44 protein-coding genes and 1 pseudogene are annotated in these 47850 nt (G+C 33.5%); 33 read left to right on the top strand and 12 right to left on the bottom strand.

Translation table 11 applies throughout. The annotated features are described in order from the left end of the window. Positions 1-289: 289 nt before the first annotated feature. Both BM098_RS08435 and BM098_RS08430 read left to right on the top strand, forming a co-directional pair. On the top strand, positions 290-2407 hold the full coding sequence (locus tag BM098_RS08435) for a bifunctional glycosyltransferase/CDP-glycerol:glycerophosphate glycerophosphotransferase (protein WP_089832352.1): 2118 nt from the start codon (positions 290-292) through the stop codon (positions 2405-2407). Positions 2408-2437: 30 nt separating this feature from the next. Further along, positions 2438-3625: a CDP-glycerol glycerophosphotransferase family protein gene (locus BM098_RS08430; protein WP_089832351.1), complete on the top strand. Its 1188-nt coding sequence runs from the start codon at positions 2438-2440 to the stop codon at positions 3623-3625. A 61-nt stretch (positions 3626-3686) separates the two neighbouring features. Here BM098_RS08430 and BM098_RS08425 read toward each other — a convergent pair whose 3' ends face one another. Together BM098_RS08425 and BM098_RS08420 are read right to left on the bottom strand one after the other, a co-directional pair. Then, positions 3687-6041: a CDP-glycerol glycerophosphotransferase family protein gene (locus BM098_RS08425; RefSeq protein ID WP_089832349.1), complete on the bottom strand. Its 2355-nt coding sequence runs from the start codon at positions 6039-6041 to the stop codon at positions 3687-3689. Further along, complete coding sequence (locus BM098_RS08420) at positions 6022-7230, bottom strand: O-antigen ligase family protein (protein ID WP_089832347.1); 1209 nt, start codon at positions 7228-7230, stop codon at positions 6022-6024. The genes BM098_RS08425 and BM098_RS08420 overlap by 20 nt, the downstream gene beginning before the upstream one ends. Before the next feature lie 137 nt (positions 7231-7367). Between BM098_RS08420 and BM098_RS08415 the strand changes: the two genes are divergently transcribed. From BM098_RS08415 to BM098_RS08405, 3 genes are read left to right on the top strand one after another with little or no spacing between them, the layout of a single operon-like run. Further along, positions 7368-8192, top strand: coding sequence for an ABC transporter permease (locus tag BM098_RS08415; protein WP_089832345.1), 825 nt, complete (start codon positions 7368-7370; stop codon positions 8190-8192). 12 nt (positions 8193-8204) lie between these two features. Further along, positions 8205-9008, top strand: coding sequence for a teichoic acids export ABC transporter ATP-binding subunit TagH (tagH, locus tag BM098_RS08410; protein WP_089832343.1), 804 nt, complete (start codon positions 8205-8207; stop codon positions 9006-9008). After that, complete coding sequence (locus BM098_RS08405; RefSeq protein ID WP_089832341.1) at positions 9005-9745, top strand: WecB/TagA/CpsF family glycosyltransferase; 741 nt, start codon at positions 9005-9007, stop codon at positions 9743-9745. Before tagH ends, BM098_RS08405 begins: the two co-directional genes overlap by 4 nt. Before the next feature lie 189 nt (positions 9746-9934). Here the strand turns inward: BM098_RS08405 and BM098_RS08400 are convergent. From BM098_RS08400 to BM098_RS08385, 4 genes and pseudogenes are all read right to left on the bottom strand, one after another. Further along, positions 9935-10339: pseudogene (locus BM098_RS08400) on the bottom strand (transposase); the annotation flags it as partial. 15 nt (positions 10340-10354) lie between these two features. After that, positions 10355-10597, bottom strand: a complete 243-nt coding sequence (locus BM098_RS08395) for a hypothetical protein (protein WP_089832337.1) — start codon at positions 10595-10597, stop codon at positions 10355-10357. A 280-nt stretch (positions 10598-10877) separates the two neighbouring features. Continuing rightward, a complete protein-coding gene (locus tag BM098_RS08390; RefSeq protein ID WP_089832335.1) occupies positions 10878-11885 on the bottom strand; it encodes an LCP family protein in 1008 nt (335 codons plus the stop codon). 143 nt (positions 11886-12028) lie between these two features. After that, positions 12029-13018, bottom strand: coding sequence for an LCP family protein (locus BM098_RS08385; RefSeq protein ID WP_089832333.1), 990 nt, complete (start codon positions 13016-13018; stop codon positions 12029-12031). 259 nt (positions 13019-13277) lie between these two features. Between BM098_RS08385 and BM098_RS08380 the strand changes: the two genes are divergently transcribed. Continuing rightward, on the top strand, positions 13278-14201 hold the full coding sequence (locus tag BM098_RS08380; protein WP_159430153.1) for a Wzz/FepE/Etk N-terminal domain-containing protein: 924 nt from the start codon (positions 13278-13280) through the stop codon (positions 14199-14201). Positions 14202-14628: 427 nt separating this feature from the next. Here the strand turns inward: BM098_RS08380 and galU are convergent, their stop codons facing one another. After that, positions 14629-15501 (bottom strand): UTP--glucose-1-phosphate uridylyltransferase GalU, encoded by an 873-nt coding sequence (gene galU / locus BM098_RS08375; protein ID WP_089832329.1) that lies wholly within the window; start codon positions 15499-15501, stop codon positions 14629-14631. Between the two features lie 530 nt (positions 15502-16031). Between galU and BM098_RS08370 the strand changes: the two genes are divergently transcribed. From BM098_RS08370 to BM098_RS08265, 23 genes are all read left to right on the top strand, one after another. Beyond that, positions 16032-16769, top strand: coding sequence for a YveK family protein (locus BM098_RS08370; protein WP_089832328.1), 738 nt, complete (start codon positions 16032-16034; stop codon positions 16767-16769). A 3-nt stretch (positions 16770-16772) separates the two neighbouring features. Further along, on the top strand, positions 16773-17462 hold the full coding sequence (locus BM098_RS08365; protein ID WP_089832326.1) for a CpsD/CapB family tyrosine-protein kinase: 690 nt from the start codon (positions 16773-16775) through the stop codon (positions 17460-17462). 625 nt (positions 17463-18087) lie between these two features. Beyond that, positions 18088-18858, top strand: coding sequence for a tyrosine-protein phosphatase (locus BM098_RS08360; protein WP_089832324.1), 771 nt, complete (start codon positions 18088-18090; stop codon positions 18856-18858). Between the two features lie 28 nt (positions 18859-18886). After that, a complete protein-coding gene (locus BM098_RS08355) occupies positions 18887-20728 on the top strand; it encodes a polysaccharide biosynthesis protein (RefSeq protein WP_089832321.1) in 1842 nt (613 codons plus the stop codon). Between the two features lie 208 nt (positions 20729-20936). Then, positions 20937-21035 carry a pilus assembly FimT family protein gene (locus BM098_RS13985; protein ID WP_373863179.1) on the top strand — a complete coding sequence of 33 codons (99 nt, stop codon included), beginning with the start codon at positions 20937-20939 and terminating at the stop codon, positions 21033-21035. A 75-nt stretch (positions 21036-21110) separates the two neighbouring features. Continuing rightward, positions 21111-21284, top strand: a complete 174-nt coding sequence (locus BM098_RS13455; RefSeq protein WP_159430152.1) for a hypothetical protein — start codon at positions 21111-21113, stop codon at positions 21282-21284. Positions 21285-21561: 277 nt separating this feature from the next. Then, a complete protein-coding gene (locus tag BM098_RS08350) occupies positions 21562-22050 on the top strand; it encodes a hypothetical protein (RefSeq protein WP_089832319.1) in 489 nt (162 codons plus the stop codon). 82 nt (positions 22051-22132) lie between these two features. Beyond that, positions 22133-23257, top strand: coding sequence for a DegT/DnrJ/EryC1/StrS family aminotransferase (locus BM098_RS08345; RefSeq protein ID WP_089832317.1), 1125 nt, complete (start codon positions 22133-22135; stop codon positions 23255-23257). Positions 23258-23274: 17 nt separating this feature from the next. Further along, complete coding sequence (locus BM098_RS08340; RefSeq protein WP_089832315.1) at positions 23275-23931, top strand: sugar transferase; 657 nt, start codon at positions 23275-23277, stop codon at positions 23929-23931. 103 nt (positions 23932-24034) lie between these two features. Next, positions 24035-24655, top strand: coding sequence for an acetyltransferase (locus BM098_RS08335; protein WP_089832313.1), 621 nt, complete (start codon positions 24035-24037; stop codon positions 24653-24655). 24 nt (positions 24656-24679) lie between these two features. Continuing rightward, positions 24680-25846, top strand: coding sequence for a glycosyltransferase family 2 protein (locus BM098_RS08330; protein WP_089832311.1), 1167 nt, complete (start codon positions 24680-24682; stop codon positions 25844-25846). A 13-nt stretch (positions 25847-25859) separates the two neighbouring features. Beyond that, on the top strand, positions 25860-27026 hold the full coding sequence (locus tag BM098_RS08325) for a nucleotide sugar dehydrogenase (protein WP_089832309.1): 1167 nt from the start codon (positions 25860-25862) through the stop codon (positions 27024-27026). A 47-nt stretch (positions 27027-27073) separates the two neighbouring features. Continuing rightward, positions 27074-28180, top strand: a complete 1107-nt coding sequence (wecB, locus tag BM098_RS08320) for a non-hydrolyzing UDP-N-acetylglucosamine 2-epimerase (RefSeq protein WP_089832307.1) — start codon at positions 27074-27076, stop codon at positions 28178-28180. Beyond that, positions 28173-29480 (top strand): nucleotide sugar dehydrogenase, encoded by a 1308-nt coding sequence (locus BM098_RS08315; RefSeq protein ID WP_234987459.1) that lies wholly within the window; start codon positions 28173-28175, stop codon positions 29478-29480. Before wecB ends, BM098_RS08315 begins: the two co-directional genes overlap by 8 nt. Positions 29481-29492: 12 nt before the next feature. Then, the gene (locus tag BM098_RS08310) at positions 29493-30575 is read left to right on the top strand and encodes a Gfo/Idh/MocA family protein (protein ID WP_089832303.1); all 1083 of its coding nucleotides are present in this window, start codon (positions 29493-29495) and stop codon (positions 30573-30575) included. Then, complete coding sequence (locus BM098_RS08305) at positions 30572-31132, top strand: acyltransferase (protein ID WP_089832300.1); 561 nt, start codon at positions 30572-30574, stop codon at positions 31130-31132. The genes BM098_RS08310 and BM098_RS08305 overlap by 4 nt, the downstream gene beginning before the upstream one ends. Positions 31133-31150: 18 nt before the next feature. Then, the gene (locus BM098_RS08300) at positions 31151-32293 is read left to right on the top strand and encodes a DegT/DnrJ/EryC1/StrS family aminotransferase (protein WP_089832298.1); all 1143 of its coding nucleotides are present in this window, start codon (positions 31151-31153) and stop codon (positions 32291-32293) included. Then, positions 32286-33398 (top strand): glycosyltransferase, encoded by a 1113-nt coding sequence (locus tag BM098_RS08295; protein WP_089832294.1) that lies wholly within the window; start codon positions 32286-32288, stop codon positions 33396-33398. Before BM098_RS08300 ends, BM098_RS08295 begins: the two co-directional genes overlap by 8 nt. 42 nt (positions 33399-33440) lie before the next feature. Beyond that, positions 33441-34577 (top strand): glycosyltransferase, encoded by a 1137-nt coding sequence (locus BM098_RS08290; RefSeq protein WP_159430151.1) that lies wholly within the window; start codon positions 33441-33443, stop codon positions 34575-34577. A gap of 13 nt (positions 34578-34590) precedes the next feature. After that, on the top strand, positions 34591-35874 hold the full coding sequence (locus BM098_RS08285) for an O-antigen ligase family protein (RefSeq protein WP_089832290.1): 1284 nt from the start codon (positions 34591-34593) through the stop codon (positions 35872-35874). Beyond that, complete coding sequence (locus tag BM098_RS08280; protein ID WP_089832288.1) at positions 35871-37100, top strand: glycosyltransferase family 4 protein; 1230 nt, start codon at positions 35871-35873, stop codon at positions 37098-37100. Before BM098_RS08285 ends, BM098_RS08280 begins: the two co-directional genes overlap by 4 nt. Positions 37101-37111: 11 nt before the next feature. Continuing rightward, complete coding sequence (locus BM098_RS08275; protein ID WP_089832286.1) at positions 37112-38563, top strand: oligosaccharide flippase family protein; 1452 nt, start codon at positions 37112-37114, stop codon at positions 38561-38563. A gap of 534 nt (positions 38564-39097) precedes the next feature. Continuing rightward, entirely contained in the window at positions 39098-39874 is a 777-nt protein-coding gene (locus BM098_RS08265; protein ID WP_089832282.1) for a hypothetical protein, read from the top strand. Positions 39875-39887: 13 nt separating this feature from the next. On the opposite strand, the gene BM098_RS13730 is transcribed toward BM098_RS08265, so the two are convergent. The 3 genes from BM098_RS13730 to BM098_RS08250 form a co-directional block, all read right to left on the bottom strand. Beyond that, complete coding sequence (locus BM098_RS13730) at positions 39888-40199, bottom strand: hypothetical protein (RefSeq protein ID WP_234987458.1); 312 nt, start codon at positions 40197-40199, stop codon at positions 39888-39890. Between the two features lie 393 nt (positions 40200-40592). Next, positions 40593-40907: a hypothetical protein gene (locus tag BM098_RS08255; protein WP_089832278.1), complete on the bottom strand. Its 315-nt coding sequence runs from the start codon at positions 40905-40907 to the stop codon at positions 40593-40595. Beyond that, positions 40904-41329: a hypothetical protein gene (locus tag BM098_RS08250; protein WP_089832276.1), complete on the bottom strand. Its 426-nt coding sequence runs from the start codon at positions 41327-41329 to the stop codon at positions 40904-40906. The genes BM098_RS08255 and BM098_RS08250 overlap by 4 nt, the downstream gene beginning before the upstream one ends. Before the next feature lie 203 nt (positions 41330-41532). Here BM098_RS08250 and BM098_RS08245 point away from each other — a divergent pair, with 203 nt between their 5' ends. The 4 genes from BM098_RS08245 to BM098_RS08230 all read left to right on the top strand — a co-directional run bounded on the left by BM098_RS08245 (position 41533) and on the right by BM098_RS08230 (position 45836). Then, positions 41533-42282 (top strand): hypothetical protein, encoded by a 750-nt coding sequence (locus BM098_RS08245; RefSeq protein WP_089832274.1) that lies wholly within the window; start codon positions 41533-41535, stop codon positions 42280-42282. A 169-nt stretch (positions 42283-42451) separates the two neighbouring features. Beyond that, on the top strand, positions 42452-42913 hold the full coding sequence (locus BM098_RS08240; protein WP_089832273.1) for a hypothetical protein: 462 nt from the start codon (positions 42452-42454) through the stop codon (positions 42911-42913). A gap of 69 nt (positions 42914-42982) precedes the next feature. Continuing rightward, positions 42983-43714, top strand: coding sequence for a plasmid pRiA4b ORF-3 family protein (locus BM098_RS08235; RefSeq protein ID WP_089832271.1), 732 nt, complete (start codon positions 42983-42985; stop codon positions 43712-43714). A 355-nt stretch (positions 43715-44069) separates the two neighbouring features. Beyond that, positions 44070-45836, top strand: a complete 1767-nt coding sequence (locus BM098_RS08230; RefSeq protein ID WP_089832270.1) for a KAP family P-loop NTPase fold protein — start codon at positions 44070-44072, stop codon at positions 45834-45836. Positions 45837-46566: 730 nt separating this feature from the next. Here BM098_RS08230 and BM098_RS08225 read toward each other — a convergent pair. Then, complete coding sequence (locus tag BM098_RS08225) at positions 46567-47310, bottom strand: ATP-binding protein (RefSeq protein ID WP_089832268.1); 744 nt, start codon at positions 47308-47310, stop codon at positions 46567-46569. Further along, on the bottom strand, positions 47307-47807 hold the full coding sequence (locus BM098_RS08220; protein WP_234987457.1) for a hypothetical protein: 501 nt from the start codon (positions 47805-47807) through the stop codon (positions 47307-47309). Before BM098_RS08220 ends, BM098_RS08225 begins: the two co-directional genes overlap by 4 nt. Positions 47808-47850: the final 43 nt, after the last annotated feature.

Genomic DNA, 47850 nt, shown 5'->3' with positions numbered 1-47850 from the left:
GTACTCACTTTTTCAAAAGCGAAAAAACTCTCTAAACCCCTGAAAAATAAGGGGTTAGAGAGTTTTTGTTTTAATTAAGTGTCAAACTCGAGATATTATCTCAGAATTTAATGAGTTTGTTAAGGTGATTCAGGTAAATGTAGAAAGAATAGTATTAAATACCCGTCTTATTAATTATTAAACTTTAAGTGGTATATCTCTTTTATTGGATTACTTCTTGAGATATAACTAGAATAATCGCTTGACATCTAGAGTCATCTAAAGTTATATAGAGAAAGAGGTGATTTTAATGGAGCAAGTATCAATTATAATGCCCGTATACAATTCCGAAATTTATTTATGGGAATCTTTACGGTCTGTATTAAATCAAACTTATAAAAATATCGAAGTGATTTTAATAAATGATGGTTCGACTGATAGTACATTGGATATTATTACTTCATTAGCTAGGGAAGATAAACGCATAGTGAATTATACCACCCAAGGAAATAAAGGTGTGGCTCAGTCCCGATTAACAGGTTTACAAATGGCAAAAGGAAGTTATATTTATTTTTTAGACAGTGATGATTTTTTAGATGAGAGAGCGATTGAAAGATTAATTAATGCTAAAGGAAATAACTTGGTGACGGTTGGTAAGATGGTTAATGCAACTAAGTATGAAAAACAGGAATTTATAGGTAATGATGAACCGAAAATATACAGAAAAAAACGAACTAAATTATTCAAAAAGCGCTCAATCTTACATGCATTAATTCAGAAAGAGATATTGATTGATGAGATAGATAAACTAGTCGTTGATGCAAGACATTTTTCAGATTTATCTTATATTGCGAGAGTAATTGAACAAACATCAGAAATAGTATACGTTAGCAGTTCGATTTACTACAAACGTTTGAGAAACGATCCTCTGAACCACCCATCATTAATGCAAGAAGACATGCTTAGCAAGCTGCAATCATACTTAACGATGATGAGTGTCTTAAAAGATCGTTATAGTAGCAAATTAAAGGTTAAAAAATATTTAGATCATCAATTTTTAAATTATTATAGAAAATCAATTGTAACTTATTTGAAGAAACAGAATCAATCAGAAGAAATTTTTGAGTTACTTGTTAAGATTTCTAATTGCTTTGAAGAGAAGGCATTACAAAATAAATCCATTATATTAAAGCGTGAATTTAAGCCTATATTACAGAATAATTACCTGAAATACACTAAAATAATGAATGCGCATAATACATTAAGGGATATTAAACGAGCTGGTAGAAGTAAGCATTATCTATATACATTCTTATATCGTAATGTATTTATTAAAATCCAAATGGACGATAAGTTAATTTTGTTTGAAAGTTTTCTGGGGAAAAATTACTCTGATTCTCCAAAGTATATATACGAAGAGTTATTAAATTGTGAGGCGGATTATAAATATGTTTGGATTTTTAACGAAGTAGGAAAAGAGATTTCTGGAAATGCTAAACAAGTCAAACGTTTTAGCTTAAGATACTATTATTACCTAGCTAAAGCTAAGTATTGGGTGAGTAACTCAAGGATTCCTAAACGGTTTGATAAGAGAGAAGGGAATATTTACCTTCAAACATGGCATGGAACTCCGCTTAAGAACCTTGTATTTGATATGAGAGATGTTCACTCAGCCAATCCGCATTATAAACGAGATTTTTATATTCAGTCAAGGAGATGGGATTATCTTATTTCACCTAATCAATATTCGTCAGACATTTTCAGGAGAGCATTTATGTTCGATAAAAAAATGTTGGAAATTGGATATCCTAGAAATGACGTTTTGTATAAAAAAAATAACGAAGATGAAATTAATAAATTGAAGCGAAAAATGCAATTACCTTTGGATAAAAAGGTAATTTTATATGCACCCACTTGGAGAGATGATCAATTTTATGAAGCGGGCAAATATAAATTTAATCTCGAACTTGATTTGAATAAAGTAAGAAAAGAATTATCAGAAGAGTATGTTGTTGTCTTACGGATGCACTATTTTATTGCAAATCAATTAGATTTAAGTGAGTATAAAGATTTTGCATTTGATTTCTCTAAATATGATGACATTTCTGAGCTTTACCTAATCTCAGATTTATTGATCACAGACTACTCTTCAGTGTTTTTTGATTATGCTAATTTGAGACGTCCAATTCTATTCTTTACTTATGATTTAGAGAATTATCGTGATAAATTAAGAGGTTTTTATATAAACATGGAAACAGATTTACCAGGACCATTACTATATAATACGGATGGTATAGTAAGAAGTATTCACAGCATTGATGATATTTCTAAAAAGTTCAATAAAAAATATAATGAATTTTATAGAAAGTTCTGTTCGTGGGATGATGGACATGCAGCAGAAAAAACTATAAAAGAAGTGTTTAACTGATTTGAGGAATAGGAGAGGGAGAAGGGAAAATTGATAAAAAAACAATTAAGAAAAACCGTTCGCAAAGCGATTTCTTTTCTATACTTTATATTGTTTAAGTTGTTTCTACTACTGCCTCAACAAAATAAGATCATCTTTGAAAGTTTTCATGGTAAACAGTTTAGTGATAATCCACGAGCAATTTATGAGTATTTACAAGGGATTAATGTACCAAATCTTAAATTGATATGGGCAATTGACAGGCGAGCATCGCGGTTGTTAAAAGATAACCGTTTTACATCGGTAAAACGGTTATCTCCTATGTGGGTTTATCATATGGCGACATCGAAGTACTGGGTCACAAATACCCGTTTACCGCTTTGGATACCAAAGGTTGCTAAAATATCATATGTGCAAACATGGCATGGTACGCCTTTAAAAAAACTTGGTGTGGATATTGATGATGTAAAAATGCCTGGCACTAACACCGAGAATTATAAAAAAGGTTTTTTACAAGACTCTAGTAAGTGGGATTATCTAATCTCTCAAAACGTATTTTCAACTGAGCAGTTTCGAAGAGCATTTAATTATGATGGGGAAATTTTGGAGTGTGGCTATCCAAGAAATGATTATTTGATTAATAACAACAATTATGATTATATAAAAATACTAAAACATCGTTTAGGAATTGATTCTAATAAGAAAATAATTATGTATGCTCCAACCTGGAGGGATGACGAATTTATTAACGTGGGGCACTATAAGTTTAATTTAAAGCTCGAACTAACATTATTAAAATCTTATTTGAAAGATGATTTTATAATTTTAATTAGAGCACATTATCTTATCTCTGAGAAGTTAGATTTGAATATATTTGAGGGATTTGCTATTAATGTTTCAGAGTATGAAGATATAAGAGATTTATATCTTGTTTCGGATATGTTGATTACAGATTACTCTTCCGTATTTTTTGATTATTCTTTGTTAGAAAGACCAATTCTCCTATATGCGTATGATTTAGAAAAGTACCAGCATAAATTGAGAGGTTTTTATCTTGATATTGAAGAACTTCCTTTTCCTATATGTAGAACAACTGAAGAAGTTTTGAATTTAATAAAGTTAATAGATTTTAATGAGAAAGTTAATTTTTCACAAGAATACAAAGAACGCTTTAATGCCATTGATAATGGGACTGCAGCAAAGTGTGTCGTTGAACAAGTAATACTTTCTGACATTTAAAATATCAACCTCCCGGATTAATCATCTAATTCGTTTAATCCGGGAGGTTTTATATTATCGGTTATTTTGGTATATTTTTCAAAAGAATTGATTGTATTTCATTATAGATTCTTTTATTATTTAAACGATCATTATAATAAAAAAGCGATGTTCGTCTATCACTAAAATTACTCTTATCCACAAAACCGCGATTTATTAAATCTGATATTTGGTTTAGTAATTCATCTTCAGTAGAACTGATTTCACCCAAAAATGTTTCATTTTTATCTCTTAAGATACCATTTCTGAAGAAAGTGTCAAAGTCAAAATGATAGTAAAGAACAGGTTTATTTAAATAAGTAAAATCAAATGATACTGATGAATAGTCAGTAATCATCAAATGATTTCTTTGAATCAGTTCTTGAACAGTCGCCTCTCCTAGTTGAATAACACTAATATTTTTTAAATTGTTATCTTTAAAATGTTGTATATATGGCTGCATACGATAGTGAGGATAAAACTCCAAATGAACATTATTTTCTTCAAGCAATGTTTGCAACTCCGGATGGTTTATTAAAGCATGATACCTTTTATAATACTCTGATTCAATAAAAGTTTTTTCATCTGTTAACCACTCACGCCAAGTAGGCATGAGTAAAATTGACTTTTTGGTCGTAGTATTATTGAGTGCATCAAAGCGAGATAATCCAGTGATTTTAACATCATCATCGTCGTATTCAAATACTGAAGTTACAAGCTCTTTTTCTTTAATTGAACTTACACAGAACATGTGAAAAGGATACTTATAAAATTGTTTATTATACTCTACAATTTTACGACCAAGGACTCCGTGTTGTAGAAAAATCCGTATGCCTTGTTGAAAAGAAGTAAGAAACTGTCCAGGTATAGGTAAAATGTTTTCAAAATCATGAGTTCCAATAAAAACTTTTGTTTTCAACAATAGGTTAAAATGTTGATTGCTACCGTAATCGACTACGTTACCTAAATGTTTTACTCTTTCAAAGTCATTTGAAGAAGTGTCTATCACATAGTAAATAGGTAGATCAGGATGATTCTCTCTACAATATTTAAAAAAGTGATAACCATTATCTTGAGCAGTATCAAATCGTTCTCCAATTAACCACACATTCTTGTTCTTAAAAAAAGTCTTTGAAATTTGCTTATTGTATTTTAATTTGAATGCATTTTTTTTAGAAAGCTTGTATACTAATAATTTAATGTTACCAAATGGACTGATTGCTTGAGAAAATAGCATCACATTATTTTTGTTTTTAAAAAATTTATTTTTCTCATAATAGTCTTTATAATAAGTAAACTTATTAAACCGTAATTTTTTTTGAAAAGTATATGATTTATAATGTACTTGGACAAATATATCAAAAATGTTGAATGCGTTTTGAATTTTATAATATAGTTTTGATAAATGAATAGTGATTTTAAAAGAATTAAAGCTGTTTTCTGTTATGTTAATGTGATCTATAAGTTCAAGTATATCACCGGTATATCTATCACGCAGTAAAAAAGATGTTTTTAAATCTATTTTTTTTTGTATAATGTTTAAACCACTTTGGCCAACTATAATTATCTTATCTTCTACAAATTCAAAAGATTCAATATTTCTTACTTGTGTAACCTTTTTATATTCAAATCCTAGAAAATTCCCTTTTGTTCTGTAAAAACAGCTTTCAATTAGTTCTTCGAATTCTAGTAAGTCATTTGTTTTATCTGGTAATGAATCATCAATGATTTCCAGCTTTACTTTTCGATAAGATTGATTAATAGAAAATTGAAAATCAATTTTCCACTTACCTAAGTATATATTTAACAAATTTTCTTTCATTTTATTTGTTAAAGTAAAATGTACTAAGTAATATTCATTTAATTTCTCTATGTTAGCTGGGACTTCAATCTTGTTATTTATCATATGCATAGGTTCGAGTACAATGGATGATGAATTTTCATCATATTTTTCAATTATATTTTTTGAATGTAATCTAAGGGATAACGTTATATTGTCGTGATATCTTTTAACTTTATGCAAATCAACAGGTAAAGCAAAAGGGGTAACCTTTATAGATGCATTTCCATTTTTAGTTTGATAAAGGTTGATATTGTAACTTTTTTCGTCTGAATAATAAATAATAGCATTATCAGAATATACATCTTTTGAGATTTGGAGTCTTGATGTTTCGTTAGAAGTAGAGAGCAGATAAATGTCCCAGATGCCAGTATTAAATATTCTACAATCAATAAAAGCGCCTTTAAATTTATCAGACTGAATTTGGAACATGTGTTCTATATTGCTTTTTCTTTTTTTTATTAAAATATGGGAGTGTTTTTCTATGTCGCATTCTTTTGTAAAAGTGATTAAAACAGATTCACCATTGAGTTCATAGTTATTTAATAGGCATGTCATTTACATTCACTCCTTTTGATGAATAAGTTTTATATTGACTTGAAATACCAAGAGTTATTATTAACCATTGGATCATTCCAATGTGAAAGTTATTCTGAAAAAGTGTTAATTCAAAATTAGAATATATAATGGTTGCTATAAAAAATCCAACCGATAAAACACCTTCAAATGTATGCATATTCTTTAATAATAGTATCCATATAAAATAAAGGAAGATTAGAAAAATGGTCAGTCCAATGATACCAGACTCCATGAAAATCTGTAAATATTGATTATGAGTGGATGTAGTAATTCCATCGATATGTCCTGCTTTTGAACTTATACCATGTCCGAAAAGTGGAGATGTCATTGAATGATCCCACACTGCACTCCAGATGCGTTCTCTACCACTAAAAAAACCTTTAGAAAACACTGAAATAGAAATTTTATTCAATCCGTCTCCAATGGCAGTATTCGGTAACTTAATATACATAAATATGAAAAGGAAGTTGAATGCTAGGGCTATAAAGATAATGTAATATATGAAGGAATTTCGATATTTATGAATAAGTATGATTAACACAACAAGTATTAAAGAGAGAAGGATAGACCTTGCACCTGTTTCAGTAATCAAAAAGAAAGAAATAAGTAAAGAAACTATAAAATAGGATTTTAATATTATATTACTAACATGATAGGTAGCTAAAGTTAAAAAGTATGTACCACAAAACAAGAGAATAGCAAGACCATTTGGATTTCTAAAACCACTAGCAAAATTTCTAAAAGGGCTATTAGAAATATCAAAGGTCCAATCCCAAAATAGGAATAGGATAGATAAACTAATGATATAAGCTATAAAAATAATACTCTTATTATGCCAATCAGTTTTTATGGATATAACAATAAAAGTGAAGCTTCCGAGAAGTTTTAAAATAAGCTCAATATTAAAATCATTATTGATGAAACTACTCGTAAAGATTGTTAAAAAATACATACTTATTATTATAATAAGATCACGATGTGTAAGTAGGAAGCGGTAATTTTTAGTTGAGGCTAAAATCAATACACTTAAGCTTAAATAGAGTAATAACGTTAGCATATTGTTTCCTGTGACTCTTAAGGTATTTTCTGTCAATTCAAAAATACTTAGAAAAAGTAAAGTGAGAAAAACCACTTGGTTTTTAAATGTTAGCGAAAAAGTATCGTTCATTATTAAACACTCCTAAAAAGCTATATTTAATTTAAATTGTACACTATAAACAAGTTAAAATGAATATCATAATTGTTTTTTCATCAAATAACTAGTATAATTCAATAAGTATTTACGAGCTAAAGAAAGGAAATTTTATGACAACTGTTATTAAAGTATTAAAAGAACAATTCAAATATTTTTATTTAATTCGTCGTTTGTCTGTATATGAATTAAAAAGCAAGAACAACGATAATTATCTAGGTATGGCATGGGAGCTTATAAATCCGATTTTTCAAATTGCAATTTATTGGTTTGTATTTGGTTATGGGATTCGCCAGCGAGAAGATATACAACTGACTGAAGATTTGTCAGTCCCTTTCATCTATTGGATGATTATTGGTATGATTGTATGGTTATTCTTTTATCAATCCATTATTCAAGGGTCAAAAGCGATTTATACTAGAATAAAAATGTTGGCAAAAATGAATTTTCCAATGAGTATTATACCTAATTACGTTGTTTTAAGTCGCTACTTTGTTTTTTTAGGGATGTTTTTCATCCTCATAGTAATTATGAATATATCAGGGTATTATGTTAATATTTATTATTTGCAATTTCCATATTATTTAGTGGCGTTATTTGCCTTTACATTTTCACTTGCTTTCGTTATGTCAACGCTATCGACGATAATTCGTGATATTCAAATGTTTTTACAATCAATATTACGAATGGGTCTCTATGTTTCTCCAATACTTTGGAATGTTGAGACGATTGCTAATGAGACTATTAGCTTAATTATGAAGTTAAATCCATTGTTTTATTTAATTGAAGGTTTTCGGTATAGCTTTTTTGGTATTGGATGGCATATTATAAGCGATCCGAAATATACGATGTATTTTTGGGGAATAACCATCTTACTCTTTGCATTTGGATCGATGCTTCATCTCAGATTCAGACGGCATTTTATTGATTTTGTATAAAGAAGGGATTATATGACGATATCTATAGAAATCAGAGATTTATCAAAAAAATATAAACTATATCAAAATAGAAGTGAGCGATTTAAAGACTTAATTCTACCCAAAAGCTATGGAAAAGATTTTTGGGCTTTACACCACGTTAATTTTAAGGCGAATAAAGGAGATATAATTGGATTTATTGGCATTAATGGCTCTGGTAAATCAACGTTATCCAATATCATTGCTGGTATTGTTCCGGAAAGCAGTGGCCAAATAAAAATTAATGGACAAGCATCACTTATAGCAGTATCCTCAGGGTTAAAAGGGGACTTAACTGGGCGACAAAATATCGAATTAAAATGTTTGATGTTAGGTTTTTCAATGAAAGAAATAAAAGAAATGCAACAAGGTATTATTGAATTTGCAGAATTAGAGGATTTTATAGATCAACCTGTAAAATCATACTCGAGTGGAATGAAGTCTAGGCTTGGCTTTGCTATATCGGTTACAATTGATCCAGATATTCTTATAATAGATGAAGCTTTATCTGTTGGAGATAAAGCATTTGCTGAAAAAAGCATTGAAAAAATGAAGGAATTCAAGGCACAAGGGAAAACGATGATTTTTGTTAGTCACTCTATTAACCAAATCAAAAACTTCTGTAACAAAGTACTTTGGTTAGAATTTGGTCAAGTAAAGACATACGGCGATGTTGATGATGTCATACCTCAATATGAAGATTTTATTAAAGATTATAAGAAGATGACTAAAAAACAAAAAAATGCATATAAGAGAAGTGTTTTAAAAAAACAAAATGTCAAAGTTGGTAAGCAATGAAGATAGTAAATATATTAAATATAAATATATTGAGCGTGACAAAAGCATCATTTCTTGAAAAAATCATCTACCCCCGATTGAAATATCAGCAGTTAACGCATATTGTGACTGCCAACCCAGAAGTTATTGTAAAGACTTATGATAATGAACAATATTCTCAATCCATTAGCACGGCTGATTTTATTATAGCAGATGGTATAGGTGTAGTTAAGGGAGCAAGAATGTTGGGAGGAGATATACCAGAACGAATTGCTGGTTTTGATCTCATGCAAGATTTGTTGGAATATGCGAATAGAAATCAATTAAGTTGTTATTTTTTTGGCGGATCTAACATAGTGATTCAAGAAATGATTAATAAGTTGAGTAATCGTTTTAACAACATATCTGTTGTGGGTTATCACAATGGATATGACGATATTGATGAAGGTTTAATTTCACAAGAACTACGCACTAAAAAACCGGATCTAATATTTGTTGGATTAGGTGTGCCTAAACAAGAAGATTGGATAAGGATTCACAAATCAAAAGTAAACAAAGGTGTTTTTATAGGTGTGGGTGGAAGTTTTGATGTTTTAGCTGGAAAAGTAAAACGAGCACCTAATTTATGGATTAAACTCAATTTAGAGTGGCTATATCGTGTAATAAAGCAACCAACTAGACTTAGGCGTTTATCAAGTAATTTTAAATTCATCTTCTTGATTTTTCGGCAAAAATTCCAGAAGGTGCCTAAGAATTAATAACAATCGCTTTTTTGAAAACTTGTTTATATGTGGATTTTAGACATATGCAAATTACCGTTATTTCACTTAGAGTTGTAACAAAAATATTATGTGGCGTTGATTAGTTCCAAAATACTACCTGAATTGTAAAGTCAAATGCATAAACTTTTTTAAAAAAGATATGCCAATATATTCAAAAATCTATACTTATAGTGTTTTAATCGATGCGGATACTTGATTTTTGTGCCGTACTAGCCACCGCCTTGCGGCGTGCTCTTGACGCTTTTGTTCATATAGTTCTTGAGGGCAATCATACCCTAGCGTCCGTCTTGGCTTCATGTTTAACGCATCTGTGTACTGCTTTAAGTGTTTGTAAGTCAAATCTCGAAGAGGTAGACCTTTTGGTATAAACTCACGAAGTATATCATCATGGCGTTCGTTTGGTGCTTTTCCCCAAGAAGCGTAGTCATGTGCGTAGTACACGCCAAGATGTTCATATGTATCTTCTGATTTACTTAGCGCCCGAAGCTCTGATCCGTTATCTGTCGTAATGGTTTTGAAATTCTGAGGCCCGTGCTCTTCGATAATCTTAAGCATAGCTTCTCGGATATACTCTGGTGATTTGTCCTACAGCTTCTTGGTAACATAGTGTCGTGTTTGTCTTTCAAGTAACGTCAGAATAACGGATTCGCCTTTGGTCTTTTTACCGATGACTAAATCTAATTCCCAGTGTCCGAATGCTTCTCTCGTTAACACAGCAGGATCGCGCTCTTTGATACTACGACCGAGCTTACGTTTGTGGTTGTATAACATTTGGTTCTGCGATTCACTCTTTAAAGTGACGGGTACAATATCTTGTTTATTGGTCATAAAATTATCCTCCATTTCAATAAAGTTAACTTTATTGTAAATGGAGGATGGCACGTAAGGTATATACTCGTTCTATTGGCGCTTACAGTTGATCTACAGAAGAAAAAAACACAAAATAAAACACATGTTACAGCTGCATAAAAAGAGCCGAAACATGTGAAATATAAGCTTGAAATTATTGGTTAAAACTTCTCACCAACCCTATTTGACAAAGAACTACTAATCTTAGTATGTTTGACAAAGAACCAAAGTCCACGGCTATTTTATTCTTAATACTAATTTAATAAGTGTCATTTATGCTACTGCTAACATCTAAATCAAGATGGGTTCTTAATGTGTCTTTAACTTCTTCCAAATGCTCTTCATCTAGACCAAAGTAATAAGCATCCTCCCATTTATCATAACCTTCCAAACTGAGGTTTTCAATGGTTAAGTCACCTGATAAGGCATAACTAGATAGACTTTTAATTTCATTCCAATTTAAGTTAGTGGTCATATTATCTCCAACAGCGTCAAATAGTGTAGTAATATTAACAACGGCGTTCATCGAAATAGCTCGGTCTAGAATCGCGCTCATTAATTGTTGCTGTCTTTTTACTCGTTCTAAATCACTATCTTTTCTTCTTGTTCTAGCGAAGGCAAGTGCTTCTTCGCCTGACAATAATTGTTCGCCAGGAACAAGATGAATCGCGCCTTCAACATCATTTGAATCCATTTCATAAACTTCATAAGGGACATCTACTTTAACGCCATTTAAGGCATCGATAACATCAATAAACGCATCAAAATTTAGTCTAACGTAGTAATCAATGGGAATATCAAGTAAATGTTCAATCGTGTCAATGGAACCTTTTACACCATCATAGGCATGAGCATGGGTGATTTTGGTAAAGGTATCCTCACTTGGAACATATACATAGGAGTCTCTAGGGATACTGAGCATTTTAACACTATGATCTTGCTTATTAAAGGTCGCAAGAATAAGCGCATCAGACAAACCTTTTGTATTTGGATCTTGTCTTGCACCACCCTGATCAATACCAACGAACAGAATAGAGATATTATCTTTAGTTGGATCGGGAATTTCCTCACGTAATTCAGAACCTTGTTCTCTTCCATCATCTTCGTATGAAGATGACACAACGTTTTCGGCTTTGTTTAAAACGGCCCCTACATAAGTAGCGCCAAGTCCGATAAAGATGAGGATGGGAATAGCTATATATATTATTAATCTACGTTTTTTTTGTTTTCTTTTTTTTAACCGTGAATACTCATTATTTTGATGCATAAAATAGCCCCTTCTTTTGTTAGTTTTACAATTCTTAATTATACATGATTTTGTGACTCAGCACCACTTAAAATTTACAAATTCTTAACACAATGTCAGACGTTAAAAAAAGTTACACCGAAGTGTAACTTTAGAGGTGAATATTAATTCTCTTTTGGTTCCCACTCTAAATGGGATTGTAATATTTGTTTAATGTCAGTGAGATGTGTTTCATCAAGTTTATAATAGTAAGCATCGGTAACCATGTCAGAACCTTTTATTTCTAAATGATCGATTGCTAAGTCTTTATTTAATGCATATGGAGCAAAACTTTTGATTTCATCAAACGACATGTTTGTTTTCATATTGTCGCCAACAACACTAATTAAATCATTCGCGTTTAAAACAGCATTGACGGAAATAGAACGTTTTAAGATAGCACTGATAATCATTTGTTGACGTTTTCCCCGTTCGATATCGTTGTCAAGTTTACGTGTTCGAGCAAGAGCTAACGCTTCTTCTCCATTTAAGTTTTGTTTACCTGGCAATAAGTGAATCGCATCTTTATTATCATTTGAATCCATTTCATAAAGTTCATAAGGGACTTCTACGTTTATGCCATTCAATTCATCAACGATATCGATAAAAGCATCAAAGTTGATGGAAACAAAGTAATCAATCGGAATATCGAATAAATTCTCAATTGTTTCAATTGAAGCTTTTGGCCCCCCGTATGAATGAGCGTGATTGATTTTTGTATGAGTATCTCTTAAAGGAACGTATACGTAACTATCCCTAGGGATGCTTAACATTTTAATACTGTGATCATTCTTATTAAATGTTGTTAAAATTAAGGCATCTGATAATCCGTTACTACTTGTATCTCTTCCTCCACCATTATCAACACCGATGAATAAGATTGATACATGATCTTTTTCAGGGTCAACAGTTATATCACGAAGCTCAGACTTATCGCGTCCTGCTGAATCAAACGCTTCATCAACAGCATTCTTAGCATTAAAATATATATTTGTTAAGTAAACGCCAATCATAATTAACAAGGCTACTAAAATAATAATAGTGGTACGAAGAATTTTCTTCTTTTTTTGCTTATGTTTCTTATATTTTCTGCGAGTTAATTTTTCGTGTGTCATTTTGAATCTCCTCATTTTAAAATAGTTTTCTAGGTCGATACTCATATCATACTAATAAAACTAAAATTAGTAAAATAGTTTTTTGATAAAAGGTGTTGGATTTAATCTAAGATTGAAACTATTGAAAAGATAAAGTTCACATTTAATTCCCTAAACAGGGTTGACTAATTAATCTAAATTAGATATTTTTAGAAGTGTTGTGTTAATATTTCGTTGTATGTATGAATAATTAAATAATTTGTAGACTATGGAGGATATTATGGAAGAAGAAATCAGTTTAAAGGAATTACTTCAAGCAATAATAAAAGGGAAAGTCTTAATAGGCATTATTACAGCCATGGCTGTTTTGATTGCTGCGGGGTATAGCTACTTCCTTGTTGATCCGGTATATGAAGGTAGAACAATTATTGGTTTCAACAAAGTATCGACAGCGCCACAGAATGTTCAACCATTGATTGATGAATTAACAACCATTCAAAATTTTGAAAATGTGTTGACGTCACCAGAAAGTGTTGTACCTGTTATTGAGAAGTTATCAATTGATCGTACATATAACAGTTTAACTAATCAAATTGAGATGTCTCGTCTTAATGAGGGGGAGGAGCATCTAGAAATTAAATTCACGTCATCTGATCAAACTGAAATCGAATCGGTTCTGTCAGAACTTGTCTTACAGACCAAAGTTCAATTAGGAAAGGCGTTGAGTAATCGGTTTGATCTACTAATTGATGAATATGAGAGACAAATGCTTGAAGAAGAAAAAAATATTGATCAAGCCGTTGCTGCCTTTAACAATTTAAATGCACATGAGAAGCTACCAACTTTAATGTTAGTTAATGAGAACACATCTGGTAATCAGTATTTGTTAGATGTAAGTGAAGCTTATTTAGAAGAATTCCGACTATTAGATAAAACGTTACAAGCTGAATATAACAAAGCACTTGATAAAATTGACAAGCACACTGAGCTTTATAACTTTTACAGTGGTAAATTAGACGAAGTGAATAGTGTAAAGGATATGAGCATCATTGATGTGAAAGTGAATACCGTTACGGCACCAAGAGCGACAATAGACCCGATTTCTCCGAATAAATTATTGAACATTGCTATTGGCCTTGTATTGGGACTAATGATTGGGGTTTTTGTGGTGTTATTCAAGAATTATTGGAATGATGAGGCTTAAGTGTTATCGATAAAATCATGTAATTTTATTATTAATCTATAAGTTAAACCTGATATTACGCATGTTTTGGCTGCTTTTAAGTGGCTAAGACATGTTTTTTATTTATTCTTTTGTAGTAGTTTGAGTATTAATGTAGAACTTGAAATGTTGATACTAAACTGATTATCTTATTCAGGATCAATACTGTAAAGAGGGATTGAAATCTGTACGGTGGGTTATTTTGAAATTTGCTTTTTGTTTTATAAATTAATCCCACAAGTTAAAATAGCCTTAATGTAATAACCTAGTTAGATACGCTCACCTAAAAATCGTGGAAGATATTAAAAACATTAAACAGGTTTAGGTCTATCTTTTAAGAACTAAACCTGTTTAAGTCAAAGTATTATTCCGTTTGCCAACCTGCTAAGAAAAGTAACTTTGAGAGCAACTATAGTTCTTTTGCAAGATTTTTAATAAGCTGTTTTACATCGTTACCAATTTCTTTGTTTTGCATTGCAAACTCTAATGTCGTTTGAACAAAACCGAATTTCTCTCCAACGTCATAACGTTTACCTTCAAAGTCATAAGCGTATACTTTTTGAATTTCATTCAACATTTGAATCGCATCTGTTAATTGAATCTCACCACCTGCTCCAACTTCTTGACGTTCTAAGAAGCGGAAAATTTCAGGATTGAAGATATAACGACCTAAAATAGCTAAGTTAGAAGGGGCCGTTCCTGGTGAGGGTTTTTCTACAAAATTATTAACCTCATACAGACTATCATCTTGTTTCCCAGGGTCAACAATTCCATAACGATGCGTAACGCTATCATCGACCTGTTGAACACCAATAATTGATGATTCAGTTTTTTCGTATTGCTTGATGAGTTGTTTAAGACAAGGGATATCACTTTGGACAATATCATCACCTAAGAGTACTGCAAATGGCTCATCGCCAATAAATTTACGCGCACACCAAACAGCATGGCCTAAACCTTTCGGTTCTTTCTGTCTTATGTAGTGAATATCTGCGAGTTTTGTTGATTGTTCAACTTTCTTCAATAATTCTAGTTTGTCTTTTTCTTTTAAATTAGCTTCAAGTTCAGGCGCGAAATCAAAATGATCCTCAATAGCTCGCTTACCTTTTCCTGTCACTATAATAATATCTTCAATACCAGAAGCAACAGCCTCTTCAATGATGTACTGAATCGTTGGTTTATCAACAATTGGTAACATTTCTTTTGGCATTGCTTTAGTTGCTGGCAGGAAGCGTGTCCCTAACCCGGCAGCTGGAATAATCGCTTTTTTTACTTTTTTCATACTATGAACCTCCATTATATCCGTGTTTATAATTACGTCTTACTAAAATAGTAACACTTTTCCATGTGAAAAACTATATCATTTACTCAACATTGTATAATTTACCTCAGGGATAGTCCTAGATAACATAAAGTACATATGTTTCGAAAGACAAGTTAGATAGAGAGGACTAATAATATAACAATCGGTCATAAGTGGATTGATTCAATATGTGAAAGTCTGTTATAGTTCAACAATTGTATTTAGTGTTGAAGACAAAATAACGAGCATTAAATGTTAACCTTTGAGTGAAATTAAGTTAGGTATAAATAAAAGGTATGTACATGAGTGTTTTTCGTTCATTGAAAAACTATATATAATCCAATCAAACCGCAGCTAAGACCAATGTATCATATGGTAAGAGAATTCACTTTCAAAAAAATTACAATTAGGCTGTAATTTATTTTGGATTGTGCTATAATCTACTTTGTGCATATTTTGACGTATTTCATATATGCGCCTAACTACAAACTTCAGGAGGCCCATCTCATATGGAAGAATCGATTTCCTTAAAAGAAATGACCACGGTTATTAAAAAAAGACTAGGTATGATTATTGCGACATCTTTGTTACTCGCTGTAATAAGCGGTGTGTTTACTGTTTTCTTTGTCAATAAAGAATATCAAGTAAGTACGCAATTCCTTGTCAATCAACAACAGACGGACCAAACCAATACAATTCAACAAAGTGATATTCAAACAAACATTAAACTGATCAATACATACAATGTGATTATCAAAAGTAGCCGTATATTAGAAGAGGTCGCAGATGAGCTTGATTTAGAACTCACCGCCTCACAACTAGGTAGTAAGATTTCGGTCTCAAATGAGAATGAATCACAGGTTGTGACTGTGACGGTAAAAGATGCTAATCCACTGCTTGCAGAAGATATTGCGAATACGACGGTTGATGTATTCCAAGAAGAAATTTATGAACTGATGAATGTAGATAATGTGAGTGTTTTAAACAGAGCAGATGCTGGTATGAACCCTTCACCAGTGAGCCCTAACTTAACAATGAACATTGCGATTGCTTTTATATTAGGTGCTATGCTTTCAGTTGGTGTGACATTCTTACTTGAATACTTAGATACGTCAGTGAAAACAGAAGAAGATATTGAAAACTATTTAGACCTACCAGTGATTGGAACGGTCTCACACATGTCAGAAGCGGCCATTCAACAAACGGCATCAAAGCATCACCGTGCAAGTAAAGAAAGAGGGGCGTAATATATGGCAAGACGAGAAAAACAAGCAAAACAAATGTTTAGACATTTAATCACGAGAAACAATCCACGTTCTCCTATTTCTGAGCAGTTTCGGACGATTCGAACGAACTTACAGTTTTCTGCAGTGGATGGTGATTTAAGAACCATGCTAGTCACATCATCAGGTCCATCGGAAGGTAAATCATCTACGGTTGCCAACCTTGCGGTTGTCTTCGCCCAACAAGAAAAACGTGTACTCTTAATAGATGCGGATTTACGTAAACCAACGGTGCATTATACGTTCCGTGCTGATAATCGTCGTGGCTTAAGCAGCGTTCTAGTCGGTGACTTTTCACTGCTTGATGCCGTATCAAAAACAGAAGAATCTACACTCCATGTGTTACCATCTGGACCGATTCCGCCAAACCCGTCTGAACTACTCGGCTCTAAAGCGATGGTCAAGTTAATTGAAGAAGCAAAAGAAATTTACGACTTAATTATTTTTGATACACCTCCTGTCCTTGCAGTAACTGATGCGCAGATTCTCGCTAATATTGTTGATGGATCACTGCTCGTTGTTCGTAGTAAAGTAACGGATAAAGAAGCGGCTTTAAAAGCAAAAGAATTGCTTTTACCAGCAAAATCAAAATTACTTGGTGTCGTATTGAACGATAAAGAAATGCCGAAAGGCCATTACTATTATTACGGACACTAATAGTAAGTTGCAGTTCCTGAATAATTGAACGACTATAGTTGTTACCGGTAAACAAGGTGTGTTTAACAAAGACATAGACTTATCAGTAAAATACAAGAGGTGCATAATTTTTATGATGTGTGCCTCTTTTTTACATACTTTTATTTAAATGGGAAAGATTAAAGGGAAAGGTCAATGAAATATAGGTGGTACGTCTCAACATGTATGCGATTGATTGAACGACTCGATGACTCGCTGAAAATATGTAATATAGTCAGGTGGATATTTCTTCTCGAACAGTTGGTGGTAAATTCTCGCATAATTAGAATACAGCCATGTGTGATAATATTCTCTCTAACATCCGTTGAATCAAATAAACCTTGGATAAGAGTATTATGTTATATTTAGAATTTAAGAAAATAGCAGACTAAAAGTAAAGTTATTTGTAGAAAAATGAACTTATTGTAACATCAGCATGATTAAATAAGTAGTGAAGTTATAAAATAAACGCTTTTATATCTTCTTATGGTCCTATGGTAATGTGTTCATTGGGGAAAATACAGAAAAATGTCACTTAAAAGGTTCCAATTGGTGGTAAAACATGCTATACTTTTTCAATGAGTGCGAAAAATAAAGGAGAACGATTATGATTGATATACATTGTCACATATTACCGGATCTAGATGATGGTGCTAAACATATGGAAGAGAGTGTAAGAATGGCAAGGCAAGCGGTGGATCAAGGTATTCATGCGGTAATCGCAACCCCGCATCATAAAACAACACGGTATGAGAATGATCGTCAAACGGTGCTTGAATCTGTTCGTCAACTTAATAACCGATTACGAGAAGAGCATATTCCGTTGAAGGTGCATCCTGGTCAAGAAATTCGTATTTTTGAACATATGGGACATACGTTTGATGAAACAGAATTGTTGTCACTCAATGAGACAGGTGTTTATGTGCTTATCGAACTACCCTCTCATGAAATACCGCGATATACCGATCACTTGATTTATAATTTATCTACACAAGGATACATACCCATTATCGCGCACCCGGAACGAAATCAAGTCATCTTAGAAAATTCAGATATTTTATATGAATTTGTAAAAAATGGTGGGCTCTCTCAAGTGACTGCCTCAAACCTTACAGGGAAATTAGGTAAAAAGGTGCGTCATTTTAGTGAGTCACTTATAGAACACAACCTAGCGCATGTGATTGCGAGTGATGCGCATCATATTGAACACCGAGCGTTTGACTTACAGGACGCTTATCAGAGTGTAAGAAAACGCATGGATACAGCGTATGTCAAACAGCTCTCTGAGAATGCATATGATATTTTAAATGGTGAACGCATTCATTCATATGAACCGACGCGGCTAAAATCAAAAGGTCTATTTGGTTGGTTTAAATGAGTAAACACCAACAGAAAGAAGGGGTCCCATGAGTTACCGAAAGCGGATGCTTTTATTAATTTTATTAGATTCAATTATCGTCGCATCAGCTGTCTACATTGCCTCGTGGATTGTTTATCCATCGATGGAGATCTTCAGCATGAATACTTTACTTATATCAGCTCTCACTTTATTATTGTCGCACCACCTATTTGCTTTTATGTTTAAGTTGTATCATAAGGTATGGGCATATGCGAGTATTGGTGAACTCGTTGCGATTGTAAAAGCTGTTAGTCTATCTATTCTCACGACAGGTGTTGTACAATTTTTTGTTAACAATTTTTCTACCTATCGTCGTGCTCTTGTTGTCACGTGGTTATTACATATATTATTTATCGGTGGTTCCCGGTTTGCTTGGCGGGTGTATCGTGATCGGTTTATTGTTGATCAGACCGATAAAAAGCGCGCGCTTATTGTCGGGGCTGGTTCAGCTGGTGCGATGATTGCGCGGCAGTTAAAGAATGAAGCACAGCACTCGGAACTTTGTCCGGTCGGTTTTATCGATGATGACCCAGATAAGCAAAGACTTGAACTGTATAACTTATCTGTTGTTGGGACGAGTGAGGATATTCCAAAGGTCGTTAAACAAGAAAGTATTGATCATATTGTGATTGCGATGCCATCACAAACGAACGGGAATTTAAAACGGATGATTGCCCTTTGCAATGAAACAAAAGCAAAAGTACAAATCTTACCGAAATTAGAAGACATCGCATCTGGTAAGGTAACAATCAAAGCCCTTCGAAATGTGGACGTCGAAGACGTCTTAGGCCGGCCATCAGTTGAACTTGATATTCAAGCGATCAGACAAGATATTGAAGGACACACCGTACTTGTCACCGGGGCTGGTGGTTCAATTGGTTCAGAGATCACTCGGCAATTAATGAGATTCAAACCAAAAAAAATGTTACTTCTTGGTCACGGTGAATACAGCATTTATAATATCGATATGGAACTGAAGCAATTATATAAAGACCAAGGTATTGAAATTGTTCCGATTATTGCCGATGTCCGAGACCGAAGCCGTATTTTTGACGTTGTCAGAACGTATCAACCAACCTTTATTTATCACGCAGCTGCGCATAAGCATGTGCCGTTAATGGAATACAACCCCCATGAAGCGATTAAGAACAATGTGATGGGGACAAAAAATGTCGCTGAAGCGGCTGATCACTATCATGTGGATACCTTTATTTTAGTGTCAACAGATAAAGCAGTGAACCCGACGAACGTAATGGGCGCAACGAAGCGTTTAGCTGAAATGGTGGTTGAAGACTTAGGGCGTAAAAGTGAAACGACGTTTGCGGCAGTGAGATTTGGTAATGTGCTTGGTAGTCGGGGGTCAGTGATTCCACTCTTCAAAAAACAAATTGAAGCAGGCGGTCCTGTTACTGTCACTCACCCTGATATGACGCGTTACTTTATGACAATTCCTGAAGCCTCGCGACTCGTGATTCAAGCGAGCACACTAGCAAGTGGTGGGGAAGTGTTTGTCCTTGATATGGGTGAACCGGTGAAGATTGTTGATTTAGCGAAAAACTTAATCAAGTTATCCGGTTTAACAGAAGATGAGATTAAGATTAACTTTTCTGGTATTAGACCAGGTGAAAAAATGTATGAAGAATTGCTTGATGATAAAGAAATCTTACCTGGTGAAGTCTATGACAAGATTTATGTTGGTAGAACAGGTCAAATTGATATGGAAAGTGTGTTACAATTATTAGCGAGATTTAAAGATTATACACCCGATGAGTTAAGACAAGCACTCATGGGTATTGTCTATCATTACGATCAAGCAAGAATCAATCAAGCACTAAGTACTCAGGGCTAGACAAGTAAGGCCTTTAAACAAGAAAATAAAAAGTCTATACACGTGACTTTATAAATCAAGAAAAAGTTTAGGCGTCTTAATGATTAATATAGTTTGATGGATTCGTTGTTACGTGGTGAAACAGGTTGTTAGAGGTCAGTCGCTTACCAGACGTTCAATGTTCATATAATCATTGATTAAAAAGTCTGAAATTAAGGGAATGGCGACAATGAGAACAAATGAAGCTGGTTTTACTCTTGTAGAAGTAATCGCAACGGTGAATACTCTTTGTATCATATTAGTCATCGCCGTACCAGCAATCACTTAAGTCATTGAACAATCCAATCGCGAAAGTTGTGATATTAGTGTAGAAGTAGTCGAACAACACTATCATCATTTCTTGATGTTAGAAGGATTAGATCACACGGGTACGCTGTTTGAAAACTTTCTATCTGAACAGATAGATTACAACCCAAATGACCATACGTTTATTTATGAAGAAGGTCATGTCCGTTGTACAATCCATCAACCAACAAGTACAGGTGAGGAAGAAATTGATCCTGTACCTTGGCTTTAATGTTTACTGATTATAAAGTGTAAGCGACTAAATCCAAAACAATCTGTTTGACTATATTAATAAGTAACAAAGGCTGGAGTTAGTCTTTACTACAAGACTGACTCCAATCCATTTCTATACAAGATTGGATGATTAGACCGAGGTGAGTATGGTGAAAGGACAAAGAGGGGCTAGCCCAGTAAAATTAACAGTTCTAACAGATAATCAAAAATGTACATTTTAAAAAATAATTGTAGGTTGTCTCAACCAATTATATAAGAAGATATGGAGGTTTGAGGTGGCAATAGAATTTAAAGATAGAAGTGAAATCTATAATGATTTAATAACTAGTGTGGCTGAAAAAGAAAGTTTGATTTTCAATTATGAAGAAAAAGAAGTCTATGAACTCGCTTATTTAATCAAATGGCAGATTGTTGAGGATGCCGTTAAAGAGATTGGTAAACTTCAAAGAAAAGAAAACTTAATGATTAAATTAAATGAGTGGATTAAGTACTTAAACGCAGATTCTAAAAAACAACCTAAAATTATCAACTCATTTAGAGTTGATTTAGATAGTATTCCCAACGAAGAGTTAATAAAACAATTCTTCTCAAATGGAAGATTGCCTAACTTATATGACCTATTGAAGTCAAAAGGGAAATATAGGAATAGAAGGAATGACATCGCACATAGATTTAGTAAATTTAGAAATCAGTCTAAATACAAAGAGTACTCAATAAAAGTAGACGCTGCAATTAATGAACTAATTGAGTCTTTAAAAATATAAAATTGAAAATCAAGAAGGTGCTAAATACATAAAAGCACCTCTGTTCAATACATAGACTTTATATAAGGAAGGATGACGGTAAATGGCTGAGAATAAAAAGATATGGCTCGCTTCACCACACATGAGTGATGAAGGCTATGAAATGCAATATGTACAAGAAGCATTCGATACAAACTGGGTAGCCCCACTTGGACCGAATGTAAATGAGTTTGAGAAAGAACTTGCAGCGAAAGTTGGTTCAAAACATGCTGCAGCTATGACTTCTGGTACAGGAGCCATTCATCTAGCTCTAAAAGCTGCTGGTGTTGGTGAAGGGGATATCGTGTTCTGCCCAACTCTAACTTTTTCTGCTACAGCCAATCCGATCATCTATCAGAACGCAACTCCTGTCTTTATCGATAGTGATTATGAAACTTGGAATATGGATCCAAAAGCATTAGAGGCAGCCTTCGAGAAGTATGGTGATAAGGTGAAGGCTGTTTTAGTTGTGCACTTGTATGGTCTTTCAGCTGATATGGATAAGGTCATGGAGATTTGTAATAAGTATGATGTGACAGTCATTGAAGACGCTGCAGAGTCACTAGGTGCTTATTATAAAGGAAGACATACTGGAACCTTCGGTGAGTTTGGAGTGTTCTCGTTTAATGGAAATAAGATTATCACTACTTCTGGTGGCGGAATGCTTGTTTCTGATGATGAAGAGAAGATAAAGAAAGTTAGGTTTTGGTCCACTCAATCAAGAGATGCAGCAAGGCACTACCAGCATAGCGAATTAGGGTTCAATTACCGTATGAGTAATGTCGTTGCTGGAATTGGTAGAGGCCAGCTTAAAGTTTTAGACCAGAGAGTGGCGGAGAAGAAATATATTTTTGAGTTTTATATGAGAGAACTTGGTCAATTAGAGGGCGTCAAGTTTATGCCGATCAATGAATGGAATGAGCCTAACTATTGGTTAAGCGTTATGACATTGAAAGGGAAAGTTAGACCTTTAGATGTTATGGAAGCATTAGAAGCTGAGAACATTGAATCAAGGCCTGTATGGAAGCCAATGCATTTGCAGCCGTTCTTTGCTGAGTATGATTATGTAGGTGGAGATGTAAGTGAGATGCTGTTTGAGAATGGCGTGTGTTTGCCATCTGATACTAAGATGACGGATGAGGATCTTGAGAGAATTTGTTCAATTATAAAGGGACTATGGTCTAAATAAGAAGTAGGTGCTAATAGATGCAGCGTGAAGTTAAAGAAGAAGATAAAATGAACAAAGGCATATACAGAAGATTTCTCAAACGACCAATGGACTTCATTTTGTCTTTGATGGCAATTATCGTTTTAAGTCCTGTACTTATAATCGTTGCGGTTCTTGTTAGGTTTAAGCTAGGTAGCCAAGTACTGTTTAAGCAGAAAAGACCTGGGCTTAATGAGAAGATCTTCACCATGTATAAGTTCAGAACAATGACAGATGAGAAGGACGAGAATGGTGAGCTGCTTCCAGACTCAGTTAGGCTTACTAAGTTTGGTAGGATGCTAAGATCAACATCAATAGATGAACTTCCGGAGCTATTCAATATTCTCAAGGGTGATATGAGCATTATAGGGCCAAGGCCATTACTGATTCAATACTTGAAACTTTACAATGACCATCAAATGAGAAGACATGAAGTGAGACCTGGTCTTTCAGGACGTGCTCAAGTCAATGGGCGTAATGCGATCAGCTGGGAAGATAAGTTCAATCTTGATGTTGAGTATGTTGATAATGTTAGCTTCATTGGTGATTGGAAGATTATTTTTCTTACTATAAAAAAGGTTTTTGTTAAAGAAGGTATTAGTTCAGATACATCGGTTACGATGGAGCCGTTTAGGGGAACTAAGGTTGAGAATTAAGACATTTAGACTTTAGAGGTTACCGCAATCATACATTTATTACTTCAGAAAAGCTAATTGATCATAAGTATAAATCACTATTTCAGAGAGGAATGTACTGTTCATGAAAGACAAATTGATTATTATTGGTGCCAGTGGACACGGTAAGGTTGTTGCTGACATCGCAATAAAAATGAATAAGTGGCAAAGCATCGCATTCCTCGATGATGACGAGTCTATTAAGGCATCTATGGGGTTAGAAGTCATCGGTAAGACTACTGATGTTTTTACATATAAATATGAAGCTGATTTCTTTGTTGCTATTGGTAACAATGCTACAAGGGAGAAGATTCAAGAGAAATTGATAGATGAAGGGTTAAGAGTAGTTAGTTTGATTCATCCCAGTGCAGTTATTGGTACGGACGTTGAGATCGGTATTGGGACAGCGATGATGGCTGGGGTTGTTATTAACAGCTCTTCTAGAATTGGTAATGGTTGTATCATCAACACAAGTTCTAGCCTAGATCATGACAATGTTATTGAAGATTATGTTCACATATCCCCTGGGGTTAGAGTTGCAGGAAGTGTAAGAGTTGGCAAGGGAAGTTGGCTAGGAATAGGAAGTGTTGTAAGCAATAACGTAAGCATCTGCAGTGGTTGCAAAGTAGGTGCAGGGGCTGTGGTGGTTAAGGATATTACTGAGCCTGGAACGTATGTTGGGGTTCCGGTTAAGAAGATAGATTAAAAACTATTGATTGGAGAATATAAAATGGAATTACTATTTAAAATACTTTTTTACATAAGCGCATTTATTATAGTTTGGGGCATGGTAGGCTATCCAGTATCTTTAAAGATAATTGGTAAGATCTATAAGTCTAGAAAACTAAAGAAGGACTACAACCATCAGCCAACGGTTACAGTTATGGTTGTAGCACATAATGAAGAAAAAGTAATTCTTGATAAACTCCAAAATATCATTGAACTAGATTACCCCAAAGAGAAAATCGAGTTTTTAATATCATCAGATAATAGCACTGATAGAACGAATGAAATAGTTAAGAAATTTATTGCTGATCATTCTGAATATAACATAAGGCTTTACGAAGTTAAAGCACGTATGGGAAAAACTAATGCACAGAATGAAGCGCAAAAAACAGTAGCGACAGAGTATCTTGTGATGACAGATGCAAATTCAATGATGGATAAGAATGCAGTTAAAGAGTTGATGGCTGCATTTACATCGGATGATATTGCATATGTTTCTGGACGACTTTCTATTGTGAATCAGGAAGCTAGTGATGTAAGTAATGCTGAGGCAAGTTACTGGGATAGTGATTTAGCAGCAAGAGAAATTGAAGGAAGAATACAAACTATTACCGCTGGTAATGGGGCCTTATATGCATGCAGGACAAAAGGTTATTATGACTTCAATCCTATTCAATGCCACGATAGTGCAATGCCTCCATTGTATGCACTTGAAGGTAAAAGAGCAATAGCAAATCATGATGCAATCGCTTATGAAAAAGCTGGGGAAGTCATAGAAGATGAATTCGGTCGAAAAGTAAGAATGAACCGGATTATTCTTAAGCACATTTTACCTGACATCAGGATTCTGAATGTGTTCAAGTATGGCTGGTTTTCTTACTTTTATTTTGGTCACAGAACTTGCAGATATTTACTTTGGATATCACATCTTTTGCTTTTCGTATCAAGCGCTCTACTGATTAGGGAATCGTGGATATATTCAGTTGCATTTTTAGGACAAACTATATTTTATCTATTAGCATTGTTACGTGCAGTTACAAAATCACAAAATAAATATCTAACTTTGATTTACTATTATACAGTTACAATAATTGCTCAGTGGGTTGGCGTTTATCGAATAATAACGGGTAAAGCTAGACCGTTTTGGGAAAAAGCTGAGAGTACAAGGTAGGGGGGATGAAAGAATGAAAATAACTATCGCCGGAACAGGCTATGTAGGATTATCTAATGCAGTTCTTTTAGCACAACACAATGAAGTAATCGCCTTAGACATTATAAAAGAAAAAGTTGATATGATTAATAATAAAAAATCTCCAATTATCGATCCAGAGATTGAAGAATATCTTGCTACAAGAGATCTTAATTTACGAGCAACGACGGACAATTATGAAGCTTATAGAGAAGCTGATTATGTCATAATTTCAACACCTACTAATTATGATCCAGAGAAAAATTACTTTAATACGAGAACTGTTGAGGCTGTTATTGCTAACGTATTGTCCATCAATCCCGATGCAGTAATGGTGATAAAATCGACAGTGCCAGTTGGATATACTGAGTCTATTAAAGAGAAATTTGATACACAAAATGTAATCTTCAGTCCAGAGTTCTTGAGAGAAGGAAAAGCACTATATGATAATCTTTACCCATCAAGAATTGTTGTTGGAGAGCAATCTGAAAGAGCTAAGGTGTTCGCTGAACTATTAGCGTACGGTGCAATCAAGAAGGACATTCCAATTCTTTATGCAAATCCTACTGAAGCAGAAGCAATTAAGCTTTTTGCTAACACTTATCTTGCATTAAGAGTTGCTTACTTCAATGAACTTGACTCCTATGCTGAGATAAGAGGTCTTGATACTAAACAAATCATTGAAGGTGTAGGACTGGATCCACGGATAGGGTCTCACTATAATAATCCTTCATTTGGTTATGGTGGATATTGCCTACCCAAGGATACAAAGCAGTTATTAGCCAACTACCAGGATGTCCCCCAAAACATAATGGGGGCGGTAGTAGATGCAAACCGTACAAGAAAAGACCATATTGCAGAGATGATTATTAAGAGAAATCCTAAAATTGTAGGCATCTATAGACTAACGATGAAAATGGACTCAGACAACTTTAGGCAATCAGCAATTCAAGGAATTATGAAACGAATTAAGGCAAAGGGTATTGAGGTTGTGGTATTTGAGCCAGCTCTTAAAGAGGATGAGTTCTACCATTCAAGAGTCATTAAAGATTTTGAAGAGTTCAAACAGATTTCGGATGTCATCGTTGCTAACAGACTATCTGATGAGATTAAAGATGTGGTGGATAAGGTTTATACGAGAGATTTATTTAGTAGAGATTAAGAGACTGACTGATTTAACTTGGATAGTTTAAGAAAGGATTGAGTAGCATGAAATTATTAACAATAATTGGCGCAAGGCCACAATTTATTAAGGCTGCACCATTTTCTGAAGAATATAGAAAAAACAACGAAGAAGTTCTAATTCATACAGGACAACATTATGATGCAAATATGTCAGATATATTCTTTGATGAATTAGGAATTCCTAAACCAGATTACAACTTAGGAGTTGGATCTGGTAGCCACGGAAAACAAACTGCAAGCATGCTAGAAGGTATCGAAGAAATAATACTTAAAGAAAAGCCGGATGGGCTTCTAGTTTATGGAGATACCAATTCAACGCTTGCTGGAGCTTTAGCAGCAAGCAAGCTTCACATCCCAGTTTATCATGTAGAAGCTGGGCTCCGTAGCTATAACAAATTAATGCCAGAAGAGCAGAATAGAATTCTGACAGATCATATTTCTGATATGCTGTTATGCCCTACTCAAACTGCAGTAGATAATCTTAAAAAAGAAGGAATTACAGCTGGGGTAGTAAATACTGGAGATATTATGTATGATACTGTACTTAGAAATATTGATATAGCAAATGAAAAATACTCTAAGGGATTATGGTTCGATGAAATAGTCAGAGAAAATGGTGAAATAAGCAAAATTAGTGAAAATGAATATTACTTAGCGACCATTCATAGAGCTGAAAATACTGACAATCCAGAAAAACTTTCAAATATTTTCAAAGCATTTAGTGAGTTGGACAAGCCTGTGTTATTACCACTTCATCCTAGAACTAAAAAATTAATAGAGAATCTCGAAGTTGGTATGAAGAATATAATAGTCATCAAACCAGTTGGTTACTTATTAATGCTCTATTTAACTTCAAATGCTTATATGGTAGTAACTGATTCGGGAGGCTTACAGAAAGAAGCATATTTTCTTAAGACTCCATGCACAACACTAAGGGATCAAACTGAATGGGTTGAAACATTGGAAAATTCATGGAATGTCTTAAGCAAGATAGATGTCAAAGAGATTAAAAGCAAGGTGCAACGTGAATTAACATGTTTACAGCATCCACAGCCTAAGTCTTTCGGTGAAGGTAATGCTGCATTAAAAATATGTGAGGCAATAGTCAATGGAGGGAAAATCAATGAATAGTATCAAAAAGAAGTTAATAGACAAGACGGCAACTCTTGGTGTAGTAGGATTAGGCTATGTAGGACTTCCTTTAGCAGTAGAAAAAGCTAAAGCGGGATTTAAGACCATAGGATTTGACGTTCAAGAATCGAAAGTTGAAATGGTCAATGCAGGTAAGAATTATATCGGTGATGTTGTTAATGAAGATCTAGAAGAAATCGTTAAGTCTGGACTATTATCTGCTACAACGGATTTTGCTCAAGTAGCATCTGCTGAGTGTGTTTGTATTGCAGTGCCTACGCCACTTGATACATATCAGCAACCAGATATCAGCTATGTTAAAGCATCTGCCGAGAGTATTGTGCCATACATGCATAAGGATATGTTAATTGTTCTTGAATCAACTACATATCCTGGAACTACAGAAGAGTTATTGAAACCTATTCTTGAAAAATCAGGGTTGAAATGTGGAGTGGACTTCCATCTTGCTTTTTCACCTGAAAGAGTAGATCCAGGTAACCTTATTTATAAAACTAAGAATACCCCAAAAGTAGTAGGAGGAATCACGCCTGAATGTACAGATGTTGCTGCAGCAATGTATGAAGCAATCCTTGAGGCGCCTATTCATAGAGTATCATCGCCTGCAGTAGCGGAAATGGAAAAAATTCTAGAAAACACATATAGGAATGTAAATATTGGCCTTGTTAATGAGTTGGCTATCCTTAGTAATAAGATGGGCATTAACTTCTGGGAAGTTGTGGATGCAGCTAAGTCAAAACCATACGGGTTCCAAGCTTTCTATCCAGGACCTGGTCTTGGTGGACACTGCATTCCGTTAGATCCTTATTATTTATCATGGAAGGCTAGAGAGTATGGATTCCACACATCTATGATTGAGTCTTCAATGATGGTAAACGATAGAATGCCAGAATACTGCGCTGAGAGATCAAGCAAGATTCTTAATAGATTTAAGAAAGCTATGAATGGTGCTAGAATCTTAATTCTTGGTGTTGCATATAAGCAAGATATTGATGATTATAGAGAAAGTCCTGCTCTTCGAGTAATAGAAGAGCTTGAAAAAGAGGGTGCGGAAGTTGTTTATTATGATCCATTTGTCTCTGAATACCGTGAACATGGTGTAGTTAAGAAAGGTGAGTCTGAACTTACTGCGGAACTTATAGAAAGTGCGGACCTTGTTATTGTAACCACTGCCCACACAAATGTTGATTATAATTTTGTTCAGAAATATGCTAAGGCGATCTTTGATACAAAGAATGCAATGAAACAAATAGAATTACGTGAAAATATCGAGTTACTTTAAGGGGGACTTACTTTGAGTTTAAAATATGCGATTATCGGATGTGGAAGAATTTCACCAAATCATATAGCAGCTGCAATTGAAAACAATTTGGATATTATAGCTTTATGTGATGTTGAAGAATCAAAAATTGATAAAACCATTCAGGATTTCAAACTACCAAGTGAAACAAAGAAATATGTTGATTATAAGGAAATGCTTCAAACTGAAAAACCAGAACTTGTGGCCATATGCACTGAAAGTGGTAGGCATGGTCAGATTGCTCTGGAATGTATTGATGCTGGCGCAAATCTTATCATTGAAAAACCGATAGCACTTTCTTTAGAAGAAGCAGATCAAATAATAGAGAAGGCCAATGAAAGGAATATAAAGGTCAGTGCATGTCATCAGAATAGGTTCAATAAGTCTGTACAAAAGATTAGAGAAGCTGTTGAAGCTGATCGATTTGGTAGACTGATGCATGGAACAGCCCACATCAGATGGAACAGGGGAGAAGATTATTATACTCAAGCACCTTGGCGAGGTACCTGGGAACAAGATGGCGGTGCTTTAATGAATCAGTGCATCCATAATATAGATCTATTGAGATGGATGATGGGTGATGAAATCACTGAAGTTGTAGGTATGACAGATAATCTAATCCATGGATTCATTGATGCAGAAGATTTAGGGATGGCATTAGTTAAGTTTGCTAATGGAAGCTATGGCCTTATTGAAGGTACTACAAATATTTATCCTAAAAATTTTGAAGAAACTTTATACATCTTTGGAGAAAAAGGAACGGTTAAAGCGGGCGGAAAGTCTGTAAATCTAATTGAGGAATGGCAGTTTGCAGATAATCTAGATGATCCAGAAGAAGTAAAAGAGAAATACCATGAGAACCCACCGAATGTTTATGGATTTGGTCACAATCCACTCTATGCAGATGTAATTGACGCAATTGAGAACGATAGACAGCCATATGTGACAGCTGTCGATGGAAGAAACGCACTTGAGATAGTACTTGCTATTTACAAGTCAGCAGCGGAAGGAAAGAGTGTAAAACTTCCACTTAATAAATGCAGCACATTAGATTTTAAAGGAAGGTTCGACCGATGAGCTACTTCGTCCATGAAAGCAGTTATGTAGATGCTGATGTATCTATAGGTGAGGGTACAAAAATATGGCATTTCTGCCATGTCCACAAAGGTGCTCAGATTGGTGAGAAGTGTTCTTTAGGTCAAAACGTAAATGTATCGAATAACGTAAAAATTGGTAATGGTGTTAAGATCCAAAACAATGTGTCCGTTTATGAGGGTGTTGAACTTGAGGATTATGTGTTTTGTGGTCCTTCTATGGTTTTTACTAATGATCTAACACCAAGAAGCAAATATCCCAAAGGCCCAGCTGGTTATAAGAGAACTTTAGTTAAGTATGGAGCCTCTATAGGTGCGAATGCAACTATTGTATGCGGCAACACCATCGGTGAATGGGCAATGATTGCTTCAGGAGCGGTAGTGACAAAAGATGTTCCAGCCTATACACTAATGGCAGGTGTTCCGGCAAAACAAATAGGATGGGTTTGTGAATGTGGAGTACCTCTAAAAGACAATTTGAAGTGTAGCGAGTGTGAAAGAGAGTACACATTAGAAAATAACGATTTGAAAGAAAAGTAATTGAGGGGAGTGTTGACTATGGAATTTAGAGACTTAAAAGCTCAGTATAATAAATATAAAAAAGAGATTGATTCAGCAATCCAGGAAGTTATAAATAACACTAATTTTATTGGTGGCAAAGAAGTGAACGTGCTAGAGCAAAGACTGGCTGAATATGTAGGTGTGAAACATTGTATTACCTGTGCTAATGGAACTGAAGCCATGACTCTCCTCATGATGGCATGGGATATAAAAGAAGGAGATGCTGTTTTTGTTCCTGATTTTACGTTCTTCTCAACAGGAGAGATTGTTTCATTGAGAGGAGCTACACCAATATTTGTAGATGTTGATAGGGATACGTTTAATACTGATACTACTAAACTTGAAAAAGCAATAAATAAGGTGCTAGATGAAGGTAAGCTTACTCCAAAGGTTATTATTCCGGTGGACTTATTTGGTTTACCTGCTGATCATATGGAAATTGAGAAAATTGCTAAGAAGTATAACTTGAGAGTGTTGGAAGATGCAGCTCAAGGTTTTGGTGGTAGCATTAATGGTAAGAAAACTTGTAGTTTTGGTGATGCAGCAACAACATCTTTCTTCCCAGCAAAACCATTAGGATGTTACGGTGATGGCGGTGCAATTTTTACAAATGATGATGCGTTAGCAGAACTTCTTAATTCATTGAAGGTTCATGGTAAAGGGGACAATAAGTATGACAACGTGAGAATAGGTATTAATTCTAGACTTGATTCAATTCAAGCCGCTGTACTTAACGTTAAGCTGACAGCCTTTATTGAACATGAACTAGAAGATGTAAATAGAGTTTATAAATTATATACTGAGAAACTTAAAGGGGTTGTAGAAACACCAATTATTCCAGAAGGATATGTATCAAGTTTTGCGCAGTATACTATTAAGTTAAAGAACAAAGAGGAAAGAGATGCTTTACAAGCTAAATTAAAAGAAGAAGGCGTTCCAAGTATGATCTACTATACAAAGCCGATGCATAAGCAAAGTGCCTTTGCGGAGTTTGATTACGGTGATAATAACTTTGAAGTGACTAATGAGCTTTGTGATACAGTTCTTTCTTTGCCGATGCATCCGTATTTGAGTGAAGAAGAAGCAAATAAAGTATGTAGAGTATTGTGCAAAACACTAAAGGTGATAAAAAATGAATAAAGTTGTAATGATTGTTACAAATAGATATGATCCAGATATTAGGGTTCATAAAGAAGCATTGTACCTACAAAATAAAGGATATCAAGTAGAGGTATTATGCTGGGATCGAGAAAATGATTTTGTTCATCGTAAGAGTGAGAAGATAGATGGAATATCAGTGGAAAGATTCTTCCCTTTATCGAAATATGGATCAGGGATAAGACAGTTAAAATCATATATAGAGTTTATTCTAGAAGTCAAAAACTATTTGAAGCATAGCGATTATAACTATATTCATTGCCATGATTTAGATGGAGTGGTAGTTGGTGCATATATAAAGAGTAGTAGTTCAAAACTAATTTTTGATATGCATGAAATCTATGAATCGCAAGGAAGTAAAAGAAGAATTAAGTATTTAATTCGATTTATTGTAAATCATTTTCAAATGAAATCAGATTATATAATTTATGTAAATGAAATCCAAAAAAAAATATCAAATTGCGCAAATAAAATGATTTACTTACCTAATTATCCAGAGAAAAGAGTTTTGGGCAATATTGATAAAAAACATTCAGAAAATATTAGGGTTTCATATATAGGTTCCGTCAGACAATTTGAAGAATTTGTAAATCTGTTTGAAGCATGTAAACAGATAAAAAAAGTTAAAATTTCAATTCATGGTGGCGGGGTTGCGCATAAAAAATTAATAGAATTAACAAGCAAATATAATAATGTTAAGATTACAGGTGCCTATGACATTAGTAAATTACCAGATTATTATTCTGAAGCCGATTTAATTTATGCTGTTTATTCTAATAAAAACGAACAACATATGAACTCTTATCCTGTAAAATTTTATGAATCAATCGTTACAAAAACACCTATCATAGTAAGTAAAGGTTCTGTACTAGAGAAGATTGTAATCCAGGAAGATATTGGTTTTGTAGTTGAAGGAGACAATATTGATAATATAAGATGTTTAATAGAAAAAATTGCAATGAATCCTGAGATTATCAAACAAAAAGTAAAGAGTATTGAAAACTTAGCACAAAAATTTACATGGGAAGATGTTGTAAATAATTTAGATTATATATATTCCGGAAGACCCAGGAGAGCAATTTATTGAGTATTTATAAGTTAATTAACAAATAAAATGATGGAGGGAACTATGAGAGTATTAATTGTAGCTAGAGGATATCCTTCTGAAAAATATAATATAAATGGAATATTTGAATTCGATCAGGCTAAAGCGCTTGCTTCAAGTGGTCACGAGGTTATTTTGGCTGCAGTTGATGTGCGATCTTTGAGAAGATGGAGACGGTGGGGATATGTAAATTTTGTAAAAGATGGAGTGCATGTTGAAGCTCTTAATATTCCTTGTGGCCGAGTACCAAAGTTTATCCTTAATAAGTTTAGAAAAATAGCTCTTAGTAAAATATATTCAAGAGTAGTTAAGAAGCACGGGAAACCAGATGTAATCCACTCGCATTTCATTGGTATTGGTTATACTACTGCAAAAGTGTTCAGAGAGAAGGGGATCCCTCTAGTACACACAGAGCATTATTCAGGCATGAATCAAGTGGAACTGTCCAATTATTATCACAAATTAGGAAGTTTTACTTATGAGAATATGACTAAAATAATAGTAGTAAGTGAGTACTTAAAAAACAATATCATGAAAAAATTTGGGATTGAGCCCGCGGTTGTTCCAAACATAGTCGATCTAAGCAAATTCAACTACGAGATCAAGAAAAAGAATAAGATCAAATTTAATTTTATTTCAGTGGGAAGTTTGTCAAAAAACAAAAGAATGGATTTATTAATTAATGCTTTCAATGATGCATTTAAAGACGAAGTCAATGTAAATCTGTTCATTTATGGAGAAGGATCAGAAAGAAAGAATCTTGAAGATTTAATTAATAAATTAAATTTGAGAAAACGAGTTATTTTAATGGGGTTAAAAGATAGAAAAATAATTGCGAAGAAGATGCAAGAAAGTCACTGTTTTGTTCTAGCATCAAAGTTAGAAACATTTGGAGTAGTTTATATTGAAGCGATGTCTATGGGGCTTCCAGTGATTGCAACAAAGTGTGGAGGTCCTGAAGATTTTATTAATAGAGAAAATGGCGTCCTTGTTGAAGTAGATAATGTCTATGATTTAACAACTAGCTTAATTTTTATGAAAGAACATATCAAAAGTTTTAATAGAAAGAGAATATCAGATAGTGTAAAAATTAGGTATAGTCCTAATGTTATATCAGAACAGCTAAATGTGATATATAAAGAGATCACTAGTAATAGATAAGGATGAAATTGTGATGGCTAAAAAAATTGTGTATATGATAGCATTAACTTCATCGATTGGTGCAAGTATTCTGTCTATAGAACTTGCTGGAGTTCAACTTTCGATTTTTAGAGGGTTTGTAATACTACTAACAATTTATATGTTGCTTGAAGTATTATTGAACTATAAACCAATAGTTGTGTTTAGAAAAAAAGAAAATAGTTATTCGATAATTTTTATGTTTATATGGGTAGCTTATGCAATTATGACACTAGCATGGGTTAAAGACTATAGCGGATGGTTAAGATCAGTTTATTTCTTAGTATTGGGATTTTTAGCTGTAGTAATTTTTTCTAGATATTTAAAGTCAAATTACGATATACTTAAAACATTTAAGTTTTTATCAATTATGATCTATTTTCACAACATCATGGGTTGGTATGAAATAACTACAGGAAATTACATATTCCTAAATGATAGTATTCAAAAGTATGTGAATTACAAATTGCCAGTTTCGATGTTTAGTAACACTAATAACTTTGCGACATTTATGTTGTTTTCAGTATTTATTCTATATGTTTGTGTTTATAATTCAAAAAAATTGAGTTATAAAATATTAAATATCGGGTTTATTTTGTCTTCAAGCTACCTTTTAGTAATGACTGGATCTAGAGCGAACATCTTAGGCTTTATAATGGCTTTGTCAGCATTCGTTTTTCTCGCCTTAAAGAATAAACGAGTTAGACGCGGATTATTATTTGTTTTAGGGTTAGCTTTTTTCATTTTAGTAATTAAACCTGAATATATAGTAAGTTTTTACTCGTTAATTGACGAAAACTTAACCTTTAGATTTGCTGCACAGATTGGTTCAGATGCAACTAGAATTAATTTAATAAAGAATGGTATGATTTTCTTATTATCCACTTTCGGATTTGGAACTGGTGCAGGGAATATTGAAATATGGATGGCCAATTATAGCAAATATTTCGTTGGTGATATTTTAAATATTCACAATTGGTGGTTCGAAATACTAGTTGGATACGGAATCATAATATTTATAATGTATATGTGGTTTTATATTAGGTTGTTTAATTCTATGTATAGAAAATATAAAAAATCATCAAATAAAATTGAGATTACAATTTCATTAGCGATAATGTCATCAATGGTGGGTTATATTGTAGGTTCAGTTAGTTCAAGTTCCAATATTAGTAGTGAGTGGTTATGGGTTTTCTGGGCTATAGCCATTGCATTTCAAGGAATTCCAAAATTTAGTGAAAACAAGATTATAAGGCAGCAGGAAGGAGAAGAATATTGAAGCAAATAATATTTCTTACTTATTTGAATTTGTGGTCAATGGAAAAAGGAAAAGGTGCACAATCTTTTTTTAAAACAATAGATGCTTATGCAAAGGACGGATGGGATGTTATACTAGTTAATCCGAATTATAAAATTGGAGAAACTCCCGAAATCAATGGTGTTGTAAACTATAATTTCAAACCATTTTTTTTCCCATTAACTAAAGTCAAAAAGATAAGCTTTTTGGGAAGGATATTACATTCTTTGCATGGGAACTACATTTTATACAAAATAGCAAAAAATATAATTGAAGAATCGCAAGGAAATAGTTGTGTATATGCATATGAAGTACATGGTGCGAGAGCAGCAAAAAAGTTGGCTAATAAATTTGGGTTACCATTAGTTACAAGATTTCAAGGTACGGTACTCCATCCTATCAAAGATAATTGTATAAATAGATTAAAAAAATATCCGCATTTTAATGCATTGAGTACCAATGCTGATATCACTATTATGACTGATGATGGAACACACGGAGATAAGGTGTTAAAAAGGTTGGGCAACCAATCAAATACTATTAAGTTCTGGAGAAATGGTGTGGATATAAATAGAAGCAATGAAGTAAATATAGATAATATAAGTGAAATAAGGAAGAAATGTGATATTAGAGAAAATGATAAGGTTTTATTAACTGTATCGAGATTAGCTTCTTGGAAAAGATTAGATAGATCCATTAATGCAATGGAAAAACTTGTTGATATCGATCGTAATATTAAGCTAGTTATTGTTGGAGACGGTGATGAAAAGGAAAATCTAATGAAATTAGCTAAAAAACTAAGTGTTACTGACAATGTTTGTTTTATTGGGGCTGTTGAGCAATCAGAAATAAAAGATTATATGGAAATTGCTGATATTTTCTTGTCATTATATGATTTAAGTAATGTGGGAAATCCGTTATTGGAGGCTATGTCTTGCGGAAAACCCATAATAACACTGAATGTTGGAGACACAAGTTCCTTAATTATGAATAATCAAAATGGGGTACTTTTAGATGTTAATAATCTTGATTTACTTCCTACAGAGATAATAAAAATATTAGAAGACCAAAATTATGCGAAAACATTAGGTGAAAATGCTAAGGCATATGCTGAAAGAGAATTTTGGAGTTGGGATGAAAGAATGGAAGCTGAATTGAACATAGTTAATAAACTACATCAAGAATATTATGGAGTTAATAACGATTAGGAGAGAATGCATTGAAACAGACAATCGCCAGTGATGCACTAAAATTAACAACATCAAAAATAATAACTATGGTTCTTTCGATGTTGGCAGCAATGTTATTATCCCGATTTAGAACCTTAGAGGAGTACGGCACTTATTCACAATTATTATTGGTGATTAACTTAATAACAACTGTTATTATGATGGGACTTCCGAATAGTATTAATTTCTTCTTAGCAAGAGCTGAAACAAAAGAGAGCAGACAAAAATTTTTATCAATATACTATACTTTATCAACTCTATTAGGATTTCTAACAGGGCTGGTTCTAGTCTTATCAACACCATTAATAGTATCTTATTTTAGTAATCCTTTAATCGAGAAGTTTATATATATTTTAGCAATTTTTCCATGGACTAAGATAATACTTTCGAGCATTGATCATGTATTAATTGTTTATGGCAAACCTAATTCTGTAATGTTATTCAGAGTATTGAATAGTATCGCAATTCTATTAACCATATTTCTAGTAGAACTATTTGACTTGTCGTTTAGTTACTACATGATTATGTTTATTGTCCTAGAGTCATTATTTGCAATTGTTGTATATTTTATTGTCTATAGTACTGCAGGAAAATTACGCTTTAATTTTGATTTAAAAGATACTAGGAATATACTAAAGTTTTCTCTTCCTCTAGGTTTAGCTTCCGTTGTTGGAAGATTAAGTGTAGAATTAGATAAATTGGTAATAGGTAGATTCTTTTCAACAGAAGACATAGCAATATATACCAATGCTGCAAGAGAAATGCCAGTTACAATAATAGCTAGTGCATTAACAGCAGTTTTGATGCCGAGATTAGTAAGATTATTGAGAGACAAAGAATATGATGACGCTGTAAATATTTGGGGAAACTCTATTGAAATTTCATTCATCATAATTTGTTTTGTTTCATTTGGATTGATAGTTTTTGCGCCAGAAGTTATATCATTATTATATTCCGAAAAATACCTACCTGGGGTAGCTGTGTTTAGAGTATATAGTTTAGTTTTGTTGCTTAGAGTTACATATTTTGGAATGATATTGAACTCTATCGGAAAAACAAAATTTATATTTTATAGTTCGATTTTATCGCTACTCATAAATGTGATATTGAATTATATTTTTTATTTGATTTTTGGTTTTATTGGGCCAGCTTATGCCTCTTTTATATCTATACTTTTAGTTCAATTACTACAATTATTTGCAACAGCAAAAAGTATAGATGTAAAATTTACCAGTATATTCCCTTGGGCAAAACTGGGTAGGTTGCTCGCAATTAATACATTTCTAGCTGTTTTCTTTATACTTGTAAAAGAGCAAATCCATGTTGACTATATAATCGGAAGCATTTTAGAAGCGATTCTATTAGGTGCTATCTGGGGAATTGTTTATTTGATATTGATACGAAAAAATATAATTGCTAATTGGAAAGTGTTGAACCAATGATTAAATTTGAGAGGTGCCAGTGACAGACAAGTGGACAAATGGACAAATGGACAAGTTAATGCAATCTCTGTATTTTATTCAATTATCTGATTCCCCACTCCCACCCATCCAGTGAATCCCCAACCCTCCTAACTCCCCAAGAAACTTTCCATCCACATAAGTAAATTTTGGGAATCTTATATAATGAGGCTTAGCTCTACTAAGGGTTATATACAGGGTGAGCTTAATCTGGCTGATATACATGATTACTTTGACACCGAGATAAGCAGTGATGGTAAACATCCTAAATAGGCAGTGATGGTAAACATCCTAAATAGGCAGTGATGGTAAACATCCCAGATAAGAAGTGATGGTAACTTTTCAGATATCCATAATCAGTTTGACACCATGATCAGTAGTGATTCTGGTTGAGCAGTTTGACGCCATGATTAGCAGTGAAAGAGAACGGGCACTTTTAGAAGAAGAGATGTCCGTTTTTTTAAGAAGATGAGTTTACAGAATATTGATTAAATACTGATTTGAGGAGAGTGAAGTATGACGCCAGAAAGAGATTTTCATTATACACTAATAAAATATCTTGATATCAAAGGTAAGCAGGAACTCAGTAATATCATCAAGCGTTCTAGAATTGTATATGACAAGCTCTGGTCGTTTTCTGGTGTTGTTAGTTATCAGCGAAAGATGAACATAAATATAAAAACGCCAATAGAATTTAAAACCTTATTGGAAAAAGAAATTGATCTTTTAAGGACTTTAAGTTTTGAAATATATGAAGATGACGATGAATATATGGCAACCGATGTTGTTATTACAGTGCTAGCGGCAAAGGTCACTACTATTGAGATAGAGGAAATTGAAAAAGAGATTGTGGAAGGTTCTGTTTACCAATCATTTATAACAGAAGTTTTTTCATTAGGTCTCGATGAAATTGAAAAATCTTATCTTTATGAAGCGTGTGAGTGCGCAATCAGAAACAATAGACTTGCAGCCAGTACAATGCTAGGATGTGCGGCAGAATATTTGTTATCCCAACTCTGTGATTCATATCATGAGTATCTTAAAAATCATTCTAGTCAGAATGAACAAGAGGCTTTTGAGCGAAAAGTCATCAAGGCAAAGTCAGCTTATATAAGATTAGATGAGTTTGAGAAGCGTGTTAATAGTAATGCCTCATTATTTGAAAATCTTGGTTTTGAGAATCCAAAGCTAAATTTTAACTTTTTAGATGTTATTAGAAAAGTGTATTTTTTCAATTACCCGACCGCAAAAAGTCACATTAAAACTGGGACAGCCTGGGACAAATACAGATAAGAAAAAGAACCTACTAGAGGTTCTTCGGTCTATATTTATTTGAAAATTCAAAAATAAAGAGTTCAAGTTGATCAGCTGTTATATTTTGTATGTCTGTTTTGTGATAGTTTAATGCTCTCTTTAACATATCTTTTGGTGTGTGTGTCGCTAACTCTAAAAAATTCGCAAAACTGATCGGATCACATTGATAAACATAATGATAAACTTGTTTAAGCCATTTAGGCATTAAATGATATTCTTCACTGTATTCAAAGCCACGGCGTTTTGATCTAATGCGATCGATACAATACCATATTCGTAATTTCAGTTGCTTCTTTGTTGTCACATCATATTGAGGATAATGATACTTGGCGATGATTTCATCAATGTCTGAAATAATATAGAGATGCTTTTGGTTATAACGAATGGTGACACGTTTACTCTGTTCACTTTTAGGAACTAAAAATTTTGATTTTTTAAAAGTGACAGCACCTGTCTTTTTATGAACAATGCGTTCAACTTGATGAAAGAAAGTAAAAGATTTGTTTGGTAAAGAATGGAGTAAAGCTTGTTCTTCGATGAATAGTTGCTTTCTTGTGTTAGCTTTTGACGGGTGTATTTTTTGATTAATTGCATGTAGTTTCTCATTGATAATGGATTCAATTTTTTCAAGTGAGTCAAATGTTTCCTCATAGCTTTGTTTGATAATGTTTTGAACTACTTTAACACCCGTTTCTACCTAGCTTTTTTGATTCGGTGCTTGATTTGCACAAAATCTTACATTGAATTGATAATAATCCGCTAATTCATTAAAAAGTCGCGTGAGTTGCTTTTCCTTTGATGAATCTGTTTGTTTCTTTCTAGCTAGGCGCATATTATCAACGAGTAATTCAGTAGGTGTTCCACCTACTCTATCAGTAAAACGTGAAAAGATGTCACTGAAATTTTGACTATCTTCTTTCAGTGAGATAAAACACACTTGGTGAAGGCTATACGGGAAAGTAAAGACCGCAAATAATATATATCGATTTTCCCCTTGAAGGTTTAATTTCATTTTCCCCAATCAAATTGAACCGTGTAACCAGGCGAATAACGCAAGGTTAAATAGCCCTCTCGTTGCTTATTTGATTCACTTTTATGTAAATAATCAAACTTTCGCTTTGAGATGTTAGGAAAATCATGTTTGATAAGTACATAGATTTCTTGTTTCGTTAAAGAGATATGCTTATGTTTTTCATAGGTTCTGCGTTTGATTGTTAAATAATATCTTATTTGAGTTGTGATAGGTTTTAAATCATGATTGTACGCAGATAATTTTAATCGCGAGGGATAAATTGAATTGGTCGCCATTTTTCTATCGATTAGGGCTGTTACTGTGTTTTTATTGACACTACATTGTTTCGCCACCTCACGGTGCGATACTTTCTTCTTAAGTAACTTATGTATTTTATCATAGAGTGCTTTATTGTATACCATCTTCTCCTCCAACTTCTAAAAGCTAACTTAACTTAGACTAACACAATATTGAAATTACGTAAAATAAATCTTAAAAATAAAGTTGTATATCCATCACATCGGTTACGAATTAATTTTGCTAAAATGGTAGTCTAATCTGAAAAAACAAAATGTATATCTGAGTCAAACCGCAATGATTTTCTTGATAGAGAGGAGAGAAGAAAATGGAACAACATCTCATTGATTGGTTAACTAAACACCCGCTCTTTAAATCGCAAGATTTAAAAGCTTACCTCAAAAGTGAACGAATAACTTACATGCAGTTAAAGCGATTGCTAAAGGAAGCGAAAATCCAAAAATTGCCGTTTAATTTATATGGCATACTTAATCATGATGGCAAACTTATTGCTTCTGTCGAGGACATTGCTTGTGGTGTGAATGATGATGCTTATATCATTGGTTTATATGCCTGTCGTTTCCATGGCATTACAGTGTGTGATTTAGACACCCTTATGATTGGTGTGGAAAAAGCTTTTAAATCAGTCGAAATTGAAGGTGTTTTATTTAAACCTAAACAAGAACAAAAAAGAGCGCGTCTTATTGAAACAAAAGGTAGACGATATACCGATTATCTTGATACTACTTTAGATCTAATCGAATACATGGATAAGTGGTTGTCGTTAGACACTTTTTTGACAGCGCTCCTAAGTGCACGTGCGCTCAAAGCAGAAGACTTAATAACACGGCTAGCTGAACGAAACAAACATATCCTGTATCAAAAGTGCGGGTTTCTTATTGAGATAGGACATTTAAAAGTAACGAACCAACCATTATGTCTAAATACATGCCTAAAACAAATTGGAGAAAGTAGTCGGTTCTTTTCAAAACAAGCTAAAGATAGTGGTAGTTACGTCAAGAAGTGGCAAATGATTGTTCCGGAAACGTTGGTTAATCAGTATAATAAGATTGATTAGTCGTAGTGTCGCTTAGTAAGTTACTTGAAAGAAGTATCTTTAAGAAAGCTAAATGATGTATATATGGCGTATATAGTGGAAAATCAATCATCTGGTTTATGTTTTTTTAGCAACGTCTTTCTAATAGGAAAACAAAAGGGTAATTCTCTTATAAAATAGGGGGGATAAAGTGAGTGAGTCGATTAAGTTAACACTAGCTGATATACAAACAATTAAAACGGAAATGAACGAAGCAATCAAACTCGTAAAATATTATGCATCTCAATATAAAGGTAAAGAACATTATGAGCACTTAGGTGGAAGTTGTGTTATGTCAGCAACCAACACAGTCAACACCATTATTGGCTCAGCACAGTATCTTGACGGGGGCTTTCTAATGCCAGATGAGATTCATGTTGAGCGTCTAGTTGATTGGTATATAAGTAATAAAACATTTGATGGGGATAGAGACGTACTTACCTTTTACTTTGCGAGTTATATTAAGAGAAAAATTAACGATTTATATCGTTCTATCGATAACGATACACTTGCGACGACGCTGACTTTAATAGGAAATAAAGAAGCAAGAAAGGAATTTAAAAATCAATGTCGTAAACGTAAGAGACTTCAAGTTAAGATTATTCGTCAGTAGGGCGAGTTGATGAATCAGTAAATTAAACGTTCATTGCTATTAGTGACTGACCGAAGGGGATGAAAGATATTGAAAGCTTATATTATCACGATAGAACTAGAAGGATCTTATCCATCTATCTGGCGAAAAGTCATTATGCCAGCAGGTGCGACGTATAAAAGGCTACATGATGTGATTCAAAATGTAACAAACTTTCAAAGTGGTTATCCGAGTAATGGGTATCACTTGTATGCATTTGATTTAGTGAAAGACAACCAGATTGTCACTAATGATGATGTGAGATACCTTGAACATCATCATTATAAAAAGAATAAACAGTCTTATGAAGAGAGGTTAAAAGACATACCTACTCGCAGAAAACGTTTTGAAGAACGACGGTTAGAATTATTAAAAGTAGAAGTACGAAAGCCGTCAGGATTAAAAATCGATGATTACTTGGAGCAACATAAAGTAATTAGGTATAATTATGATTTCGGTGATGATTGGTGGTTTGTCGTGAGACTTGAAGATGTTGTTGATGATTATTACTTCGGCTTTCCGACGCTATTAGATGGCAAAGAAACAGCACCTCCTGAAGGTGTTGGTGGAATCGATGGCTTTGATGACTTTTTAGAGATTTATCATCAACCTGACCATCCAGAGTATAAAGAAATAAAAGCTTGGGCAGATGTGATGTTTTTTAGCGAATATGATCCAAATCATATCAATGGTCGCTTGAAAGCGATTAATTATAAAAAGACCGAATGGGATAAGATCAATCATCAACACTATCACGTTATTGAAGATAAATATCGGACGTAGACTTTTAACAAGAAATGATCGAGCTGTTGGACAAGACAGTTGAAATGCTAAATGAACTTCAACTGGTTTTTAGTCGGAATGCTTTCGGTCTAAATAGATGACCTTTAAGAGAGAATAACCGAAGAGATGCATCTTCATGACGAGATCAAAGCGGAATATAATAATTTTTTTAAAAAAGTTAGAGAAGTTAAAAAATTCCTGACTAACCATGGAAAATAGTGTTACAATTGAAATATAAACAAGTATATATTTTCATCTTTTGAAATGAATTGGTGAATGATGTTTAGACTAACTATTAGTTTAATCTCTATTATACTTGTGAAATAAACAATAAGTGAATAGGAGGATTATTACTATGACCGATACAACGTTTCATCTTTCCGATCAACCAGCAATGACAGATGAATTAGAAATTGATCGCTATGTTAAGGGACTTACTGACTTTTTAACGGCGTGTGAAACACCATTAACTTTATCAATCAAAGGTGAATGGGGAGCTGGAAAGACATCAATAATGCGGCAAGTGGAAGCAAGGATTAAAGCTAATAATGATAAGTCAGATTCTAAAAAGGCATTGAATATATGGTTTGATGTGTGGCAATTCTCATTATTTTCTTATGATGAACAATTACCAATTATTTTTTTAAGTAGATTGGTTTCACAAATTTATGAAGGTTATAAAGGAAACCAAAGAAAGCTTAGTTTTAAAGAACGTAAAATGAAGAAACGAATACATAATCTATTGAGCATCGCTAGAGATGTCGGTAATGGTTTTGCTATAAATAAATTCGGTATTGATTTGTCTAAATTCACCAGTGGTAAAGAAGATGTCTTTAATCAAATTGAAATAATTAAAAATGAATTTAAAGAATTGATTAATGAGGTGACAAAAGACGAAATAAAAAGGATCATTATCTATGTAGATGACTTAGACCGAATTGAACCAAAAAGAGCGGTTGAACTACTAGAAACTATAAAAGTGATTTTAGACGTTGAGAAATGTGTATTTGTACTCGCTATTGATCATGACGTCGTCATTCGCGGAATTTCAGATAAGTATAATTTTGATATGAATAATCATAAGGAATTAGAAAAAGCCAATAGTTTTTTTGATAAAATTATTCAGGTACCGTTTGGCGCACCAATAGAGGATTATAAATTCGGGCAGTTTATTGATAATTATTTATCGGATAAAAACTTAAATAAAGAGCAATATAAAAAAGAAGATTTAGAAAAGCTATTGATAGAGTCTGTAGGGAAAAATCCTCGCTCGATTAAACGGGTTTTAAATATTTTCAATCTAAATAGACATATAAAGAATTTTGACCCAGGTGAGAACCTTTTATTGTTTAGTTTTATTTGTATGGAACAGTCATATAAAGACATATATTCTCAGTTTATAGTTATATTTAATAGTATCAAGGATAACGAAGAAAAGGATAACAAAGAAAATCCAGAGATGGTAAGCCATATTCTAAAAAGAATAAAAGATGAATATATAACAGAGACTGGTGATACTGATGTAGAGAAATTACCGGGTAGAAGCTGGAATGATGCCTTCTTTAATAAAGTAATCGAAATTGCAAACAGGAATCATCTGAAAAATGAAACGTTATCAGAGATTATTAATATATCATTAGGGACCTCGAAAGATAAAACGAAAAAAACGGGAAGTCAGTGGAATGAATATGGTAGTTTTGAAGAATTATTTGAAGCACATTGCCGAAAGAATAATATGCCTTCAATTGAAGACACTCAAATCATTCGTGAACATGCAGAGGAAGTGTTCGAAAAAATAAAGCAAGTTTTTAAAGATTTGAATCGAGATTTTATTGCGGAGTATAAGTCTTCACCTGAGGGGAGCCGATCATCCATCTCATTTAAACGAGAGGGTAAAACATTAATCGTCGACCTTCATCTACAAAAGAACGGTATTTCTATTGAATTACCTATTGGAAAAAGACTTAGCGACCATAAAGATATAGAAGCTTTCTTAGAAGACTACAAATTTGAATTACCAAAAGGTAATCGAATCAATTTTAATAAAGAAACCTATGACACGTTAGAAAATAAAAATAAAGATTTCACAAAGATTTTAGCGTATATTATCAATGAAAAATAATAGACAGACAGTGCGCACCATAAATATCAGAACGTTTTAGTTTGTTTTATGGCTCAAACTGAGCCATTGATTACTTTACTACCAACTTTATCTGGCGAAAAGAGCTACCTAACTGGAGCTTAGAATAACTAATTTCAAATTATTTACTGCTTAAAAACGTTTGTATGATAAATTGGCATGGCTAATGGTATTATGCAGAAGGAGTCATAATAAAGCTTAAAGCTGCGAAATTAAATCCTTAAGGATTGATTAAGTGTAAACGTTTTATTTTCAGCAAAACGACATGATTTAATGAACTGACCCAGACTTCTAAAGAATAGCCTAGGTTAGGTCATGGGAGTAATTCTAGCTATAAGTAATGGTGAAGGACAATGGTATTGTTTACTGATAGAGATGATTAATACTGGCGTGATCTAAACCATTACTGCCTCTTTTAGATTCATTTGGTTTATCAGTGCTGACTTGATAAGACTAGTTATACTGCTTCTATTAAAATCGTGTGGTGAGTATAAACATGGCTCTCATCTGTAGGATGAGCTTGCTGAGGTCTTTAATGTACGAATAAACAGTTATTGAAACGTGTATACTTTTTTGGGTATTGCGGGTGTTTTTTACCACCTATTGCGGACAAGTGTACCACTCTTTGCGAGATAATTTACCAGAACATAAAGAAGCGATAAAACTTAGGGATTTCCATTAGTTTTATCGCTATTGTTTTATTACCTCATTATTAACGCTCAGTTTGCTTAAAACTTAACTTCTCTCTCATAGACATTTTACCATCCAATTCAATATCGTAAGCGTTGTGAATGATGCGCTCCATTATGGCTTCAGCTACTGTACCATTGCCCAAGTTCTCATACCATCCACTGATATTTAATTGTGAACAATATATGTTCGATTTTTGGGCTTCATGCCTCGCATTTATAATCGTTGCTTCTTCGTTCTCTAAGGGATACAGTAACCACTCATCTAGTATTAATAAGTCTGTTTTGACAAGCTTTTTCATTAGCCTCAAATAACTTCCATCTGCTTGATACTTTGCTAATTTGAACTCTTCCACTAGGTGTGGCAACCTTTTATACTCTACTTTGTTAAACTGTCTACAAGCTTGTACACCAAATGCCGTGGCGAAAAACGTCTTTCCATTTCCAGATGGACCTTTGAAAATAATGTTTCGTCCATCAGTCAGGTAATTACCGGTTGCTAATTGAAGAATTAACGCTTTGTCTAGTCGACGATCTTCTTGATATAAAATATCTTCAATGGCAGCTTTCATTGGAAAATGAGCGGCTGATATTAATCGCGTTAACTTGTTTGTTTTACGAAGGGATTCTTCATGATCAACCATTAGACTTAAGCGTTCATCAAATGACAGTTCGTCGAACTGTTGCCCTTGTGACATATTTTCATATGCTTCTGCCATACCCATTAACTTTAAGCTTTTTAATTTGTCATAGTTTTGTTGATTCATTGATCCCGACCTCCATAATAGGCGGCTCCACGAGTAAATCCGTGATTAGCGTCTGTTTTTTGAGTGTTTAGTGTTGTAGCTTCACGTTCATCTTCCTTCCGGTTAGCTTGGATCAACGTATAAATACTTTTAACTGCAGGATTGTTTGTCGACTGACAAACGATCCTACATGCACGTTCAATCTCATATCTAGAATACCTTCGTTCTAGTTTCTTAAGGTTGAAAATTATATCTACTGCTTGCTTTTCCTTATCATAACGGTCAAGTATTGACATAATAACTTGAAGGGTATATTCACCAACACCTGTCGCCCATTTAATCGCTTCTTCAGGCGTTTGTTCGATATAAACTTGATGGTTATATGGCATATGCTCTTTAAGGGTGGAGAATTGGCCGAACTTCCCATATAATGTGATATGTGAGGCAACCCTCATGTGATTGTAATTGTATTTGGCAATAGGGAATTGCGTTAAACGGCAATTAATTTTGTATGCCACTTGCCATCACTATCTACTCATGAATTAATGACTCTTTATAACG

Source organism: Halolactibacillus halophilus (genome assembly GCF_900115605.1).
Lineage (GTDB): Bacteria > Bacillota > Bacilli > Bacillales > Amphibacillaceae > Halolactibacillus > Halolactibacillus halophilus.
Note: the sequence above shows the minus strand (reverse complement) of the source record. Positions and strands in the feature narration are given on the sequence as shown.

Bases quoted from the DNA above. Each gene is read 5' to 3' on its own strand.
- BM098_RS08435 (WP_089832352.1), top strand. From the start codon at position 290: ATGGAGCAAGTATCAATTATAATGCCCGTATACAATTCCGAAATTTAT.
- BM098_RS08425 (WP_089832349.1), bottom strand. From the start codon at position 6,041: ATGACATGCCTATTAAATAACTATGAACTCAATGGTGAATCTGTTTTA.
- BM098_RS08420 (WP_089832347.1), bottom strand. From the start codon at position 7,230: ATGAACGATACTTTTTCGCTAACATTTAAAAACCAAGTGGTTTTTCTC.
- BM098_RS08415 (WP_089832345.1), top strand. From the start codon at position 7,368: ATGACAACTGTTATTAAAGTATTAAAAGAACAATTCAAATATTTTTAT.
- tagH (WP_089832343.1), top strand. From the start codon at position 8,205: ATGACGATATCTATAGAAATCAGAGATTTATCAAAAAAATATAAACTA.
- BM098_RS08405 (WP_089832341.1), top strand. From the start codon at position 9,005: ATGAAGATAGTAAATATATTAAATATAAATATATTGAGCGTGACAAAA.
- BM098_RS08395 (WP_089832337.1), bottom strand. From the start codon at position 10,597: ATGACCAATAAACAAGATATTGTACCCGTCACTTTAAAGAGTGAATCG.
- BM098_RS08390 (WP_089832335.1), bottom strand. From the start codon at position 11,885: ATGCATCAAAATAATGAGTATTCACGGTTAAAAAAAAGAAAACAAAAA.
- BM098_RS08385 (WP_089832333.1), bottom strand. From the start codon at position 13,018: ATGACACACGAAAAATTAACTCGCAGAAAATATAAGAAACATAAGCAA.
- BM098_RS08380 (WP_159430153.1), top strand. From the start codon at position 13,278: ATGGAAGAAGAAATCAGTTTAAAGGAATTACTTCAAGCAATAATAAAA.
- galU (WP_089832329.1), bottom strand. From the start codon at position 15,501: ATGAAAAAAGTAAAAAAAGCGATTATTCCAGCTGCCGGGTTAGGGACA.
- BM098_RS08370 (WP_089832328.1), top strand. From the start codon at position 16,032: ATGGAAGAATCGATTTCCTTAAAAGAAATGACCACGGTTATTAAAAAA.
- BM098_RS08365 (WP_089832326.1), top strand. From the start codon at position 16,773: ATGGCAAGACGAGAAAAACAAGCAAAACAAATGTTTAGACATTTAATC.
- BM098_RS08360 (WP_089832324.1), top strand. From the start codon at position 18,088: ATGATTGATATACATTGTCACATATTACCGGATCTAGATGATGGTGCT.
- BM098_RS08355 (WP_089832321.1), top strand. From the start codon at position 18,887: ATGAGTTACCGAAAGCGGATGCTTTTATTAATTTTATTAGATTCAATT.
- BM098_RS13985 (WP_373863179.1), top strand. From the start codon at position 20,937: ATGAGAACAAATGAAGCTGGTTTTACTCTTGTAGAAGTAATCGCAACG.
- BM098_RS13455 (WP_159430152.1), top strand. From the start codon at position 21,111: ATGTTAGAAGGATTAGATCACACGGGTACGCTGTTTGAAAACTTTCTA.
- BM098_RS08345 (WP_089832317.1), top strand. From the start codon at position 22,133: ATGGCTGAGAATAAAAAGATATGGCTCGCTTCACCACACATGAGTGAT.
- BM098_RS08340 (WP_089832315.1), top strand. From the start codon at position 23,275: ATGCAGCGTGAAGTTAAAGAAGAAGATAAAATGAACAAAGGCATATAC.
- BM098_RS08335 (WP_089832313.1), top strand. From the start codon at position 24,035: ATGAAAGACAAATTGATTATTATTGGTGCCAGTGGACACGGTAAGGTT.
- BM098_RS08330 (WP_089832311.1), top strand. From the start codon at position 24,680: ATGGAATTACTATTTAAAATACTTTTTTACATAAGCGCATTTATTATA.
- BM098_RS08325 (WP_089832309.1), top strand. From the start codon at position 25,860: ATGAAAATAACTATCGCCGGAACAGGCTATGTAGGATTATCTAATGCA.
- wecB (WP_089832307.1), top strand. From the start codon at position 27,074: ATGAAATTATTAACAATAATTGGCGCAAGGCCACAATTTATTAAGGCT.
- BM098_RS08315 (WP_234987459.1), top strand. From the start codon at position 28,173: ATGAATAGTATCAAAAAGAAGTTAATAGACAAGACGGCAACTCTTGGT.
- BM098_RS08305 (WP_089832300.1), top strand. From the start codon at position 30,572: ATGAGCTACTTCGTCCATGAAAGCAGTTATGTAGATGCTGATGTATCT.
- BM098_RS08300 (WP_089832298.1), top strand. From the start codon at position 31,151: ATGGAATTTAGAGACTTAAAAGCTCAGTATAATAAATATAAAAAAGAG.
- BM098_RS08295 (WP_089832294.1), top strand. From the start codon at position 32,286: ATGAATAAAGTTGTAATGATTGTTACAAATAGATATGATCCAGATATT.
- BM098_RS08290 (WP_159430151.1), top strand. From the start codon at position 33,441: ATGAGAGTATTAATTGTAGCTAGAGGATATCCTTCTGAAAAATATAAT.
- BM098_RS08285 (WP_089832290.1), top strand. From the start codon at position 34,591: ATGGCTAAAAAAATTGTGTATATGATAGCATTAACTTCATCGATTGGT.
- BM098_RS08265 (WP_089832282.1), top strand. From the start codon at position 39,098: ATGACGCCAGAAAGAGATTTTCATTATACACTAATAAAATATCTTGAT.
- BM098_RS08255 (WP_089832278.1), bottom strand. From the start codon at position 40,907: ATGAAATTAAACCTTCAAGGGGAAAATCGATATATATTATTTGCGGTC.
- BM098_RS08250 (WP_089832276.1), bottom strand. From the start codon at position 41,329: ATGGTATACAATAAAGCACTCTATGATAAAATACATAAGTTACTTAAG.
- BM098_RS08245 (WP_089832274.1), top strand. From the start codon at position 41,533: ATGGAACAACATCTCATTGATTGGTTAACTAAACACCCGCTCTTTAAA.
- BM098_RS08230 (WP_089832270.1), top strand. From the start codon at position 44,070: ATGACCGATACAACGTTTCATCTTTCCGATCAACCAGCAATGACAGAT.
- BM098_RS08225 (WP_089832268.1), bottom strand. From the start codon at position 47,310: ATGAATCAACAAAACTATGACAAATTAAAAAGCTTAAAGTTAATGGGT.